The sequence below is a fragment of the Corynebacterium sp. MSK019 genome, assembly GCF_030232425.1.
In the GTDB taxonomy this organism is placed as follows: domain Bacteria; phylum Actinomycetota; class Actinomycetes; order Mycobacteriales; family Mycobacteriaceae; genus Corynebacterium; species Corynebacterium jeikeium_D.
Genome location: NZ_JASPJT010000001.1, coordinates 57,672 through 115,342, shown reverse-complemented (window position 1 = coordinate 115,342; position 57,671 = coordinate 57,672). Strand labels below are relative to the sequence as shown.

The following is a 57,671-nucleotide window of genomic DNA, read 5'->3' as shown; positions in this document are numbered from 1 at the left end:
GGGACGAAGACATCACTGGCTGCCGCACCTTCGATGAGCTGCCGGACAAGGCCAAGGATTACCTGAACCGCCTGGAGGAGCTCTCCGGCGCTCGCATTTCCTACATCGGTGTTGGCCCGGGTCGTGACCAGACCATCGTTGTCCACGATGTGCTGGACAACTAGCGCTGGGCAACTAGCGCTGGGTACTTAGCCTGGGGGGCAGTGGCGAACTAGCCGGAAAATAGTCCGGCTTTCGACCCGGCTTTATCGAACTGTTAGATAAAAAATCTTCGGTGTCGAAACTGCTGGCTGCTGTAAAAAAAGAACATTTGCTAACCACGAGAAGGCTCTGGGAATTGTCAGTTGACACTGGCATCCCAGAGTCATTTTTGTATCGTAGGCCTCACCGCGTGGTCCAACGACAGAAGTCCAAACGACAGAAGGCGTGTGGTTTTCATGCAAAACACAGGACACCGAGTACAACGATTGGCAAGTTCCGCCGTACTTTCCGGCGCGATGGTTTTCTCCGCAGTAGGTGGAGCCGTTGCAGCTCCCGCGGCTCAGGCGGAACCGGCCCCAGTGCCGGCACCGGCTCCGGCGAAGGCAGATAGCTGTACCCCGAACCCGGCAGCACCTGAAATCCAGGAGGCCCTGGATAAGGTCAACAGGGAGCGTCCGAACAACCATGATGGGTGGAAGTACACTGGCACCTCCAACTTCAGCCCGTGTAGCGATTTGAGCTTTGCTCTCGCAGATCAGGCCAAGCAGGGCAACGCTCAGTCCTCCACTGTGCTGTTGATGTTCCACAAGGGTGAGTTCATTGGTACGGACTCTGACCGGCCTCAGCACATCAACAAGGTGACGCCGACCCCTGATGGTAAGAACATCTCGGTCATCTACCACGACTGGGAGGCCCAAGAGGCCGCAGGTGCGCCGAACGCTGATGCGGCCAAGTTCACCTCTAATGTTCACTTCTTCTGGAACGGAGATCACGTCGTCCACGAGGGCAAGATTCCCGGCGGCGCGACACCCGCTTCCTAAGGACTCCCGAGAATTTTCGAGAGCTTTCGAAAATTCTTGGACACTCCCGGGGTCTCTTGAGTTTTCCCAAGTAAACTCAATTCAGAGTCGGACATGAGAAAGTAATGCTCCGTCGTAGCGCAGTGCTTGAGAAAACTTGAGAGAACAGAAGAGGTTCCAGCCATGAGTGGTCATTCAGTTCGTCGCGGGTCGATGCTGGTTAGCGCGGCGGTCGCAGGTGTAGTGGCTTTGTCCGGTTGCTCCACTGATGAGACCGCAGCACCGACCTCTGCTTCTCAGGTAGATCAAGAAACGACGACCATCACTACGACCACCACTGTCGAGGATGACAGTGAAAGTGCAGATACCCCCAATCCGGATGTCGATGACAACGACTCCGATGGGGGTTCTTCTGCGCCAACCCAGGAAGAGGCTTTCGAAGAAGCGGTTGCCGACCTGAACTCAATGGAAGGTGGCAATGGCAGCGGTTGGACAGTCACGGACGATACGAACTGGGATACCACCAGCGAGTTGACCTTTGCCTCAGCAGTACAGAATGAAATTACGCATTCAACTACCGCTGGTGCAGTGCTGCTGTTTCATAAGGGCGAGTACGTGGGTACCGCCGGTGGTCCGCAGACAATCAACTCGGTCGAGGGCGATGGCAAAACTGTGACCGTCAATTTCTTCGATGTCAATAAAATGATCGAAGACGGCGGTGCCTTCGCCTTTAAAGACCAGTACAACGCTCCCGTTACGTACTCCTGGGATGGGTCAGAGGTCGCTCAAGAAGGCGAGATTCCAAAAGCAGAGGGGAATTAAACGCTCACCCCGCACTCTCTCCAGATGCGAGTGCTGTCAGGCCGTTTTAAAGTAGTGGCGCGCCACACAGTTTTCATCTAGATTTCTGTGTTCCGTAAACCTCCGACGGTAGTTTGTCGACACTGTGTTGTCGGTACTGCGCCGTCGCTATGAAGTCGCTAATACTACGCCCAAAGAGGAAAAATCACCGGCCATGTCTTCTCGCAACTCATCTGACTCCATGTTTGACGAACGGACCAAGCAGAGCGAGCAGCCTCAGAATTCACGCGTCCACGGCACGCGTCGCGCAATCGCGGCCATCGCTATGGGCGCGTTTGCTATTTCTCCTATTGCAGCATGCAGCAATGATGCGGACAACGACGCGGCATCGTCGTCAAGCAGTGCAAGCGCGGTTAGCACTACGTCGAGCGAAGAGAAGACCTTTGAAAAGCAGCAGGTTGCTGAGCTGAATGCGGCCGCGAATGTGCGGCCGGCTGCGATGGCTAAGCTGCCGGAGGGTTTTGATCTGCAGTCGCACCGTGGTGGTCGCGGTGAGTGGACGGAGGAGTCCAAGCAGGCGATGATCAACTCGTTGGAGCTGGGCGTTACGACGTTGGAGCTGGACATCGTCCTGACGAAGGATGGCGTGCCTATGGTCTGGCACGATCCGGAGATCCAAGACGATAAGTGCTCGGACACCGAGCCAGTGACGGAGGGGGATCCGCAGTACCCGTACGTCGGCAAGCTCGTACATGATCTCACCTATGAGCAGGTACAAACCCTGGTCTGCGACAAGAAGCTCGAGGACTTCCCGGATGCGGAGCCAATCAAGGGCAATAGGATGATGACCCTGCCGGAGCTGTTCGAGCTGACTAAGGACAACCAGGACATCCACTTCAACATTGAGACCAAGATCGAGGGCGAAAAGCGCGCTGACTCGGCAGAACCGCAGGAGTTCGTCGATGTGATTCTCGACGAGATTGACCGCGCGGGTGTGGCTGATCGTGTGATGATTCAATCCTTCGATTGGCGCTCGTTGCCGCTGGTCGCGGAATGGAACCCGGAGATTCCGCTGGTCATGCTGTGGGACGAAACCACCTGGAAGAAGGATTCTCCTTGGATCGGCGATGTCAATTACGACGAGGTCGATGGCGACATCATCGAGGCCGCCAAGCAGCTCGGCGTGCAGGTGCTCTCACCGACGCACAGCATTCCTTACGGCAAGACACCGTCGGATTCTGACTACCACCCGGTCGCCACGCCGGAGCTGATTTCCCGCGCACACGAGGCCGGCATGAAGGTGGTGCCGTGGACGGTGAACGAAAAGGAGACCATGCGCGAGCAGATTGCCGCTGGTGTCGATGGCATCATCACCGACTACCCGACGCGACTGCGCGAGGTCTTGGCCGAGCTGAATATGCCGCTGCCAGAGCCCGCTCCGGTGGGTGATGCAGCGATGTCGACGAACTAGTAAACCCGGCTAGCACCAGCGAAAACTCGTCTGTATCCCTGTTTTGCCCGTGTTTAGCTCTGCGGGCTGAGCGTGTTTCGTGTCACACTTGACCTTATGACGCGTTTGAAAGTGCTTGCCGACGTTGACACGGGTATCGATGACAGTCTTGCTCTCGTCTACCTCGCAGGGTTACATACCGCAGGCGAGATCGAGCTGGTGGGTGTGACCTGCGCAGGTGGTAACACCACTGCGGCATGGTCCGCTCGCAACACCAAGTACATGTTGAATCTCTGCGGTTGCCCGGAGGTCCCGGTTGTCAGCGGTTTCGAGGGGCCCGCTGACCGTGAGCTGACTACCACGCCTGAGACTCATGGTCCGTACGGGCTGGGCTACAACCTGGCGCCACCGGCCGTCATCTACGAGCCGGGGCGCGGAGGGGCGGCGGATCCGCTGGCGCTGTGGCGCCAGGTCATCGAGCAGGCACGGTCGACGGGGGAGAAGGTGCACCTGCTGGTCACTGGCCCTATGACCACCTACGTGGCCGCTTTGAAGAAGTACCCGGAACTCATGCGGGAGCTCGACGGCGTGACCATTATGGGTGGTGCTGTGGAGTACCACGGTAACGTTACCGAGTTTGCGGAATGGAACTTCTGGGTTGACCCCACCGCGGTCATCGAGGTCTTCGGCACCGCGGGCGCTGTGGCCGTCGAGCGCCCGGAGGATGCCGTGCGCAGCATCGCCACCGCCGCAGGCGCGCCGGTGCCGACGCTGGTTCCGCTCAATGTCACCGAGACCATCACCATTAGTGATACTGAGATTGAATCCTGGCGAGATGCCGGTATGAACCCGGAGCTACTGCGTGTTCTGCGTCGCTCACTGAAGTTCTACTTTGAGTTCCACCAGGGAGTTGGAGTCGGTTACAAGGCGCAGGTTCATGACCTCTTTGCCGCGATGGTGGCCGTCGGTGCGGTGACCGGGGAAGTGGAGAAGATGCGTCTCGTGGGCGTCGATAAGCGAACCTTTGCAGATGAGCCAGCACGCCGCGGACAGGTGGTGGAAGATCCTGCCGGTTCGGTGGCGAATGTTGTCCTGGCCGCTGACCGTGAGGTGGCGCTGGCTGAGTTCCAGCGGGTGTTCCCGCGCTAGGTTCCCGCCCGTGCCCGCCGCGGTGAATCAGCTCGCTGTCGTATGCTGGAGGCAATCAATTTAACAGCTGCTGGTTGCGCAGCGTATGTGCCGTAGACGAAAGCGAATTTATCTCGATGTTCACCCCTGAAGTCACCGGAACCCCGTACCAGCCGGAAGCAACGCGAGTTCTGCTGCTCGGCTCTGGCGAGCTCGGCAAGGAGGTGACCATTGCTTTCCAACGTCTTGGCGTTGAGGTGCACGCTGCCGATCGCTACGAGCATGCACCGGCACACCAGGTCGCTCACCACGCCTACGTCTTGAATATGTCGGATTCCAGTGCACTGCGGGATCTGATTCTCCAGGTCAAGCCCCACTTCATCGTCCCCGAGATCGAGGCCCTGGCAACCGAGGTGCTGGAAGAGGTTGAGGAAGACGAGACGCTGGACGTCACCGTTATTCCAACCGCACGGGCGACTCAGCTGACCATGAACCGAGAGGGTATTCGCCGTCTGGCTGCGGAAGAGGTTGGGCTGCCGACTTCCCGCTATCACTTCGCCTCCAGCTTTGATGAATTCACCGCAGCTGTCGATGAGATTGGCTTCCCGTGTGTGGTCAAGCCGGTCATGAGTTCCTCGGGCAAGGGGCAGTCCACGCTGCGTTCGCCGGAGGATGTCCAGGCCGCGTGGGATTATGCCATGAGTGGCGGCCGCGTCGAGTCCGGCCGCGTCATTGTGGAGGGCTTCGTCGATTTCGACTACGAGATCACGCTGCTGACCGTGCGCTCCGTTGATCCGGAGACCGGCGAGGGGGCAACGTGGTTCTGTGAGCCCATTGGGCACCGTCAGCAGGACGGCGACTACGTTGAGTCATGGCAGCCGGCTGCCATGAGTGAAAACGCCCTGGACAATGCGCGCTCTGTCGCCGCGCGCATCACCAACGCGCTGGGCGGTCGCGGTATCTTCGGCGTCGAGCTGTTTGTCCGCGGCGATGAGGTGTGGTTCTCCGAGGTCAGCCCGCGTCCGCACGACACCGGCATGGTCACCATGGGCACCCAGCGTTTCTCTGAGTTCGAGCTGCACGCGCGTGCAGTGTTGGGTCTGCCTATCGACGTCACGCTGGTGTCCCCGGGAGCCTCCGCTGTGGTCTACGGCGGTGCTGACATCGAGCAGCCGGGTTACACCGGGCTGACGGAGGCCATGGCTATTCCGGAGACTGATATTCGTATCTTTGGTAAGCCGGTCGCTGGCCCGCGTCGCCGCATGGGCGTTGCTGTTTCAACCGCGGATTCTGTCGATGCTGCTCGTGAGCGTGCATCGGAGGCGGCATCAAAGATTAAGGTCGTCGAACTGGGCTAGTTCGACGACCTAGTGTGCGCTGCGGTACGGCCATAACCGGCCCCGCAGCGCACTTTTTTGTTTGCCCGCTATGGTGCGTAAGCTACTTGATCTACTTGGACTTCTGTACCGGTGGCTCGGCCGACCAGGGGAAGACGATCCAGTCATCGGTGTGCTTCCAGACATAGTCCGGTGCAATCTCCGAGCGGGACTTGCCGTAGAGCACAGCGGAGCGTACTTCCGCACCGTGGGTCTTAAGCAGATCGAGCACCAGGTGCAGCGTGCGACCGGAGTCTGCGACATCGTCAACGACCAGCAGACGGCGGTCGGAAATCGACTCGATGTCCAGCAGCGGTTCCAACAAAACCGGATCCGGTAGGGTCTCCGCCACGTCGGTGTAGAACTCGACGTTAATGGCGTCAGAGAGCTTGACGCCCATGGTGTAGCTGAGTGCACCTGCAGGTAGAAGACCACCGCGGGCCACGGCGATAATGATCTCCGGGTCGAAGTCCGAGTCGACAATCTGCTGTGCCAGTTCACGGGAGGCGACGCCGAAGCCTTCCCAGGTCAGAACTTCCTTGACGTCCAGGTTGGATGAGTCTGCATGATAAGCCATGTATTAACTCTAATCCGAAGACCGACTGACGTGCACAATCAACTGCCCGGTTAGACCCGACGCGCTAGCTGGCGACAGTCTCCACAACCGCTTCGTGTACAGCTTCGGCCACGTCATCGGCATCTGGCTGCTTTGCGACGACCGTGGAGGCCGCAACCATGTCGGCCCACTCGACCAGCTTCTTGCGCTCGCGGCCTTCGGCTTCGCCCGCTGCACGTTCGGCGGCGTCGAGTGCGTGCCAGCCCTCCCAGGTGGTGACCTGGAGGCCCTTGTTGGCCAGGAACTCGTCGACGTCGTTATGCGTGGGCTTTGCAGGTGCGACCAGGCGGCCTGCCTCCCAGTCGGCGATGAGGTTGCCGACAGTTTCGTTGGCGTCGCCCTTGGTGTTACCGATTAGCCCGACCGGGCCACGGCGAATCCAGCCGGTGGTGTACAGACCCTGGATGTGGTTGCCGTCGACGTCGTCAAGCACGCGTCCGCCGGCATCTGGGATGGTGTGGGTGCCGGTGTCGAACGGTACGCCGGTGACTGCGTCGGAGCGGTAGCCGACTGCACGGTAGACCGCACCGACCGGCCATTCGGTGAACGTGCCGGTGCCACGGACGCCACCCTCGCCGTCGAGTTCAGTGCGTTCGGTGCGGATAGCGCTGACATGCTGTACTCCATCCTCACCGGTCTCGCCGATGATTTCGACCGGGGACTCGAAGAAGTGGATGAAGAGCTTGTGCGGGGCGCCCTTTGGCTCGCGGATGGCGTAGTTTTCCAGAATCGTACAGACCTGATCGGTGATCTTGGACTCGCGACGGGACGTTTCGGAGGCGGCATCGTACTGGATGTCCTCCGGATTCACGACAACCTCAATGGTGTCAGAGTGGTCCAGTTCCTTCAGCTCCAGTGGAGTGAACTTTGCCTGAGCCGGACCGCGACGGCCAAAGACATGGACTTCGCGGGCGGCATTCTTTGCCAGGCCGTCGTAGACGTTGTCGGCGATTTCGGTGACGTGCAGCTCATCGGCAGTCTTGGCGAGAATACGGGCGACGTCGAGGCCCACGTTACCGACGCCGATCACAGCGACCGACTCAGCAGAGAGGTCCCATTCGCGAGCAAACTCCGGGTGGGAGTCGTAGAAACCTACGAACTCACCGGCGCCGTAGTGCTCCGGCAGGTCCGAGCCCGGGATGTTCAGATCGCGGTCGCCGGTCGCGCCAGTGGCGAAGATGATGGCGTCGTAGAACTGGCGCAGTTCATCAACGCTGACCTGCTTGCCGACGTCCACGTTGCCCAGTAGTCGAACCTGCGGCTTGTCCAGCACTCGGTGGAGGGACTTAATGATGCCCTTGATTCGCGGGTGGTCTGGCGCAACACCGTAGCGGATGAGGCCGAACGGCACTGGAAGGCGCTCGTAGAGGTCGATGGCGACATCGCGGCCGGACTTCATCAGCGCGTCGGAGGCGTAGATACCGGCCGGACCCGAGCCAACCACGGCTACACGCAGCGGCGTGGTGGAGTTGGCGAGATCGGGCAGTGAGGAAGCGGCCGTGTTCTGGGCTGCAGTCTGGTCGTTGGTCATTGGGTGGAATCCTTTTTCTACGTTTTCTTTGTCGCGATTGCTTATCGTAGACCAATCGGTCTATGCTTGCTGAAACAGAATATAGACAAACTGGTCTACAAAAAGCAAACACAAAACACCGCAAGAATCACTGCTTTGGCTTGAGAGGGTTTTGCTGCGTATTGCTTCTGCTGAACGAGGTCTAAAAGAGCTTGTCGTGCGGACGTCGTGGCAACGGCAGGCTCTGGTTGGGTAAGCGGGGAAGGGCTTGTCATGGAAAAACTCATAGTCTTCGTGCTAATCGGCCTTGGCGCGCAATTAGTCGATGGCACTCTGGGGATGGCTTTCGGTGTCACCGCTACTTCGCTGTTTATTGTCGCTGGTAGTAGTGCTGCCACTGCGTCGGCGGTGGTTCACGTAGCAGAGGTGGGTACGACACTGGCCTCCGGTATTTCACACTGGCGATTCGGCAATGTCGACTGGCGACGCGCGCTGAGTCTTGGCGTGCCGGGTGCTATCGGTGCCTTTATTGGTGCGACCTTTTTGGCGAATCTCGACGGTGATGCTGCGACGCCTGTGACCTCGACAATCTTGCTTTTCCTCGGTCTGTGGGTGATTATCCGCTTCGCCTTTTTGGCCAGTGTTAAGCGCAAGAAGAAGGCCTGGGGGCCGAAGAAGCTCGCTCCGCTGGGGCTCTTTGGTGGCCTGCTTGATTCCACTGGAGGTGGTGGTTGGGGGCCTGTTACCACCTCAACTTTGCTCGGCGCTGAGGCTGACCAGCCGCGCAAGATTATCGGTACTGTCTCTGCGGCGGAATTTCTCGTTGCCTCGGCGGCTGTACTGGGCTTTTTGCCCAAGCTGCGGGAGGAATTCACCCAGCATGCTGCACCGGTAATTGGTTTGTTGTGTGGTGGTGTGATTGCGGCCCCCTTGGCTGCGTACCTGGTGGGGCGCATTAATCCGCGGCTGCTTGGAATTGCGATCGGCGGCGTGTTGGTGGGGCTGAATATTCGCACTCTGTTTTCGTCGCTGGTTTCTGGGGGCGTGCTGGCAACGGTGCTGCTTGTGTGGGCTTTTGTTGTCGTCGCGCTGGTGCTGTGGGCGCGTTCGCACGACACTCTTCCGGGTTTTCGTCAGCGGATCCAGCTTGAGCCGACTTCTCAGTCTTCCTCGGCTGATGTGCCTAGTTCTGGATCTCCATCACCCGCTTCGGTTGATGCCGGGGCCGAGGATGCTTCTGAAGGTGTCAAAGTGGGTGCGAAAAACGGTGTCCGCGTGGGCGAAGCGGGGGTCCGCTAGGTATCCGAGCGTGTCCCGGCTTGCACTAGCCAGACTGGTCGGTCTAATGTTGCCTGCAATGCAACGTAGACCAAACGGTCTATAAAGATTAGAAACTAATTCGGTCAACGAGAACAAAACGAAAGTGATTCGGTAGATTCCCCATGAGCTCTCCTACGAAAACCGCCGAGCGTCCAGCTTCCGCAGCGGCTACCCGACGTAAGAAGCGCGCACCGAAGCCACAGGGGCAGTGGCTTATCGACGGCCGCGAGCCACTTAACGACGACGAGCGCATTAAGAAAGAAGATGCTGGCATCGCCGTTAAGCAGCGTGTTATCGACATCTACTCCAAGCAGGGGTTTGACTCCATCCCCGCGGAGGACCTAGCGCCTCGCTTTAAGTGGATTGGCCTCTACACCCAGCGCAAGCAGGGGCTTAGCGGTGAGCACACCGGCGTGAAGACCAACGCCGAGCTGCAGGACAAGTACTTTATGCTCCGCGTCCGCCTCGACGGTGGCCAGACCACCACCGAGGGCATTCGCACCATCGGCGAGATTTCCCGCGACTTCGCCCGCGACACTGCGGACTTCTCCGACCGCCAGAACGTCCAGCTGCACTGGATTCGCGTCGAAGATATGCCGGAGATCTGGGACCGCCTTGAGCGAGTTGGTCTCGACACCAACTTTGGCTGCGGCGACGTTCCCCGCGTTATTCTAGGCAGCCCGGTTGCCGGTGTTGCGGCCGATGAAATTGTCGACGGCACCAACGCCATCCGCCGCATCAAGGAGGAGTACCTCTCCGGCGACGAGTTCTCCAACCTACCGCGTAAGTTTAAGTCGGCAGTTTCCGGTTCCCCGCGTCTCGATGTCACCCACGAGGTCCAGGACGTTGCCTTCGTCGGTGTCAATCATCCAGAGCACGGCCCCGGTTTCGACGTTTGGGTCGGTGGTGGTCTCTCCACCAACCCGATGCTCGCCCAGCGTCTCGGCGCCTGGATCCCAGAGGACGAGGTTCCCGAGGTATGGGCGGGTGTGTGCCGCATCTTCCGGGACTACGGCTACCGTCGCCTGCGCAATCGTGCGCGTCTGAAGTTCCTCGTTGCCGAATGGGGCGCGGAGAAGTTCCGCCAGGTACTCGAAGACGACTACCTCAACCGCAAGCTTATCGACGGCCCCGCACCCGAACCTTTCGAGGGCGACCGGGACCACATCGGCGTGCACAAGCAGGCCGACGGTCTCAACTACGTCGGTGTTAAGCCCGCTGTTGGCCGTGTTCCGGGCTCTGACCTGGTCAAGCTCGCCGACATCGCCGAGCGCCACGGTGTTTCCCGCGTCCGCACCACCGTGATGAAGGAGCTCATTCTCCTCGACGTCGCCGACGACCAGGTCGACTCCCTGCTCGCAGAACTCGACGAAATTGGCCTGTCTGCCAAGCCTTCTGCTTTCCGACGGGGCATCCTGGCCTGCACCGGCCTAGAGTTCTGCAAGCTCGCACTTGTCACCACGCGCCAGCGCGCAATTGATTTGGTGGGCGACTTGGAGGAACGCCTCGGTGACCTCGACGTCCCAATCACCATTGCGCTCAATGGCTGCCCGAATGCCTGCGCCCGCACGCAGATTGCCGACATCGGACTCAAGGGGCAGATTGTCACCGACGACGAGGGCAACCGTGTCGAGGGTTTCCAGGTTCACCTCGGTGGTTCGCTGGGGCTCGATGCCAACTTCGGCCGCAAGGTTCGCGGACACAAGGTCACCTCGGCAGAACTGGGTGACTACATCGAGCGCGTCGTCAATCACTTCAAGGAGCAGCGCCACGAGGGTGAACAGTTCCGCGAGTGGATTGTCCGCGCTGATGAGGAGGACCTGAAGTGAGTGAATCTCCCAATGGGGTTCGGTCGCAGGGGCCGTCGTCAAGCGAAAAAGACGAGACGCCAGCGCGACTGGGAATCGGTGGCCGAAGCGCACACCCCAATCCGAACCGGGGTGCGGTGATGCATTGCCCTTACTGCGGCGGTGATGATCTGTGGCCCGACCTGGAAACCGATTACGCCTGGCAATGCCGCGAATGCTGCCGGGTATTCACAGTGAAACTGCACGGACATATCGATAGAAAGGTGGCGTCATGAGCACGGGACTGAAAACCGCTGAGGTCATTAAGACTCAGGAGGCGCTCGCGCGTGAAGACGCGCTGGACAACCCGGAAACTGCTCGCCGTCTGATTGAGCTCGCACTGGAGTGGGGTTCCAAGCTGGAGACCGCCACTGCTGGGGAAGTACTGGAATGGGGTGCGGAGCACCTGCACACGCCACTGGCTGTGACCCTGTCGATGCAGGACACAGTGTTGGCGGAACTGGCTGCTCGGCACGCGCCGGAGGCAGATCTGATTTTCCTGGATACCGGTTACCACTTCCCGGAGACCCTCGACGTGGCAGAGCAGGTCGCACAGCGTTACGACAACCGACTGCTGTCGATTGAGCCGAAGCGCACCCGCGCCGAGCAGGACGCCGAAGAGGGCGTTGATCTGTACAAGACCGACCCGACGCGATGCTGCGCATTGCGGAAGGTCGAGCCGCTGTCTGCCGTGAAGCGCCCCTACGAGGGCTGGGTCACAGGTCTGAAGCGCGTCGACGCGCCGACCCGCGCACACACGCCGGTACTGGAGATCGACAAGACTGGTCGCATCAAGCTCAACCCGTTGGCCACCTGGACAGATGAGGATGTTGCCCAGTACATCGAGGACAACGACCTCATTGTGCATCCGCTGACGCAACAGGGGTTCCCGTCGATTGGCTGCGCGACATGCACCGCGCGAGTGGCAGAGGGTGCGGATCCGCGCTCGGGTCGCTGGGCGGGCTCCGAGAAGACTGAGTGCGGATTGCACCTCTAGTTCGAGCGGCTAGCAGACAGCTACTTGCCGCCAGCCACTAGCCGCCCGCCGATAACCGATATCAGCTAAAACAGCGCAGTTACAACAGCCAACACAGCCCCAACAGAAAGAACCCCCATGACTAGCTCAACCACCGTTTCCGTACAAAACCGCCTCGACCCGCGGCTTGCCGAGCTGGAAGCCGAGGCCATCGACATTATTCGCCAGACCGCCGGTCAGTTCGAGCGTCCGGCACTACTTTTCTCCGGCGGAAAGGATTCCGTCGTCGTGCTCGAGCTGGCCAAGCGCGCCTTCGCACCGGCGGGTATCCCGCTGGAGCTGCTCCACGTCGACACCGGCCACAACTTCCCCGAAGTTATTGAATTCCGCGACAAGATTGCCGCTCAGCCGGGCATCAAGCTGCACGTAGCCAAGGTCCAAGACTGGATCGACAGCGGCGTGCTCACCGAGCGTGCCGACGGCACCCGCAACCCCTTGCAGACCGTGCCGCTGGTGGAGACCATTGCCAACCGCGGTTACGATGCCGTTCTCGGTGGCGCCCGCCGCGATGAGGAGAAGGCCCGCGCAAAGGAGCGCGTGTTCTCCGTCCGCGACTCCTTCGGCGGTTGGGATCCACGCCGTCAGCGCCCTGAGCTGTGGGGCCTCTACAACGGTCGCCACGCCGCCGGAGAGAACGTTCGCGTTTTCCCGATCTCGAACTGGACCGAGGCCGACGTCTGGGCCTATATCGAAGCCCGTGACATCGAACTGCCTCCCATCTACTTCGCCCACGAGCGTGAGGTGTTCAACCGCGGCGGCATGTGGTTGGCACCGGGCGAGTGGGGTGGCCCCCGCGACGGCGAGACCCTCGAGGTTCGCACTGTCCGCTACCGCACTGTCGGTGACATGAGCTGCACCGGCGCTGTCGAATCGACTGCCACCACTATTGCGGAGGTCATGGAGGAACTTCGCACATCCAAGCTCACCGAGCGCGGCGCTACCCGCGCAGATGACAAGTTGTCCGAATCCTCCATGGAAGACCGTAAGAAGGAAGGTTACTTCTGATGAGCCAGCCAAATTCCCCAGCTACCCTGATTTCCGCTGACCGCGCCACTCGCGCTCGTCGCACTCTTCGCCTGTGCACCGCTGGCTCCGTCGACGACGGTAAGTCCACCTTCGTCGGTCGCCTGCTGCACGACACGAAGAATATCCTCGCTGACCAGTACGAGGCCGTCGTCGCCTCCTCACAGGCGCGCGGTCAGGAAAACCCGGACCTGTCGCTGCTGGTCGACGGTCTGCGGGCCGAGCGTGAGCAGGGCATCACCATCGATGTCGCCTACCGCTACTTCGCCACCGACGTCCGCTCCTTCATCCTCGCCGACTGTCCTGGTCACGAGCAGTACACCCGAAACACCATCACTGGTATGTCCACCGCCGAGGCCGTCGTTTTGCTTATCGACGCGCGCAACGGCGTCGTGACGCAGACCAAGCGTCACGCAACGGTGGCCGGTCTGCTGGGTGTTCGCCACGTAATCTTTGCTGTCAACAAGATTGACTTGCTGGACTACAGCGAAGAGGCCTTCCGCAAGATTGAGTCGGATGTGGCAGCACTAGCAGAGCGCCTGGGTCTGCAGAACACCTTCGTTGTTCCAGTGTCGGCTCTGGTCGGCGACAACATTGTCGATTCTTCTGAGCACACTCCGTGGTACGAGGGTCCGACCGTGCTGGAGCTGCTGGAAAACCTCAACATCGGTGCCGACCTGGAAACCGATGCCGAGGCTGACCTGCGCCTGCCCATCGACTATGTCATTCGCGATCACGCCACTGAATACCGTGGTTACGCCGGCCGTATCGCCGCAGGTAGCGTGCGTGTGGGCGATGTTGTCTCCGTAGACGCCAACCGTCAGGCTACGGTCACGAAGATCACTGTGGCAGCTGAGGATGTCACTGAGGCCGTGGCCGGCCAGTCGGCGGCCATCAGCCTGGATGCCGAGTTCGACCTCGCCCGTGGCGACCTCATCAGTGGCACGCGCCCGGAAGACGTGCGCCGTTTCTCCGCCGTGGCCGTCCACCTTGCAGACAAGCCGTTGGCAGTCGGTCGCGTCGTAGAGGTGCGCTACGGTGCCGCGCTGGTGCGTGGTCGTATCGCTTCCGTCGATGCGCTCATCGACATCGAAACCGGTGAGCCCACCGGTGTAGCTGATCAGCTTGCAGTCAACGACGTCGCTGAGATCACCGTCGAGGTCGCACAGCCGCTGCCGGTCGATGTCTACCGCGTCGGTGGTCGTGTCGGTGCGTTCCTGCTCATCGAGCCGGGCACCGGTGACACCCTCACCGCAGGCCTCGTGCGTGGCGCTGCCCAGTAGAGCTGCCAGGTAGAGAAACCAGAAAGCACAGCTAGCGAGCCTGAGGAGACCATCGATGACCGCACTGATTCTGCTTGCGCACGGTTCTCGGCACTCAGAGACCAAACCGGTGCTCGAAGACGTGGTCGCGCTCGTGCGCGAGAAGATGCCGCTCACCCGTCTGGATGCGCCCTCTCAGATTCGCCTCGCCTGGCTGGACCTCGACGAGCCCTCACTGGATACCGTCTGTGCCGAGCTCGCCGCTGCCGGCGAGACTCAGGCACTGGCCGTACCGCTGCTGTTCACCGATGCGTTCCACTCGCGAGTCGACGTTCCCGAGCAGGTTCGACTCTGCGATCGGCATGGTGTTGACATCACAGTGGCTGAAGGACTCGGGCTTGGCGACGGCACGAAGCGCGCCGTCGTAAAGCGAATCATCGAAGCGGCGGAGAATGCATCTTTTTCCTGGCCGGTCGATGCGCTGGTGATGGGGGTCGGCTCCTCTGATGAGGATGCCAATGCGGCGGTGCACCAGTTTGCGGCAAACCTTGGCGGGATGCTGCCGGGACATGTGAGCGCGGCATTCGTGGTCGGTCCTGAGAAAATCAAGGGAGCCGATGCTGTGGCCGCGGCGCAGGAGCGCGCGGCCAAGCGCGGACGCGGACTCGTAGTGGTGCCGCTGTTTACCGCGCCGGGCCTATTGTGGGATCGAGTCATCGATGCAGGCGCTGCCGACGGTGCTGGTCAGGTGGCTTTTGGTGAGCCATTGGCCGAGCTGTTGGCGCCGATTGTGTGCTGCCGCTGGGACTCGCGCGCCGCGTACACGGACGTGAAGGTAGTGGCGTAGCCGACGCTTTTTATCCGTCCTAGTTACTCGCCGTTACTCGCCCTTGGAGTGGGTGACCATCTCATCCCACTCGACGTACTTCTTGCGTTCGCGACCCTCGGCCTCGCCGGCGGTGCGTTCGGCAGCATCGAGCTTGTGCCAACCTTCCCAGTCCAGGTAGTCGATACCCTTGGACTCCAGCAGCTCGTTGACAGCGGACAACTCCGGCTTCGACGGGTTGAATTTCTTGCCCTCAGCGGCATCGGCCAGCAGATTGGCTACGGCCTCATTGGCATCGCCCTTGGTATTACCAATCAGGCCGACCGGTCCGCGGCGAACCCAACCGGTGGTGTAGAGGCCAGTGATGGCCTCGGCTGCTTCATCCTCGGTGTTGTCGGATTCGATGACTCGACCACCGACGTTGGAAATGACATTCTTCACGTTGTCGAACGGGATACCCGGCAGCGCATCAGAGCGGTAGCCCACGGCGGAGTAGACAGCGCCGACCTTCCAGTCGGTGGTCTCGCCGGTCGGCCGCAGCCCGCCAGCACCGTCGTATTCCATGCGCTGAGTGCGCAAGCCTGTCACATGCTGCTGGCCGTCGGTACCCTCCTCGCTGAGGATTTCCACTGGCGACTCGAAGAAGTGAATGTAGAGCTTGTGCGGTGCGTTCTTTGGCTCACGGATGGCGTAGTTCTCCAGGATGGTGCAGACCTGGTCAGTGATCTTGGAGTTGCGACGCATAATCTCGGATGCGGAGTCGTAATCAATATCGCGCGGATCGACAACGACCTCGACGTTCGGTGAGTAGTCGAGCTCCTTGAGCTCCAGCGGAGTGAACTTTGCCTGTGCCGGGCCGCGGCGGCCGAAGACGTGGACTTCCTTGGCCTTATTTGTCTTCAGAACCTCGTAGACATTGTCCGGAATCTCTGTGACGTGCAGTTCCTCACCGGTCTTCGCCAGGATTCGAGAGACATCCAGCGCGACGTTGCCGACACCGACGACGGCCACGGACTCCGCCGAAAGGTCCCAGGTGCGCTCAAAGAGTGGATTGCCGTCGTAGAAGCCCACGAATTCGCCTGCGCCGAAGTGCTCCGGCAGGTCCGCTCCCGGCGTTGGCAGTGCGCGGTCGCCGACGGCACCGGTGGCGAAGATGACGGCGTCGTAATGCTCCTTTAATTCGTCGAGTGTGATGTCCTTGCCGAACTCAACGTTGGAAAATAGGCGCAGCTCCGGCTTTTCCATCACGCGGTGCAAGGCCATGATGATGCCCTTGATGCGTGGGTGGTCGGGGGCGACGCCGTAGCGGATTAGACCGAATGGAGCCGGCATCTTTTCAAACAGATCGACTTCCACGTCAGTACTGGATTTCATCAGTGCATCGGAAGCATAAACACCGGCCGGGCCAGAGCCAATTACGGCAACGCGGAGCGGGCGATTCATGAAGTGTGTCCTTCTTTCTCTAATGCTTTACGACGGCCACGAGGCCGCGGCGTAAGTAGCTGCCAGCGGTGACCTCGTGGGGGAAAGGAGTTATTGGTGAGCTATCGGTTTATTCGACATTCCCAATGGTAGCGCCCCCAATCGTAGCGATAACTTACGAAAAATCGAGAGGCGAGCATCACATCATCGGTGAGATGCTTTTGAAGGCATACAAAACTAAATGTGACCTTAGTCACGTCTAATGTGGGAATTTGGGCTAGTTCACTAGAAAAACCGCATAAAACCCGCGATTATGCGGGAAAATTGTTGGAATCTGCGGGGAAAAGTGTGGCTACCAGGGGTAACCAAAGAGGTTTGAGTCCGCCGTGAGATGTAAGGTGACTCACAATAAGATGAAAATAATGATTTGGGACTCAGCGGGATTAGATTCAGCAGGATTAGAAGCTCAGCATGATCTTGAGCCTCCGGCAGTCCAACGGCTCGAGCCAAGTCAACGTTTAAATAAGTCAACGATTAAGCGCAGTGCGAGAAAGGAACGTCGGTGAGCGATAAGAACGCCCAAGCGTCCACCAACAACTCCGCAGTCCTGATTACTTCAGTGGACCGCGCAGACAATCTGCAAGATGTCATTACGGCATTGTCTGAGGCACTGGGTGGGGCACGTTGCCTCCACACTGTCGGTGGGGCGCACGGCGCCACCGTGGATCAGGTTGTTGTGGATCCGGAATCCGCGCTTGACACCATCGTCAGTGCTGTTGAGGCTGACCGCGCTGCTAACGAGGGGGCGGCTGTTCTGACCGGCTCCGGCAACCTCGATTTTGACTTCCGCATTGCCACCGTCGCCGGCGCCGGTGTCATCGTTGTCGCTGGCGGCGAGGGCTGCCACACAGAGGCCGCAAAGGCTCGCGTTCGTTTGGCTCTCAGCAGTGCAGCTCAGCGTCACAGCGAGGTACTCGCAGTTGTCCTTACAGGGGAGGAGGCAGCTGAGGCTGCTAAGACTCTCGAGCTCGACGTTCCCGTTGTTGCCGTTGACGATGCTGAGGGGCTGCGCAAGGTCGTAAGCCGCGAGGTCACCGCAGTGATGACTCCACAGCGTTTCCAGTGGTGGCTATTGCAGCGCGCCAAGGCTGATAAACGCCACATTGTGCTGCCAGAGGGGGACGATGACCGCATTCTTGAAGCCGCTGATTACCTCCTGCGCGAGGACATCTGTGAGCTCACTATCCTCGGCGACCCGGATGCGATGAAGGCACGCGCCGCCGAACTGGGTTTTGACATCGACGCCGCCCATCTCTGGAACCCGCAGACCTCCGAATATGTTGAGCAGTTCGCGGAACAGTTCGCAGAGATGCGCAAGGCCAAGGGGGTCACGCTGGAGCAGGCCCGTGAGACGATGCGGGACATCTCCTACTTCGCGACGATGATGATTCACAATGGGCTTGTCGACGGCATGGTGTCCGGTGCAGCCCACACAACTGCGCACACCATTCGTCCGTCCTTGCAAATCATTAAGACCAAGCCGTCGGCTTCCACGGTGTCGTCACTGTTCCTCATGGTTATGGACAACTCGCTGTGGGGTTTTGCGGACTGTGCGGTGCTGCCGAAGCCTGCTCCGGAACAGCTGGGTGAAATCGCGGTAGTATCCGCCGAGACTGCAGCTTCCTTCGGCATCGACGCCCGCGTCGCCATGCTGAGCTACTCCACTGGAGCATCCGGCACAGGTGAGGATGTGGACCGTGTGAAGGCGGGTCTGGCCAAGGCCAAGGAGCTGGCTCCGGAGCTCGCTGTCGATGGTCCGCTGCAGTTCGATGCTGCTATTGACCCGTCTGTGGCTGCGAAGAAGATGCCGGATTCCTCCGTTGCGGGTAAGGCAACTGTTTTCGTGTTCCCGGATCTGGACGCCGGTAACATCGGTTACAAGATTGCCCAGCGCTGTGGTGGTGCATTGGCAATCGGCCCGATTCTGCAGGGCTTGAACAAGCCGGTCAACGACCTTTCCCGTGGCGCCACGGTGCCGGACATCATCAACACGGTTGCAATTACCGCTATTCAGGCTGGAGGAAACTAATTATTATGTCCCGTCACGTACTTGTTTTGAACTCCGGTTCCTCCTCTATCAAGTTTCAGCTGGTAGATCCGGAGAAGGACTCAACGCAGCCGCCGTATGTCTCAGGTCTGGTGGAGCGCATTGGTGAAGAAGACGGCATTATTAATCTGAAGTTCTCCGGACAGAAGATTGAAATCACTGAGCCGATCGCTGACCACGCCAGTGGTCTTGACCGCGCGTTCGAGCTGATGGATGAGCACGGTGTTGGTCCGGAGTCGGTGGATATTGCGGCCGTCGGTCACCGCGTCGTTCACGGTGGTCGCCTGTTCTCTGGACCGGAGCTGATTACCGACGAAATCGTCGGCATGATCCGCGACCTTATTCCGCTGGCGCCGCTGCACAACCCGGCCAATATCGTAGGCATCGAAGAGTCTCGCAAGCTGCTTCCGGACGTGCCTCACGTCGCCGTCTTCGACACTGGTTTCTTCCACACCATGCCGCCAGCTGCTGCTCTGTACCCGCTCAACGCAGAGGTCGCATCGAAGTTTGATATCCGTCGTTACGGCTTCCACGGCACCTCGCATGAGTTTGTTTCCAAGCAGGTGCCGGACCTTCTGAATAAGCCGGCAGAGGAAATCAACCAGATTACGCTGCACCTGGGTAATGGTGCGTCGTGTGCGGCTATCCGAGGTGGCCAGGCGGTGGATACCTCGATGGGGCTGACCCCGCTGGCTGGTCTGATGATGGGTACCCGTACCGGTGACATTGACCCGGGCGTCATCTTCCACCTCTACCGCAACGGCATGAGCATCGACGAGATCGACAATCTGTGTAACCGCCAGTCCGGTCTGAAGGGTGTCTCTGGTGTCAATGACTTCCGAGTCCTGCAGGAGCGCATGGATGACCACGACCCGGATGCTTGGGCTGCGTACCAGATGTATGTCCACCAGCTGCGCCGCTACATTGGCTCTTACATGCTGATTCTCGGCCGCCTCGATGCCATCACCTTCACCGCCGGTGTCGGTGAGAACCATGTCGGTATCCGCCGTGATTCGATGGCTGAGCTTGAGAACTTCGGTATCAAGATTGATGACGAGCTCAACTCCCAGCCGAATGACGGCCCGCGTCTGATTTCGGCGGAGGACTCGAAGGTCAAGGTCTTCGTGGTACCGACCAACGAGGAACTGGCCATTGCTCGCTACGCAATGAGCTTCGTGGAGTAGGTTTTGGGGCAGGGGCCCTGGCGAGTAGGCAGGACCCCCTGTAACCCTCCGTAATCGACGGCTGCTAGATGCCCCATCTGTTGAATCCGCAGCTGTGACCCAACAAAAATGAGCTCGCTCCCACTGTCTTCCAAACTGGAAGAACCTAGTGGGGCGAGCTCATTTTTCACCGCCGGGGCGACTGCGCCTATGCCTCAACAGGCTCAGTCACCCGGTCATCGTTTCAACGCATCAGCGCAGCTAACTACCAGATGTAGACGCCGTCGCCGACCTGCAGGGTATCGAAGTACTTCACAGCATCATCGTGGTTCAGGTGGATGCAGCCGTGGGACATCTGACTAACAGAGCCCTCGTGGAAAGCTTCGCCGTCGTTGGTGAAGTACACCGAGAACGGCATCGGACCGTTGTAAGGACGGGACCACTCATCGCGGACCTTGCGGGTAACGCTCAGGTGGCCGCGGGTGGTTTCGTAACCCGGCATACCGGAGGACATTGGCACCGGACCGTAGGTGATGTTGCCATTTTCCTGCAGCCAGGTCTTCTGGTTAGCCAGGTCAACGCATGCGCGGGCGCTCGGCGGGCACGGGTTGTTTGGCTCTGGGCGTGGTTCAGGGCGTGGCTTCTGCTCTGGCTGTGGAGCAGGGGCAGGCGCCGGCTCAGGCTGCGACGGCTCGTCCTGGCCCCCCAGCAAACCGAAAATCTCGTTGACGACGCGGGTGGCTTCGGCCTTCTGTGCAGCTGGCAACGGCAGGCTGTCGATGGCGTTCAGCAGCTGAGTTTTGACCTTGTCCGCCACCTGCTTGTTGTTTTCAGCGAACTTGAAGTTTTCATTAATCAGAGCGACGACCGAATCCGGCAGCTTCACCGAAGAGGAATCCAGTACCTCAGAGAGCTCAGGGGCAAGGTCGCCCGAATTCAGAGTCGAGATCTCCGGCAGCTTGAGGTCCCGAACACTCTGGCTAAGCGACTGCAGGTCTGGAGAAACCGGCAGGGCAACGGCAGTGCCGGCCCCAATACCAAAGGCGGTGGTGAGGGCTGCAGCGCTGATAATTACGCGCTTAGCGCTGCGGAGAGAGGATTTCGAAGAGGCAAACATAGAGGATATCTTAAACCACGAAAGGCAATTCTCTCTTTATTCACCAATTCTGGGGTGGCGCTCAGGCCCACAACAGCATGTTTGACCAGGTTCGGTAAGGAGCTGTTAGAGAGCTAACGCCAAGTCCGTGGCCGAATGAGATTTGCGATATCCACCAAGTTGTAGCGGTGTCGCGGAAACTGCGAAGAGCGTGCCAGCATCCGTAAGTCTTTTTCCAATCCTTCACGCAGGCCGGCCACGGTAAAGGGCGCATCGAAAAGACCATTGGAGCTAGCTGCATGGTCGAGGTTCGAGCTGCGCAACCAGTTCAGCGCGGACGCCATCACGGCGATGCGCAGCTGTGGCATGCGCGGTTCATTCGTCGGCAGCTCCACCAGACGACGCGCAGCACGGCGAATTCTCGATTCAGTTAACTCGGAGGGCATCCCTGAGGTGAGCATCAGAATCGTCGTCAAACGTGCCATGCGATGGTGACGGGAGTTACCGGGTACGCGGTCAAGCTGGGAGATAGCCATTTCGTGTTGGCGCTCAGAGGCCAGCTGACGAGCTAGCCCGAAGGCGGAGGATACCGTCGTCGGGTTGGCCGCCCACACGACGGCGTAGAGACGCAGGGTGTTGAAACGAATCGTCTGAGGCGACAGGGACTCGCTGGCCCAGGCGGGGGAGAAGATCTCGGGCGTATCGGCAGCGACATTATCCAGCGCGCTGCTCAAGTTCGCGGCGGCGCGGGCGACAGCGGGCTCGAGGAGAGATGCGTTGGCGATGCCCAAGCGCTGTTGAATCAACTCGAGAGTCGCTGCCAGCGCCAACTTCGGGGCGGGCTCGCCGGGCAGCATCGTCAGCACGTGGTGGAACGAGGCGAGGGCATCGTTGAATTGGTCGAGAAGCAAATAAGTCACGCCCTCGTACCAGTGGTAACGCCAATCGCGCTGCAAACGTTCAGAGACATCGCGGAGGCTGTCGCGGGCCTCATCAATTAATCCGAGGTCCAGTTTCGCACGCACGATGCCCAGTGGAATTTCCACGGAAGAGCCATACTCGGGTTCGGACAGCGCATTGGTCAGTGTTTCGATAAGTTCGTTGGGCTCTGTAAACGACGAGGCACTCAAGATGCGCGCACCCGGATCTGTCGGGTTAATCAGTGGTACAGGCAGCGCGAAGGTCACTTCTTGCGGAGTGATTTCCACGCCGCGGGTGATGCCGTCGACAAGCTGATCGGTGCGGAACACCAGGTGCTTGGTGCCGTACGTGGAACGCTGCGGCGAGAAATTCGACACCGCCTGCGGGAATTGCACGCCGTCGCGCACCGCCAGAATCTCGCGCAATACGCCGATGAGCTGCACACTCATCTCTTCGGCAGAACCGAAGCGAGCCTCCGGGTTCTCGTGGCAAGCGCGTAGTAGGAAGCGGTAGAGCGAGTAAAAACGGCGGAATAGAGGCTCTTCGACAGGTGAGGGTAGCCCCGGGTCGTAGACGCCGTTGGTCGCCGGCAACTTCAGAATCAGGGAGGCCAGCGTGCGGCCGACTGTGTAGATATCGCTGGCAATCGTCGGTCCCGTCGTGGCAATCTCCGGCGCCTGGAAACCGGGCGTGCCGTAGATATGGCCGTAGGCGCCGATGCCGGTGACCGCGCCAACGTCGATAAGCGTGACGTGGTCTTCGCTGAGCAGCACGTTGTCCGGCTTCAAATCGTTGTAGACAACGCCGCGCGAGTGCAGGTAATCCAGCGCGGGGAGCAGCTCCAGGATGTAGCCAATCGCTAGGTCACAGGGCATGACGCCGTCTGGGTAGCTCCGTCGCTGCTTGCGTAACGACGGGCCGCCGACGTACTCCATCACAATGAAGCCGGTGGCGCTGTTGGCGTCCGTCTCATCGATGAAGTTGATGATCTTCACAATTCCCGGATGCGAGATTTCCGCGAGGAACTCGCGTTCCGCCTGGACTACGGCGAAATCCTTCTCGTTTTTCGCTGCCATCATGCCCTTGAGCACGACCCAACGATCCGAGACATTGTGGTCAATCGCCAGATAGATCCAGCCGAGACCACCGTGGGCAATCGGTCCCACAATCTCGTACTGATCCGCCACGATATCGCCGGCTTTCAGGCTCGGCGCTGGCTTATTCGTCGCTCGAATCTTCTCATCACTCATTACTGCATCGCGCGGATCCTGCGTTGTGATGTACGGCAGGTGTACCATGCCGTCGGCGACAGTGCGTCCGCGGTGTGCATTCGATCGCCTCCGGCGGAAGTCCTCCAACGCTTTCCGGTGCGAGGCCATCGACGGATCTGGCGTCTGGGTGCCGGGTTGGGTCGTCGCGCTTGACGACGAGCCCCCGCGCCCCAACAATTCGGCGATATCGAACTCTTCGTCATCGTCATCATCGTCCGCAAAAGGGTCGAAGGCGACAGCGGCAGTGCCGGGCTCTTGTTCGTCGTCTTCATCGGCGAATGGGTCGAAGGCGACGGCCTGAGTGGCAGCTGCCTCTGCCTCTGCGTGAGCATCCTCCTGGGGCTCCGGCGTGTACTGGGGATGCTGGGCTTGCTCGGAGTACTGGTTTTCGTCGCTCATCGGTTTTCCACCTCGCCTTCTGGAGCAGCTTCCGGTGTGGGGGAGATTCCAAGTATGTCTTCGTCGTCGCCGTACTGTGGCGATGGCTGTGTACCGCTTGGCAGGAAGGGGCCGAACCAAGTGTCGTAGAGGGACTGCCAGGTGCCGTCGCTCGCCATACGCTCCAGGGTCGCGTTGATTTGGCGAACTAGGCCTGGGTTCCCCTTGGATACACCGGCCGCGTAGCTTTCCTCGTTCAAGCCCCGCTGGACAATGGCGGTGGCCGGATCTTGGTCGTTGATACCAGCGAGAATGGTGTCATCGGCAACGACAATCTCTGCCTGGCTGTTTTGAAGTGAAATGAGGCAATCCGACCAGTTACCGACCAACAGCAGCGTATTGTTCGGCGAGAGCCGTCGAATCAAATCCTCGGTAGTGGATCCCCGGGAAACGCAGATGCGACCGTCCTCGACGTCCTCGGGGGAAGCATCGCCACCCGGCGAAGAGACTAGAACTCCAGCTCGTGCTGTCAAATACGGTGCGGAGAACAGCACCCTTTCGCGCCGGGCATCGGTGACCGTCATAGTGCGCAAAACGACATCGACAGTGCCGTCTTCGAGTGCGGCAGTGCGTTCGTTGCTGTCGACGAACCGAAACTCGACAGCATCGGGATTGTCAAAGATGTCCCGGGCAATCTCTTGTGCCAGGGATACTTCAAACCCCGAGAGCTCTCCAGTGCTGAAGTCGCGGAAGCTGAGCAGGTTCAATGATTGGTCAACACCAACGATGATGCGGCCGCGCTGGTAAATCTCCGGGATTCGCTCTTCCGGTGTTTGGTCATCGGGGGCGAGTGTGGACAGATCTGGGGCGTTGGCTTCTGCCGCAGGCTTCCTCGAGGAGGCTTTGTCGTAGAACGCGCCCGGTGGCAGGGGGAAGTCACCGGTGGCCTCCAGGATTGTGCGCGAGTAGGGATCGTCGGCAAGCGAATCGGTCGCGCAGGCACTGACGGTGAGCCCGGCGATGGCGAGTGCACCAAGGACGGCCCTGCGCCGCCAACCGGCGAGACTGTGGAGCGACGGGGAGAACGAAACGATCATAGGTACTCCAGAAGCCGGTGTCGGAAGCCGAAAACAACCAGAACTGCCGCGATGACGGTCAGCGTAACCGTGGCGAGGGACAGTGCCGCGATAGCGCGACGGGATTGGTCGAGGTTCTCACGGGCGGTCAGGCGGGACTCGGCGATGGAATTCTGTAGCGACTCATCGACCTGGTTGAACGCAGTCGCCGACGAGCTGGCATTATCCACATCGGTCGCGATGCGAACCGCACCGGCGTAGTCTCCTGAACTCAAGTGCCCCATCATCAGGTTGTGGCCGGACTCCCAGCTGTAGATACCGTGGATGGCGGCTCTGACATCGTCGTCCGGCGCGTTGGCGTCCACTCTTTCCAGCTCGCCGACCAGGGTGCGCACCGACTGCGAGAAGGACTCCGCATCCGCGGGCTGACGGCGCACTAAGCCGAGGGTTTCGCTGGCGCGTAGCTGCTGGGCATCAATGCGTACTTGGGTTAGGGCATGAACGTCCGGGCGCTGCTCTCCGAAGAGGGAGTTAGACTGCCACGGCTGAGTGGTGGCGATTCCCACACCGACAAGTGCGATGGCCATCAGCATGGTTGCACCAAACAGGCCGACGTTGAATAGTCGACCGGTGCGGCGAGTCAGCCACCACTGTGTGATTAGCAGCATCAAAATTGCCGCTGCCAGGCCTGACATCGGGAAAAGAGGTGGTTTCGATAGTTCGCGCTGCTCCTCATTAGTGGTGGTACTGGTGCGTTCGTAGAGCGATTTTGCAGCTGGCAGAATCTGGACCTGCATCAAGTTTGAGGCAGAGGCGAGGTACGCGACACTGACGGGGTTGCCCTGGCGCGCATTCGCGCGAGCTGTCTCGACCATGCCGGTGTAGACCGGCAACAGTCGCTGTACAGTCGCGACATCCTTCATCTCTGGATCATCGACGTTTTCAATGCCCGTAGCTGCGCGGGTAGCGGACATGGATGCTTGTGCGATGACATCGTCGAAGTTGCTGACCAAGTCCTGGCTGCTGTTGAGCGTGCCGCGGGAAAAAGCGGTGTTGGCCGACGCATCGGCAATCGTCAGCGAGGCATAGAGATTCTGCGAGGCATTGGCCATCGGCTCGCTCAGTTGTGAAATTCGGGTGAGCTGCTGCTGGCGTTGCGAGGTTGTTTGCCACATGGATAGGCCGGCTGCCAGGATAGCGACGATGAGGATGAGGGCGACTATGGTCAATCGGCCCGGTGACGTTATCAAAAATGACGCTGACCGGCGCACATACGTGGCCGACGGGCCGAGTTTGTCGTAGAGGCGCTCACCGAGAAAACGTGTCAATCTCCGGTTGCGCGGGCCAATCTCCAGGGCATCCACGCGCAAGTCTGTATCGCGCGGAGAGTCTGCCAGGGCTGTTGGGGTTGCGGCCGTTGCTGGGGCATTAGCCGAGGACTCTGTAGTGTCCAGAGCAGTTGATGGTGCCGCGCTCTCGGGAGCCGGGGTGGAGGCGGGAGTATCTTTCGATTCCTTTGCCGCCTGAGCCGCAGTGTGTGTGTCTAAGCTTTCGCCGCCGGGAGTGGTGCGACCGCTGAAACGAGTTCGGCGTGGAGCGCGATTCTTGCGGTGGAATGGGTTTCGGCTTTTGTCGTGGGCGCGGGAATGAGGCGCACTTGAAGTGGTTTCACCCATGTGCACGTGTCCTTCCGACGTGACCGAAGTCGCCTGCGACAATCTCTCCGCTCAGAGCAACGTTAGTTCCTTGCAAATCTTAGTCGCTCGGGCTTGTGACGGAAAACACAAGGGTATCTGGCGTAGGGTGGAGACATGCTTCAGGATGGAAATGGTTGGGCAGCCGGCCCCAACGGTACGCGCTGCTGGGGACGCTTCGGAGCTGCAGGGCTGCTGATTGTGAGCCCTCAGCGCACGGTGCTTATGCAGTATCGAGCTGACTGGACATCGTTCCCCCTAACGTGGGGTGTTCCTGGTGGGGCTTGTGATTCTCATGAGACTCCTGAGGCGACCGCGCTGCGTGAAACGGCTGAGGAAACTGGGCTGCTGGAGCATCAGCTTCGCATCCTCGACACGCAGGTCACCACCGGGCCCTTCCCGGCCGATCCGGACCGCCCCGAGCTCGCCGGCGGCTGGAAGTACCACACGGTCTACGCACTAGCTGCCGAAGAGCTGGAGACGAATCCGAACGAAGAGTCTCTAGAGCTGCGCTGGATTCCGCTTGACGACGTCGACAGCCTCGATCTGCTGCCGCCTTTTGTGGAATCGTGGCCCCGGGTGCGCGCGCACCTCGAGAAACTGCTGGAGGCCCTTGACTAGGTGTCGGCTTCGCACCTACCGGCGCTCTCTGCGTCGACTACTTGGAGTCGGCAACTGCTGCCGCGCCAGCGGCCAGCGCGGTGACGGTCAGGACAGACGGCCATGCGCCAATCTTCTTAGCCAGCGGGTGTGAGAGGCCGAAAGCGCCGAGGTAGGCGGCCACTAGGCCAGCGGCTCCCAGGGCGCCGGTCTTTGCGCTCCAGGTGCGTGCTGCGTATGCGCCGGCGGCACCCAAGATGACGCCACCGAGCGGACGAATGCCTGTTTCGCGAGCGGTGAGCCAGCCGCCGATGAGGCCAGTGGCCACGAGCGGAGCGGTCTTTACGTCTTTTGCCTTCTTCAAAGTAATAGCCATAAGCATCATCGTACCTAGTAAGAAGGGCTTGGCGGCGCGCTTTTAGAACGGCTCCTGGCGGCGCTGGTGCTCCTCAACATAGCTTTCCGAGTGCTCCGCCAGCTTCAGTAGCGAGGGCAGTGCCTTAATGAGCGCACGAACGTCCTTTTGCGACATTGTCCGCACAATTTCGTACACCAGCGCACCCCAGTGGTCGATAAGTTGCTCCAGCAGCGTCTCGCCATCGCTGGAGACATAGAGGTTCTGCGCACGGCGATCCTTTGCATTGTTCTCGCGTTCAATCAGTCCGTTGTCGAGTAGACGGCGAACTGTTGCCGAAACGTTGGACGGGCGCAGGAAACGCAGGCGTGCAATGTCGGATACGCCGCAGCCCGGGTGGGTTGAAATAAAGTGCAGTACTTCCATTTCCGACTGGGAAATGTCCATCCTGGCATTCGGGCGCTCACCGAGGCGGCGAGTCGACGCAAGGAAGTCATACAGGCCGATGGAAATCTTCTGCACGCTTTCGCGCAGGGATTCATCGGACTCAGTCGAGTCATCCGCGGTGGGGAAGCCGCTCGCTGGCTCCGGGGTAGTGGTGCGCTGAGGGGAGCGTGCAGAAGTCATGATCTTCCTTCCCGACGTAATGAATTGATGTTCTGAATAAACACCTTATATCGTCGAAATAACTTTCTGTGGTGAAAATTTGTAGATTGAACAAAAAGTTAGACTCATAAGTGTTGTGCGGGTGCTTTATCGCCCATTTCTGCCCCTGATTTTAGGGGCTGGCAGCAAAGACTCCGCTTTACGACGGCCCCAGCGACACCCCCTAGTAGGAACTAGGCCTACGCGCTTTTCCGCCCGTTTATCTACACTTCGTAATCCACAATCACCGGAGCATGGTCGGATGCGCCTTTGCCCTGACGCTCTTCGATGTCGATGAATCCGGCGGACGCCTTTGCCGCGAGGTCGGGGGAGGCGAGCTGGAAGTCGATGCGCATGCCCTCATCCTTGAAAAAGCGGCCAGCCTTGTAATCCCAGTAGGTCCACTGGTTTGGGGTGAATTGGCGAGTTACTTCCTTCATGCCCGCCTGCTCCAGCGCATAGAAAGCTGCGCGTTCAGGCGGTGTGACGTGTGTTTTCCCTGCGAAGGCTGCCATTGACCAGACATCGCCGTCGGTCGGGGCAATGTTGAAGTCGCCGCCCATCATGAAGGTGGCCTCCGGGTCGTCGTCAAGCGTGGCGATGATGTGCTGACGGAGCCGCTCCAGAAATTCGAGCTTGTACTCGAAGTGCGGGTCGGTGATGTCGCGGCCGTTCGGGATGTAGAGGCTATGGACGCGCACGCCACCGCAGGTAGCGGCGATATGGCGGGCCTCCAATGCGGGAGTTGCGTCGGGGTCCTTGTTGAAACCCGGCTGACCGGGGAACTCTGCCTGGATGTCCTCAAGGCCGACGCGGGAGATGATGGCAACGCCATTCCACTGATTCAGGCCGTGGTGGGCGACTTGGTATCCCAGCTCTTCAAAAGCAGCGGTGGGGAATTGGTCGTCCTTGCACTTGGTTTCCTGGACGGCCAGGACATCAATGTCATTCCGGCGCAGCATTTCCACCATTCGGTCGAGGCGAGTTCGAGCCGAATTGACGTTCCAGACACAGATTCGCATATCAACGATTGTAAAAGGGGAACGAAACGGCGGCCTCATGCGTTGAACAAAGCAGTGACAAAATAGGCGGACAAAAACGGATAAGGTGGGCGGAAGCCCGGTAGGAAAGGGAGTTTCGAGGTTGGCTAACTGGGACGATCGCCGTTACGGCGGCGAGTACAGTCCGACGGATTACCTGGGTAGTAGTGGCAGGAACGCTTATCGGGAACACGACGCATATGCGGCGTACGATGCGGCAATGCCGTATCAGGAAGTGCCATATCCGGTAGCAAACATTCCGGTCGGCTATGAAAGCGGGTACCCCGCTAGCTATGGGGTGTCTTCCTTCGGTGAGCTCAGTGCTAATCCCAAAGTCGCGCCGCTGACCGCTCAAATGGCAGTACACCTGGGCTTTGACCCCAATCTGGCCAATGGCTCAGTGGCACGTCGTGGTGGTGCGCTGTTGGTGGATTCTGTCATCTACACTGCATTGATTGCCTCCATTGCAGTTCTCACTAGCATCGTGGGGACATCGGACAGCGGCGTAATGGTGATGCTGATCAGCCTCTTCCTCGGTCCCGGTGGTTTTTACCTCTACCGCGTGGCGGGGGACTCCATCTTCGACGGGTCGCCGGGTAAACACGCCATGGGCATGAAAATCGAAGGTGCACACGGGATGCCAGTCTCAGCCCGCGATGGTTTTGTGCGCAATGCCTGGATTCTGCCGTCGATGATTCCGGTCGCCGGTTGGTTTGTCTCTGCGGGCCTGGCCGGCTGGATTGCAATGGCTGCCTCACGCGATCCGCTGGGGAGAGGTCGTCATGAACTCTCGGTCCACACCCGTGTGGTGGAAAAGCCGGAGACGCGCGAGCTGCCGCGCGGGCAGCGCCGCATGGACAATCGCATGGGTAGCAAAGAGCAGCAGGGCAAGCAGCTGAAGCGGATTAAAAGGGTTAAGCGCGGGAAGTAGGGCGATCAGGGCGAGCAGCGCAGGGCCGAAACGTAACCCCCGGCCCCTAAGCCCCTGTCAGCTCCGCGTAGCGGTGCCGGTGGTGCTCGGTAAAACCGAGTGTCCGGTATAGCGCAATGCCAGCCTCATTTGAGCCCAATACCTGCAGATATGCAGAATCTGCCCCGTGTTGTGCGCCCCAGTGCATCATGTGAATTCCCAGTAGGGTGCCAAGTCCTCGGCGGCGCATATCGGCTGCGACTTCCACAGCGGAGAACCCGAGCCACACACGGCCGTCGTCCGATTCGGTCAGCGTGCCGCGCGTAATGGCTACCGTGCGTATGCCTTCAGGCGCATTGTTGTCAGGCACTTGCAGGCGTCCGAAGCACATGCGGCCATCAATTTCATTGCGCAGAAGCTGTAGTGCATGCTCGGGCAGCGTGGTACCGCGGAAATGGTAGAGCCCCAGCCAGTCGTCGTCAGGTTGATCAGCGATATCCACCTGCACGTCTGCAAGCTCGACGCTGTGCTCATCGAGCACCTGTTCGGCGCTGTGCTCATCAAGCACCTGTACGGCGCTGTGCGATTCAGCTGCCAATTCAGCAGGCGGCAAATCCCCATCGAGTGAGCGCGTCATAACCACAATGTCCGGCCCGACCGTCCACTCCTGCCCCGCGACCAGCGCCTGTGCAGGTTTGGCGATTCTATCCGGAATCGCAATCCGCACCGGCAAATCGTGGGAATCGTAAAACGACTTAATCTTCTCCAACGGCACCGGCTGAGTGCTGGCTCCGGGTTCGAGCGGCAGCGCGGAGTTGGAACGCTCCGTAATGCCATCGCCGGCTCGCAGCAGCCAGCCCGACTCCACCACATGCGCGATACCCGGGAAGGCCTTCGCTGTCGCAGTTTCCACGGCGCGAATATCCGAATTGCGCACCGGATGATCCGGCAGGGCCTTCACAATCAAAATGTGCTTATCGCTAAAGTCCACCGCTGCCACGGATTCGTCGGCACGCACGCCAGCACGAACCTGCGGACGCACGACGAACGGATCCATGCTGAGCACGTGCCCAATGACGTCCGTAGTCTTCTTGCCGCTGGCCAGCGCCTCTTCATCGGTTAGCGCGCGCCGCACAATGACACGACGTCCCACCGCCACTTCACCGACACCCCAGCGGGAAATCGGGAGCTTCTGTGCTGCATTTTCGCTTGCCGACGACTCCAATTGCCTATCCGCCACGATCTAATCCTCGTGGCCGAACGGATCCGGATCCACGCCCGGCATCCAGGTCAGGCCGCCCTCGGTCCAACCGGCGCGCTTGATTTCCTTCTTGGCCATGCGCTTCCAACGACCGGTGAGGCAATCGGTGTAGAGGAACCCATCCAGGTGGCCGACCTCGTGCTGCATACAGCGGGCGAAGAAACCGGTGGCCTCGATGCGAACCTCTTCGCCGTTTTCATCCAGACCGGTGACGACAGCCTTCTCCGCGCGGTTGGTGGGGAAGGACAGGCCGGGCACAGAGAGGCAACCTTCGTCATCGGAGCCGTCGTCGTTAGGCATGGTCTTCGGGATTTCACTGGTGGTCAGCACCGGATTGATGACGCAGCCGCGGTGCCAGACGTCGTCGTCATCGGGGCAGTTGTAGACGAACAGGCGCTTGCCGACACCCACCTGGTTGGCAGCCAGCCCCACACCGTGGGCGCGGTCCATGGTTTCGTACATGTCCTCGATGAGCTCACGCAGCTCGGAGACATCCTCGGTCACCGGCTGGGTAGGAGTGTGGAGAACGGGGTCTCCGGCAATCACAATGGGACGGATAGTCATGCCGCTGATTCTACTCGGCGTCCATGTTTTCTAAATCGCCTGGTGATGCCTGAGTTGTGTCAGGGAGTTGTAGGTGGGGCGTAGGTGAGGCTGGGTGGCTAGATCTGACGATGTATCTTCGCTAAGTATCTGCATAGACAGTGTCGTGCAGAATAGAAAATCAGGGCGACTGAGAAGGAAAGCGGGGTGCGGAAAGTGGTGAGCAAGAAGCCCATAGGTGGCAGCCACGAACCTGAGGCCGAGCGGTGGCTTGACTCATCCGAGCATCTCGGACTCGCGGGCGATATCGGCGGCATTGAGCCCATTTTGGCGCAGAAGATGCTGGATTTTGAGAAGGAATGGCTGAAAGTTGCCCGCCGTGGGCCGCGTATGGCCGGTGCGCGGCAGGAGGCAATTCGGCGTCGCTTTGCCGAGGACTTCGGCAACAACACAATCCGTTACCACCAGGTACTTTCGCGACTTCTCGATTCTCCGGCAGCCGAAGCGGCCGAACCCGTGTTGGTTCATCGGCTGCGCGCCGTGCGGGACAACCAAGACGCATAAGGTTCAAGTTTCACTTCACGGTTCGGCGGCAGAACATATAGGATGTGGGATGTGTCTGACCAACTAAACCCTCAGAATTCGCCGCGTCCGGGCCGTCATCGACTCGATGACGACTTCGACGACTTCGATGAGTACAGCGATTACGCGGAGGCTCCCGCCGCTGGCGGCGCCCATGCGTACTCCGAGCCGTCGGATGCTCAACACACAGCGCCAAAATCTGCGGCTCCCGCCGCTGGTGCAGCTGCTGCTGGTGCCACCGCCGCCTCGACCGGTGCCAGCGCTGGGGCTGCTAGCAATTCCGCAGCTGCTGATGGTGTTGATGACGGCGACATCGGCGACGGTGCCGGTGATGGCCGCTACATGCGCGTTCTCGCTATCGTGCTGCTCGCTATCGGCGTGTGCCTGGTCGCCTACGGTGCCTATGCACTCAGCACACGTGGCGACGATGCCGAGAACACCGGCCAGAATGACACCTCGGCATCCGCTCCGGTTGACTCTGGTGCGCCTGCTGACTCGGCCAACGGCAGTGATCCGGCAAAGGATGGTGCTGCTGGAGATGGTGACGGCGAGGTTCCGCCGCCGCCACCGGCAAATGAGCCAGGCAAACCGGTTCCTCCCGCTGAGAATCCGCCGGCACAGGATGAGGCCAACGAAGCGCCCCAGATTGACCGCAAGACTGTCAAGGTCAGTGTCCTGAATAACTCTGAGGTCGTGGGCCTCGCCGATGACCTGTCCAAGCAGATGGGCGAGCAGGGCTGGGGCGCCGGCGAGACCGGCAATGCTCCTGAAGAGAAGATGGGTGTGTGGGAGAAGACCACCGTCTACTTCGACCCGAGGAACGAAGAGGAAAAGGCCGCCGCTGAGCAGATCGCGCATGACAACGGTTGGGAAGCCGCACCTCGCGATGACCGCCTCCGGGACGCTCCGGCGGGAATCGTCGTGGTCGCCACTGACCCGGCTCACTAGACTCCCGGCCCACCAGGCTTTGGTCTCTCACTAAGGTTTGCGGCCTAAGCGTCAAAACCTGCCGCCGTGGTGCGAAGCCCCATAGCTTTCCAAGTCCCGCGTAAGCCACACATTTCATGGCCTACGCGGGGCTTTTGCATATTTTGCAGTCTCAAACAGATCACGGCTGAAAAAGGGGTACTAGTATTCTGCTAGTAGCCAGTGAGGTCTGTGAGGTTTTTATGTTCGCCGTAAAGCGTCGTCGTGTTGCTGTCGCCACCGCGTTGGGTTGTGCTGCAACACTGTTGGTGTCCTGCTCGGGGGTTGAATCCAGCAGCGACAAGGACGGGAACGCAGGCGCGTCGACAAGCACTGCGCCAGTGAGCGTAGATCCGGCTGCACCGAAGCTGACCGAGCGAGTCAGCGCCTATAACTTCATCCGAACAAACGACGACGGATCAATGAAAATGCTGGCAACTGTACAGGTCATGAGCGCCAAGGGATGGATGGGCCTTTCCGACGAAAAAGGTCAGTTCACTACCTTGGATAAGGGCAAGTACACAGTGCAGGCGCGTGGTGCATCTGGCTGCAGTGGCATCGGCAGCCCCGCAACCGAAGGGTTGGGTGTCATCGGCGAAGTGCACGTCGATGACAAACGGAATGCAGATGTCTGGAACGTTCCGTCCAAGGTGGATGAAGACAGTTTCACCACAGTTGCGCTTGTCGATTCCAACGGTGACCTTGCCTCGTGCGCAAAAACCGTCACCTGGACGGAGCCAACTGAGGAAAACGACTCCTAGTGTGAAAAAATAGCGGTATGACTGAGCAATTTTCCGGATCGGCGCAGCCATCTCTGGGAGTGGAATGGGAAGTGGCGTTCGTTGACCGACGAACGCGCGACACCGCTCCCGCTGCCGCCGAGGTGCTCGACATCATCGATGCGGAGCATCCCGGACATGGGCTCCAGCGCGAGTTCCTCGCCAACACAGTGGAGCTCGTCACCGGTGTGCACATGAACGTGCCCGATGCCGTAGCGGAGCTCCAAAGCCAGCTGGACATGGTTCTCGATGCCGCTGACCGCGTTGGGGTGGATGTGTGGTCATCGGGCTCGCATCCGTTCGCCCGCGGTACTGCTCAGCAGGTCAGCGCCAAGGGGCACTACTCCGAAATCATCAACCGCACTCAGTGGTGGGGCAACCAGATGATCATCTGGGGAGTCCACGTCCACGTTGGCATTAAGGATTCCGAACGCGTTTGGCCGATCATTCAGGCCCTGGCAACGAAGCTGCCGCACATGTTGGCGCTGTCTGCCTCCTCACCGGCCTGGAACGGCGAGGACATGGGGTACGCTTCCAACCGAAGCCTGCTCTACCAGCAGCTTCCCACCGCTGGTCAGCCGCCGGCGATTTACACGTGGCCCGAGTGGGAGTCCTACATGCACGACCAGTCCCGCTCCGGCGTCATCAACCACACCGGCTCGATGCACTTGGACATTCGCCCGGCATCAAAGTACGGCACCATTGAGATTCGTGTCGCTGACGCTACCTCTAACCTGCAGGAACTCGCCGCTATCGTGGCATTGACGCACTGTCTGACGGTTTACTACGACCGCATGTGGGAGGCTGGCGAGGAGCTACCGTCGCTGCAGTCCTGGCACATCGCCGAAAACAAGTGGCGCGCCGCCCGCTACGGCATGGACGCGCTGGTCATCGTCAATCGCGATACCGACGAGCGGTGGGTTCGCGACGAACTCCGTGAACTTGTGGTTCAACTCGCCCCGCTTGCCGACGAACTGGGTTGCCGAGCCGAACTGGAATTCGTCAACAACATCGTGGAAATGGGCGCGGCATACGAGCGGCAGCGCACTGTGGCGGATGCGGCCGGGGCGCTGCCGTCCATGGCTACCGAGGACGACGTACGGGCGAACGAAGAGCGCATTGGCCACACCCCGTGGCGTGCCGCCGTGGATCTTGCGGTGCAGGAACTGCGCGCCGGGCATCCGATAGCGCCTGCAGATTTCCACGAGCAAGTAGACGACTAGCCGTCGTTAAGCGGTGTGTGCGCCTAGCCACTAACTGAAGAAAGGCGCCCCCCTGGGCGGCCCCGGTCGAACCCGGTTCCGCTCCAGGTCGGGGTCCAATCTTGACGGGGAGTGTCCTCTCGTTATTCCCGGCTGTCATCGCGGGCGAGGCTGTCCTCGTCGACGAGCCTCTCTTTGAACGCCTCGTGGCCAACGCGGTTACTAACAATTGGCGATGTACCCAGAGCAAACAGGATAATCAGGGTCAACAGAGCCAAGTCACTACTAGTAGTTGTGTGAGCTGACGCGTGCGTGGCGACGTGCAAAAGCGAACCCGACAGCGTCAGAATTAGCCCCAGCGTTTGTGGCTTGGAGGATGCATGCATGCGACTGATGGTGTCGCGGAAGCGTATTAATCCCACGGACGCTGCAACGCACAGTAGCATTCCGGTGATAATGAGTGCGATGGCGATAATGTCTGCCACGAGAATCATTTGGGCTCTCCCTTCACTGTTTTCGGAGCTGCTGTCGGTGTTGCCTTAGGCGCTGCTTTCTGTGCGGTTTTCTTTGTGGCGACCTTGCTTGCAGCTTTCCCCGTGCCCTTCCGAGCGCTCTTCGCGGGTTTCTTTCCTTCGTCTGGGACACGGAACTTGGCGACTGCCAGCGAAGACAGGAAACCGAGCAGCGCAACGATGAGCATTGGGTAGACCACCGAAGTGTCCAAGCTCCAGGCCATGAACGCAGCGAGCATGCCCTGCAACATTGCAGTCATGGACTCCAGCGCCACCAGGCGGTCCAGCGAGTTTGGACCTGCAATCATGTGCCCGAGGGTAATCATCACCGCAATGAAATAGCCTGCGGCAGCCACTCCGAGCAGAATGTTAAAAACTTCCGGGTTCATCGGCTACTCCTTTCGCTGCTATTTTCGCCTTTCCGGCTGCTCTTCTCGCTGCTCACCTGGTCGTCACTTGCGTCCGACTTGGTAGGATGCTCGTTGACATCGCGGTTCTCAAACGCGCGAATCACCCGTCGCTCGATTCGGGTCAACTGGTTGATTTGTTCAGCTACCTTGCCTGTCGACGAAGCGTCGAGAAGATGCATGGTCAGCGTCTTTTTTCGCTTATCGATGTCCACGATGATGCCGCCCGGCTGCAGATTAATTAGTGCCATTGCAGTCGTGAGCGAAATATCGTCATTGGTCCGCATGGGGACCTTGATAATGGCAGTCGGTGGCGGATCATCTCGTCGGATGGCCAGCCAGGCGACACTGATAGAGGCCTTCACGAAGTCGATTGTCCAAGAACCGAACAGTCGCACCATGCCACCGAAGTTGATATCCAGCGCGCTGTTTGGCGGGATAGGCATGGCGAGGTTCAGCAACGTGGCTACAAGGATTCCCGAGAGCACATTGGCAAATGTCACCTCGCCCCACAGCATGACCCAAATAATCACTGTGAATAAGAAGAGCAGGATTGAAATACGTGGTGGTCGCTTTGCAGCCACCTTGGCGCGCGCTTTACTCATCAGCTTTCACCTGCTCCTTCCAGCGTGCTGGTGGCACGTTCGGTCGCCGAATCCGACTTCCATGGGCTCTTGGTGCGGCCTGGGTTTTCCAGCTGCTCCAGGCCCTTGTCATCGGCCGAGTCGATACCGAGGACCGCTGCGCGGTACTCATCAACATTCGCGACGTTGCTTGCCGCTTCGGTAGCCACATTGGACAGTGGCCCGGCCAGAACGGTAACCCCCACAGAAGCAATCACCAGCAGAGCCGTCGGCATCACCATGCCGAGTGGCATCTTGCCGACGTCGTCACGCTCTGCGATAGCAACCATCTGAGTCCTTTCCCGGAGCGCGGCTGGCTGCGCAAGCACAGTGTCGCCCTCGGGGGCGTCGGAACGGTCGCGCCAGAAGGCCTTCGACCAGACGAGAATCATGGTGTAGAGGGTCAGCAGGCTGGTGATAATCGAACCCGCAACCAGAATCCACGCGGTGGCGGAACCGTCTTGGGCACCGGCCTCGATCAGCATGACCTTGCCCAGGAAGCCTGAGAACGGCGGGATACCACCGAGGTTGAGCGCGGGCACGAGGTATAGCAGCGCCAGCAGCGGCGACGTCTTGGCCAGGCCACCGAGGCTGCGCAGGGAGGACGAGCCCGCCTGGCGCTCGATAAGCCCGACCACCAGGAACAATGCCGTCTGCACCAGAATGTGGTGCACGATGTAGAAGATCGCGCCACTGAGCCCCAGCGTATTGCCGACGGCAATGCCGAAGATCATGTATCCGATGTGGGATACCAGCGTAAATGACAAGAGACGTTTGATGTCATTTTGGGCCATGGCACCGAGAATGCCCATGAGCATTGTCGCTAGGCCGGCCCACATCAGGACGTCGTCAAGCCTGCCGTCTGGGAAAACGACACTGCGCGTGCGGATGATCGCGTAGACACCCACCTTCGTCAGCAGCCCTGCGAAGACCGCGGTAACCATCGACGGTGCGGTGGGGTAGGAGTCTGGCAACCACGCCGACAGCGGGAACACTGCTGCCTTCACTGCGAAGGCAACGAGCAGCACTGCGAAAATCGCGGTGCGGGTGCCATCGGGGATGTCCTCCATACGCAGAGAAATATGCGCGAAGTTCACCGTGCCGACCGCTTGATAAACCAGGCCAATCGCCAGCAGGAACACCATCGAGGACAACATGTTGACCATCACATACGACACGCCTGCGCGAATGCGTGACGACGATGCCCCCAGCGTGAGCAACACGTAGGAGGCTACGAGCAGAACCTCGAAGCCGACGTACATGTTGAACAGATCGCCGGCCAGGAAGGCCATGGAGACGCCCATGTTGAGCAGCATGTACGTCGGAACGAAGACGGAGATCGGCTCATCTTCGTCACCATCGCTAATACCCTGGCCGATGCCGAACCACATCACGGCAAAGAGGACCAGCTGAGAGACGGTGATCATCAACACTGCGAGGTTGTCGGCTACGAGCGTGATGCCGATTGGTGCGTCCCAGCCGCCCACCTGGACCGTGTGGACGCCGTGCGCGTAGATGAGATACACCAAGGCGCTGGCGACTCCCAGCAGGCTGCCGAGCGAGATTAGCGCGATCGCCTGCTGTGCTTTGGGAAAACGTGCCAGCAGCAGAGCAATTGCGGCGGTGGCGGCGGGGACGATGATAGGCAGCGGAATTAGTGCCAGAATTATTTGCTCAGTCGTCATCGTCGTCACCTCCTGGGGAGTTTGATGGCGGGGTCACGGGCTTTTCGAAACTGGCCGGACCGAAGCTATCGCCGGCCTCTGTGGGACGACCGGTGGTGGGATCGTCGGACTTGTCGTGGTCCGGAGCAGCTGATGGGTCGCTGGCCCGACGCATTGCCAGGCTGCGGTCCTCGTGGTCATCTTGCACGTGATCGCCGATGCGGTAGCGGTGCTGGCGATAGAGCAGAGCCAACAGGAATGCGGTCATGCCCATGGAAATAACAATTGCGGTGAGGATAAAGGCCTGGGGCAGTGAGTCTGCCTGAGCATCGCTGACCAGCGATTCCCTATCCCAAATTGGTGGCCGTCCCGGCGAACCAGAGCCAAGCAGGATGAGCAGGTTGATACCGTTGCCCATCAGCAACAGTCCCATGAGCATCCTGGTCAACGAACGATCGAGGAACAGGTACACCCCGGCGGCGATCAGCGTGCCGACAGTAGCCAGCAGAACAAAATTGAGAATCACGGGTGTGTGTCCTTTCCTTCGGTCCTAGCTGGGGCTGTCGGTTCTGAAGCCTCTGAGGTGGCTGTGTTGGCAGAGTCTGCGGGTTTAGTGCCGGCAGGTTTAACGCTTGCGGGATTAGCGCCTGCGGACTTAACACCTGCGGGCTTAGCCGCCGCCAACTTGCTGCGCAGCTGGCGGGACTGGCCGAGTGCGGCTCGATTCACACGACGTGAACGATCACGCTCAGCGCGAAGGTTTATCTGAGCATCGATGCCACCGCCCAAACTGCGCAGGATGTAGACAATCGTGCTAACCACAATCATGTACACACCCAGATCAAAGAGCATGGGGGAGACAACAGTGACATCTCCGAGCAGCGGAATTTCCCGCGAGCCATACGTAGAAGTTAGCGGTGCCCACCCCACAAACAGTGGCCACAACGCGCTGAGTGCCGACACCAGCAAACCGCCGCCGAGAAGCATCTCGTTAGGAATCGGCAGAGTTGCCGCCAACTCACGACGACCACCGATGAGATAACGCATGGTCAGTGCCAGCGCAGCCACGAGACCACCGGCGAAGCCACCGCCGACATCGTTATGGCCGGCAAAAAAGAGATAGAAGGAAACCACCATCATGGCGGGGAAGAGCACGCGCGATGCCACCAGCACCATGATCGGGTAGCGCAACCGCTCGGCTTCACCGGACTCATCGAGAGTGTTCAACCAACGGTTGGTGCGGCGAGCTCGATTCCGCTGCGGCTTAATCTTTGAACGCATATGCATGGTATGCGTGCGGAAGACCAGTGAGGTAATCCCCAGAGCCACCATCACCAGCACGGTGATTTCACCGAAGGTGTCCCAGGCGCGGATGTCGACAAGCAGTACGTTGACTGCATTCTGGCCGTGTCCAATATCGTGCGCCAGCGGCGGAATGTCGCCCGAGATTGGCTCAGTACGACGGGAGCCCATGGCGTAGGCGGCCAACACGGGAACCGTGACACCGACTGCAATGGCCAACCAAGCACGGTGTCGTGTCCACCTCGGGTTCGATGCCGGTGCCCGCGGGGAGAGCGTACGCAACACCAACACGAAAATAATCATTGAGACCGTCTCAACCAGCAGCTGTGTCAGAGCCAAGTCAGGTGCGCCGAACATGGCGAAGATAATGGCCAAGCCGTAGCCGGTCACGCCTACCAGGATGACTCCGGAAAGTCTGTTCTTCTGCCGGGTAGCGGCCAGCGCCGCGATAATCATGATGAGCGCAACTGCACCCTGCGGAGCTGAGTCCCACAGTTCCATTCGTAGCTCATCGCGCTCGCCGAGCAACAACGCACCGATGGACAGCACGATGAGGGTCAGCAAAATGACCGCTTCATTTAACGGGAGGGAACCACGCTGGGTCGCAGCAGTGACACGGAGAGAAAGACGGCGGGCCAAGTCCAGGATTCCGTCGTAAAGCGCATCGGCACTACCGAGAGCCGGTTGATCAAACTGCAGCTGACGCACCAGTTTGCGCTGCCAGTGCATGATGCCGCCTGTGACCAGAATCGTGGCTGTCAGCGCCAGGGGGAGGGTGAAGCCGTGCCAGAGAGCCAGGTGCGTTTCTGCTTCCGTATTCGGGAATGCGCTGGTGAGGTAGGGCGAGATAATCGAGTCGAGGACGCGCGGAATCAGACCGAAAACCAAACCTGCCAGCGCGAGCAGCCAAGCCGGGCCAATCTGATCCCATGTCGGGGAATCCATCTCTGCCACGGCAGGGGAAGTGCCACCACCGCTGGCGTGCGTGCTGGACTTGGTCGCAAAAGCGGCACGCAGCAGGTACAGAGAGTACGCCACGGTCAGAATCGATCCCACGACCAGGCCAATGGTGGTGAACACCGACGGCATTCCGTGCAGCGGCTCAGCATTGAGCGTGGCCTCCAGCGCCGCTTCCTTCGCGACAAAGCCGAAGAACGGCGGCACACCCATCATCGAGGCGGCCGCGAGAACCGAAATCACCAGCAACTGCGGCGACTTTCTACCGAGCCCAGAGAGCTCACGGATATCGCGCGTACCAGTCAGCCTGTCAATTGTGCCCGCGACCATAAACAGCGTGGCCTTGAACATGGCGTGGCCGAGCGTCAGCGCCAGGGCTGCCAGCATCGTCGCATGGGTGCCTATCGACGCCACCGTGATAATGAAGCCCAACTGGCTGAGGGTGCCATACGCCATGATTAGCTTGAGATCCTTCTGGCGCAGGGCCATCCAGCCACCCATAATCATGGTCAAGAGGCCGAGCGGGATGATGATTGGTTGCCAGGCGTTGGTGGCATTGAAAGTTGGCGCGAGTCGGGCGACCAGGAACACACCGGCTTTGACCATCGCTGCGGAATGCAGGAAGGAAGAAACCGGAGTTGGAGCGGCCATTGCGCCGGGCAGCCAGAAGTGGAAGGGCGCGATAGCGGACTTCGACAGTGCACCAATGACCAGCAGGATTGCGGCTGTGGAGACTGCCGTGGAGTTCAACTGCGACACGGTCAGAGCACCAGGCGAGGTGAGTTCAGAGAAGTTCCAGAAGCCTGTGGTCACTCCCATTAGGACGATACCGACCAGCATGATTAGCCCGCCAAGTGTCGTGACCAGGAGTGCCTGGCCTGCTGCGCGACGGGAGGAAGCTCGCTCGGCATAGTAGCCCACCAGGAGGAAGGAAAGAACCGAGGTAATTTCCCAGAAGACAAACATCAGCATGATGCTGTCGCTGATGACCAGGCCGTACATAGCCGCGGCGAAGGCAACCATCTGGGCTGCGAAGGAGCCTATGCGACGGCGTTTTCCGGGCGGCGGATTGACGAAGTATCCGGAGCAATACACCAGTACGAGAAAGCCGATGGTCAAAACCAGTGTGCCGAAGAGCGATTCAATAGGGCCTAATCGCAGGTTTACATCCAAGTGGATAATGGGCATCCACGAAAAATGCGTGACGGCGGGTTGCGTGATTGCGGAAGTTTCCCCGTTGCCATTGTCTAGAGCTAAGCGAACGAGATGGGTGCCGGTGTAGATGGCACCGCCTGCCAGCGGGAGGCTGAGTACGAGGAACCCGCGGGTTCCGAGCCACTTAATCGTCCATGGTGCAAGCGCTGCCGTAACGAACAGGATGCACAGGAGAGAAGTCACTATTCCATAATGATTGGAACACGCCAGTTCATGCAACCCCGTTTTAGGGACTTAAGCATTTGAAGCGGTGTTAACCGAGTGTGTGAAAACGGTCAATTGTTTCTGGGAAAGTGAAAATTTGGGGGTGAGTTGTGGGGGGGGCGGAAGTTGGGCATTTTTTGGGGCTTGAGCGGCTGACTGCTCAAGCCCCAAATCAGTGCCATTACTGCCCCCCCCCCAACACCACCCCACCCCAAAGGTCAATACATTGAACTTGGTGATTCATTGAACTGACCACTATTCTTGGCTGCCATGAGTATTAGCGTCCAGAACTTGAGCGTGAGCTACGGCGCGAACACCGCGATTCGGAACATCAGCTTCACCCTCGACTCCCCCGGCATGCACGGCATCATCGGCCCCAACGGCTCAGGCAAATCCACCCTCATGAAGGCGATGCTCCAGATCCTGGACAAACACAACGTCCACGGCACAGGCCCCACCGGCGCCCCTGCCGGCTACCCCGTCACCCTCGACGGCAAGGCCCCCGCCGAGCAGCGCCGCGCAATCGCTTATATCGAGCAGCGCTCTGACCTCGACCGCAACTTCCCCACCAGCGTCTTCGACACCGTCCTGATGGGCACTTACCCGCGCCTGGGTCTTTTCCACCGCCCCGGCAAGGCCGAACGCGAAGCAGCCACCCAGGCTCTCAAGGACGTCGACATGTGGGACTTTCGCCACCGCCACATCAGCGAACTCTCGGGCGGACAGTTCCAGCGCGTCCTCTTTGCCCGCGCCATCGTCCAGGACGCGGAGTACATCTTCCTGGACGAGCCCTTCGTCGGCATCGACGTCCCCAGCGAGAAGACGATCGTGACCCTGCTGCGGCAGATGGCGGACGCGGGCAAGCACGTCGTCGTCGTGCACCACGACATGAACACGGTGCGCGGCTACTACAACGACCTCATCGTCCTCAACGGCGAGCTCGTCGCGGCGGGTCCCACCGAGGAGGTCTTCGTCCCCGACGTGCTGCAGAAGGCCTTCGGCGCGCTCGTCATCCGCGAGCCGTCAGCACCAGCCCACCCCACGCCACGGCAGGCAGCCCTCCAGGAGGAGACAGCATGATCGCGGAGTTCCTCGACTCACTACTCAGCCACGGCTACCTGCAAAAAGCGCTGATCACCTCGGTGATCGTGGGCGTGGCCTGCGGCATCGTCGGCAGCTTCATCGTGCTGCGCGGCATGGCCCTGATCGGCGACGCCATCTCGCACGCCGTACTACCGGGGGTCGCGGCCTCCTACCTGCTCGGCACGAACCTCTTCCTCGGGGCGGTGGTCGCGGGTCTACTCGCCACACTGGCGATCGGGCTGATCAGCGAACGCTCCACTGTGAAGAACGATTCGGCGATCGGCATCGTCTTTTCCACCTTCTTCGCGATCGGCGTGCTGCTCATGGCGAAAGCGCAGACGGCGACGGATCTGACGGAGATCCTCTTCGGCAACGTCCTGACCGTTCAGGACGCCGACCGCAACCTCTCGATCGGTATTGCCGCTGCCGTGCTGATTCTCACGCTGGTCTTTTACAAGGAGCTCAAGCTCAGCACCTTCGACCCCGTCATGGCGCAGTCGGCTGGCGTGCCCGTGCGGGCAATCCACTACGGGCTGATGGTGGTGCTCACGCTGGTGACGGTCATTTCCCTGCAGACGGTGGGCGTGATCCTGGTGGTCTCCCTGCTGATCACTCCGGCGTCGGCGGCGTACCTGCTGACGAACCGGCTGGGAGTGATGATCGGGCTTTCAGTGGCGATCTCGGCGCTCAGCTCCGTAGTGGGGCTGTTCCTGAGCTATAGCTACAACGTGTCCTCCGGCGTGACGATCGTGCTGACCGCCAGCGCGCTGTTCCTGCTGGCTTTCCTCTTCGCGCCAGGCAAGGGACTGATTGCTCGCTCGCTGGGCAATAAGCCACTGGCCGCGCTGTTGGCCCTCCTGGTGGGCGGTGCCCTCGTGTTCGGGGCCGTGACCTTCTCGACGGAGGAGAAGGCAGACGGTGAGCAGCTGAACGTCGTCACCACCTTCACGCTGCTGGCGGACCTGGTGGAGGAGATCGGCGGCGAGGCGGTGGACGTCCATAACCTCGTGCCGACCGGCACGGACCCGCACGACTACGACCCCCTGCCCGCGGACCTGGATGCGACGAGCGACGCCGACCTGCTGTTCTACAACGGGCTGAACCTCGAGGGCGGTGAGCACGGCTGGCTCGCGAAACTGAAAAACACCGCGGGCCTGGACGATTCCCAGATGGTCGAGGCCACCAAGGGCGTGGAACCGAAGTACCTCAAGGACGAAAAGGGCAATCAGGAGATCAACCCGCACGCCTTCCTGGACCCGACCGTCGGCATCGCGATGGCCGAGAACGTGACCGCGGCGCTGGCCGAGGCCCTGCCCGAGCGTGCCGAGCACATCGAGGAGAAGGGGGCGGAGTACAAGGCCATGCTGGAGAGCATCGACGCCGACTACCGCGAGCAGATCGGTGCGCTGCCGAAGGAGGATCGTGTGCTCGTGGCCAGTGAACATGCCTTCCAATACATGGTCGACACCTACGGCATGGAGCAGCTGTATATCTGGCAGATCGACACGGATGAAAACGGCTCCCCCGCGCAGATCGGACACCTCGTGCGCCAGCTGAAGGACAAGCGCCCGAAGCACCTGTTCGTGGAGTCGAACGTGGATACGCGCCCCATGAAGACCGTCTCGAAGGAGGCCGGGATTCCGATCTTCGACGAGCCACTGCACTCCGATGAGCTCGGCAAGCCGGGCACGGTCGCGGGAACCTACGAGGATTTCCTGCGCAGCAACTTGAAGACCATGATCGCGGGGCTGAAGCGCTAAAACGCGAATGCTCGAGGCCCACATGCGTTGGGCTTCCCCGGTCGCATTCCCGTTACCTTGTGAGTGTCCCCGATAATGGGGATAGTCGCTGGTCCCGGTATGGCTTACCTGCCCTGTAGTTTCCATAATCCGGGGGGGTGTTGCCGCCGGGTGCCAGGACTTTCGATGACAGCTGATAGGGACACGGCCAGTTTTAAACTAGGTCTCTTTGTAACGTGGGTGCTTGCAACGAAGGTCATGACACCAGCGACTGGAACAACGCCATACCCATCTCGTTTTCTAGGAGCTCATCATGTCTCCGGAGCATTCCATCGACATATTCCTTGGTCTAGACGTCGGCAAATCTGAACACCACGCCTGCGCCTTAGACCGTGATGGCAACAAGGTCTTCGACAAACCGTTGCCTCAACTCGAATCCGAACTAGCAGGCGTTTTTCACCAGCTTCAGAAGCTTGGCACCGTGCTCGTGATCGTCGACCAACCCAACACCATCGGCGCACTACCGATTGCTGTAGCCCGGGACTGCGGTTGCGAAGTCGGATACCTGCCAGGTCTTGCGATGCGCAAAGCTGCAGATCTCTATCCGGGACGTGCAAAAACAGACAAACGCGACGCATTCATCATCGCCGACACCGCCCGCACAATGCCCCACACGCTACGTGCCGTCGACCGCAATGATGAGGTACTCTCCGCCCTAAAGATGCTGTCCGGCTTCGATGATGACATCGCCCGCGATTGCACTCGCACTGTCAATCGGCTTCGCAGTGTCCTCACCCAGATCTACCCCAGCCTGGAACGAGTTTTTGCTGGTAGCACCCTGACTCGCACGCCGATCCTGGAATTATTGATCCATTACAAGGGACCGCAGGGGCTAAAAAGAGCCGGATACCAACGAGTGTTGAACTGGATGATCAAGCGCACACGTAAAGACCCCACCCCGCTGGTAGACGACATTTTTACAGCGCTGAAAGCTCAAACAGTCACCGTGCCTGGAAGCGATGCCGCCGAGTTAGTAATTCCTCAACTGGCTGCAAACATCCAGGCCCTCAAAGAGCAACGAAACACCATTGCTGAGCAGGTTGAAGAGATGCTCGCTGATTTCCCTCTTTGTGAGGTCTTGATGAGTATGCCCGGAGTCGGCATCAAGACCGCAGCGCAGATCCTTCTTGCGATCGGTGATGGCTCCGACTTCGATAGTGCTGGCCACTTAGCTGCTTATGCTGGAATAGCGCCCGTGACTAGACGATCCGGTTCGTCGATCAGAGGTGAGTTCCCGGCACGGTCAGGCAATAAACGACTGAAAAACGCCTTGTTCTACTCGGCATTCGCGGTTATCCGCAGCCACGAACCGTCACGGCGGTATTACGAACGCAAACGCGCTGAAGGAAAACGCCACAACGCAGCAGTCATATGCCTGGCACGACGGCGATGCAATGTCATCTACGCGATGCTGAAAAACAAGGAGTTCTTCCGCGAAATCCCGCCACGCCCCGTCGCCGCATAAAGCCCCAAAGACGAAGCCGACCAGCACACGCTGGCCGGCTCCTAGGCACGCCTAAGAAACTACTCCCAAGACTGTGCTCGTCAACATCGGTCTGGCACTTGACAAAAACATAGGGACACCCCCCGTTTACTAAACGAGCAGCATCCGCGTCCTACCCATGCAGGCGGTTAGCAGCGCAGACCAAAGCGGAGAGCACGGAAGCCTCCGGAGTCTGGCCGAAGCCCATGGTCCACACATGGTCATTGTTGTGACCTGCATAGACAAAGGTAGCGGTAGCTTCGAAGATTTCGAACTGGTGGAATTCCACGATTTCCACGCGGTAACCTGCATCAGCCAGCAGATTAGTGCAAGCCGACACCGGCCCCATAGCGGTAATCTCCTGGGTGAAAGTGTGGGTGTGGTCGTCCTTGTCGGTCAGTGTTAAGTCAGCGTTGAAATTCCAGCGCCCCAGGGTGCCGCGGGTTGCCTCGAAATTCTTGATCTGAACCGGGCCGCTCGTGGGGGAGTAGGTGTCCTTGAACTTCTGCCAGTTCATGCCACGAGCTTCTTGCCTTAAGCCTCGAGGCAGGCGATGTCCGAATCGAGCCCTAAATGGATCGTCGGAATAAGTTCGCACATTGCCGTCGTCCTGGTGCTCCAACGAAGGGCGCTTGCCCGTGAACGTCGTCGAAGTGGACATGTTCTTCTGGGTGCGAGTGGGAAACATTCTTTTCTGGTCCTTTGCTTAGTTGCTTTTGCTGTGAGTGGCGGACCAACCAAGTGCTTTGAGAAGTTGCGGCCAGAGACCCCGTGTGGAGGGGTCAGTCCTGTCGGCCTCCACCGGGGTTCGTAGCCTTCGCTACTCGAATAAGAATGTTCTGCTGCATGGGTGGAACCTTACTACAGGTAAAAGATGTGACACAAGTCATTCAATCAATATCTTTGGTGGATTCTTTGCTGTCCCCGTTAAATTCCGTTGACAGAGGCCAGGAAAACCGCCTCGCCAATAGCGATGTCGCGAATCTCGTTCGGGTCGACCGATTCATCAGCCGAGTGGATGCGAGCCTGTGGCTCCTCCACGCCGTAAAGCGCGATGTCAGCACCTGGTACGGCGTCCAGCAGGGTGGCGCACAGCGGAATTGAGGCGCCCTCGCCCATGCTTGCGGTCTCCTTGCCATAGGCGGCCGACAGGCTGTCAGCGACCAGTTGCACAACCTTGCCCTCAACGTTGGCCCGGAACGGGTTAGCCAGCTCGTCGCGTTCGACCGTCACCTTCACGCCCCACGGAGCATGTGCGCGCAGGTGATTTTCCAGCGCGTCCTGCGCCTCAGCCGGATCAACGCCGCCTGGGATGCGGAAGTTAATGTGCGCCATGGCGGTCGACGAAATCGCGTTGACAGCATTGGTTGCCGGTGGGCAGTCGATGCCGGTCACAATCACCGACGGGCGCGCCCAGGTCAGATCGGAGACGGAAGTGTCCTCGTTGCTAATCAGGCCCACTCCATTGAGCACGCCGGCGTCAGCGCGGAAAGTCTCTGGCGAGTAGTCCAGGCCCTCCCACCGCTGCGAGCAGTCCAGTCCATCAATAGAAGTAAAGCCATTTTCATCGCGCAGGCTGTCGAGCATGCGAATCAGTGCCGCCAGCGCATCCGGGGCTGCGCCGCCGAACATGCCCGAGTGAACCGGCTGCTCCAGCGCATCGACGCGTACTTCCACATCGGCGGTGCCGCGCAGAGTGGTCACGAGCGTCGGCTGGCCAACCTCGGCATTGCCGACATCCGCAATGAGGATGACGTCGGCGTCGAAAAGCTCTGGCTGTGTGGCGATGAGGTTGTTCAGGCCCGCCGACCCGCGCTCCTCGGAGCCCTCCACGATGAGTTTGATGTTTGGCATGTCGACGTGGCCCGCAAGAGCGTCGTCGCGCAGCGCGCGCAGCGCAGCCAGGTGCATGACCACGTTGCCCTTGCAGTCGGCAGTACCGCGGCCGTACCAGCGACCGTCGCGCTCGTCGAGTGTCCACGGATCTGCGGTCCAAGCGGACTCGTCGCCCGCCGGCTGGACGTCGTAATGGGAGTAGAGCAGTACGGTCTTCGCGCTTTCCGACGACGCGGGGACGAAACCCGACAGTGCAATCGAGCCGTCGACGGTGTGGTGCGCCTTCAGTTCGATGCCCAGCTCTGCGTACATCTTGGTAACCGCCTGAGCTGCGTCAATGCAAGCCTGTTTGGTTTCTTCGGTGCCGTGTACGGAAGGGAAAGCCACCAGCTCGGTCAGCTGGGTGCGGATGGTCTCGCGTTGGCTGGAGATGTGGTCTCGCAGGGCGTCCGTGAGTTCCTTATTAATAATGCTCATGTGCGACAGTGTAGGCGCACAACCATGATGACGTTGGGAGTGACGTCGGGAGTGGTATTGGCGTTGGGAGTTGCGGCGCTTAACCTTGCACTCGATGGGGTTGAGTGCTAAAAAAGTGAATTAGCACTTGCTCTAATTGAGTGCTAATAAAAACAACTTCACACCTTGTGTATGTGTGCGTTGTATGCGAGTTGCAGCAAACTGCAGCACATACTGCAGCGCAGGCTGAAACAAGTGTTGCAAAGTCGTTAAAAAGTACAGTGTTGACTCCGGTGATGGAGAGGGCGGCGCTTCCCTCGAATCACATGCCGTCGCGGGCGCCTGGGTCAACTTCCAATGTAAGTGCCACATAAATAGACGGAGGATTCTTCAAACCTCATGGCTAAGATGATTGCATTTGACGAGGAGGCCCGCCGCGGTCTCGAAACGGGTCTGAACACCCTGGCAGACGCTGTCAAGGTTACGCTGGGCCCGAAGGGTCGCAACGTAGTCCTCGAGCGCAAGTGGGGCGCACCGCTGATCACCAACGACGGTGTCTCCATTGCACGTGAAATCGAACTTGAGGATCCTTACGAGAAGATCGGCGCTGAGCTGGTCAAGGAAGTTGCCAAGAAGACCGACGATGTCGCTGGTGACGGTACTACTACCGCTACCGTTCTGGCTCAGGCTCTGGTTTCCGAGGGTCTGCGCAACGTTGCTGCTGGCTCCAACCCGATGGGCATCAAGCGCGGCATCGAGAAGGCTGTCACGGCTGTTACCGAGAAGCTCCTGGAGTCCGCTAAGGACATTGAGACCAAGGAGCAGATTGCTGCTACCGCTGGTATCTCCGCTGCTGACCCGGCTATCGGTGAGCTGATTGCCACCGCTATGGACAAGGTCGGCAAGGAAGGCGTCATTACCGTGGAAGAGGCCAACACCTTTGGTCTCGACCTGGAGCTGACCGAGGGTATGCGCTTCGACAAGGGCTACATCTCCGGTTACTTCGCCACTGACATGGAGCGCCAGGAGGCCGTTCTGGAGGATCCGTACATCCTCCTGGTTTCCGGCAAGATTTCCAACATCAAGGACCTGCTGCCGCTGCTGGAGAAGGTCATGCAGTCCGGCAAGCCGCTGCTGATCATTGCTGAGGACGTCGAGGGCGAGGCTCTGTCCACCCTGGTCGTCAACAAGATCCGCGGTACCTTCAAGTCTGTCGCTGTCAAGGCTCCGGGCTTCGGCGACCGTCGTAAGGCAATGCTGCAGGACATGGCTATCCTGACCGATGGCCAGGTCATCTCCGAGGAGGTCGGCCTGTCGCTCGAGACCGCTGACCTGCCGCTGCTGGGTCGCGCTCGCAAGGTGGTCGTCACCAAGGACGAGACCACTATCGTCGAGGGCGCTGGCGAGCAGTCCGCTATCGAGGGCCGCGTCAACCAAATCCGCGCTGAGATCGAGAACTCCGACTCCGACTACGACAAGGAGAAGCTGCAGGAGCGCCTGGCTAAGCTCGCCGGCGGTGTTGCAGTTATCAAGGCTGGCGCCGCAACTGAGGTCGAGCTCAAGGAGCGCAAGCACCGCATTGAGGATGCCGTCCGTAACGCAAAGGCTGCTGTGGAAGAGGGCATCGTCGCAGGTGGCGGTTCCGCACTGCTGCAGGTCTCGCACGTGCTTGACGACGAGCTGGGTCTGACCGGCGACGAGGCAACCGGTGTCCGCATCGTGCGTGCGGCTCTCGCAGCTCCGCTGCGCCAGATTGCTCTGAACGCTGGTTTCGAGGCCGGCGTCGTTACCGAGAAGGTTGCTTCCCTGCCGCAGGGTGAAGGCCTGAACGCTGCTACCGGCGAGTACATCGACCTGATGGAAGCTGGCATCAACGACCCGGTGAAGGTTACCCGCTCCGCACTGCAGAATGCCGCTTCCATTGCGGCTCTGTTCCTGACCACCGAGGCTGTTGTCGCTGACAAGCCGGAACCGGCTATGCCGGCAATGCCGGGTGGCGACGAGATGGGCGGCATGGGCTTCTAAAAGAGGTCCCGACTGCTTGAGTTAGCCTAAAAAGCGCCGCTGAGGGAAATCCTCAGCGGCGCTTTTTGCTGTGTAACTTGAGAAAGTTTTAAGTCCCCGAACCCACCCTCGTTGCATCAGACGCCTCAGCGCTTGGTAGTGAAAAATAACCGATGATCTGTACCCATGTACGCAATGACGAGGACTGTCTGTTATTAATCCTGCTGCCTCAGTACAGGTGAGATCTTTAGGTGTCCCTTTAAGGCCAGAGACAGGCCGTCGCGCTCGCCGACAATCTGGATGCAACTACCGACTTATCAAAATGTGAAATTCTTCTGGTTTCGCTACCGAACCCTGCCACTTTGCTATTCGGCCGGCTTATTCGCGGCCTCGATAAGCTCGGTTGACCAGTTCGCCTGCTGAATACGGGTATCCAAGTCCCGGTATTCCTTCGCCGCCTTGTCGGCTTTCTGGCGCAGCGACCGGATATCCACAGTGGCGACATAGCGAATCTCCGAAGCTGAGTATCGATCCCGCCGACCCGAGCCCTGATCGGCTGCGGAGGTGTAGAACCGCCGCCGTGTTAGCAGGTGGTCGCGCTTCGCAAGTGCGTCGCTAAGCGTTCCGTCCTCGAAGGCAGTAGCGGAATTCGTGGCATTAATCGAGCGCACCAGCCATTCGAAGCGCGCCATCAGACGCTCGGCTTCGGCAATAAGCGCTTGCGGATCTTCATCAGGCGTATCGCCTTCCTGCACCTGCGCCACCAGCGCGAGACGGCGATTAATCTCAGCCAGCCGGTCGGAAACTTCGGATCGTGCGGCAAGAGCCTCGGATAACAACATGGCATTTATTGTACGCGCAGTGCTTATCGACGGTCGCTGCGTGCAGTCCCACCCCCTCAATTTCGGTAAGACGGAACGTTAACTGCTGGGAAATTGCAGGTAAGGGCACCCGCATGGGGGACGTGTGGTAGAGAAATTCAGTAGGATAAGGGGTATGGCTGACAAGAATGAAGAGGAATTCCACATCGTCGATTTGGCGAAGACCGAAGGTTACGTCGTCGATGATTCTGATGAGGACGATCCGGTACTGGTCACTCCAGACGGTGAGCGGGTTGATACCTGGCGCGATGGCTACCCGTACGAGGAGCGCATGACGCGCAAGGAATACGAGTCTATTAAGAGGAAGCTGCAGATTGAGCTTCTGAAGTGGCAGAACTGGACCAAGGAAACTGGTCAGAAGCACATCATCCTCTTCGAAGGCCGTGACGCCGCTGGTAAGGGCGGTACCATTAAGCGCTTTAACGAGCACCTGAATCCGCGTGGTGCTCGAACTGTGGCTCTGGAAAAGCCGTCGCCGCGTGAGTCCACCTCGTGGTACTTCCAGCGCTATATTGAGCATTTTCCGTGCGCTGGCGAAATCGTCTTCTTCGACCGTTCTTGGTACAACCGTTCGGGCGTTGAGCGCGTGATGGGTTTCTGTACTGAGTCTCAGCATGCAGAGTTCCTGCGTGAGGTTCCGATGCTGGAGAACATGATTCTGGGCTCCGGTATTTCGCTGACCAAGCTGTGGTTCTCTGTGACCCAGAAGGAGCAGCGCACTCGCTTCGCAATTCGCCAGGTTGACCCGGTACGTCAGTGGAAGCTCTCTCCGATGGACCTCGCTTCGTTGGATCGTTGGGGTGACTACACCCGCGCAAAGGAAGAGCAGTTCCGCTACACGGATACGGATGAGTCCCCGTGGATTACCATTAAGTCCAACGACAAGAAGCGTGCCCGCATCAACGCAATGCGTTATGTGCTGAGCAAGTTCGAGTACACGGAGAAGGACCACGAGCTGGTTGGTACTCCGGACCCGAAGATTGTTAAGCGTGGCCGTGACCAGATTGGTGACTAGTTCGGTGGTCCGTGACTGACAAAGTTCTTGTCTAGAAGAAACGCCCGCAGGAGTGCTCAGGCACTCGGCGGGCGTTTTCTTATGGCTGGCGGCGGCGGGGCGATGCCCTTACGGCTGACGACGGCGGGCCAGTGCAAGTTAGTGACTGAGTTTATGTCAAAAACGGCCAGAAAATTGGCCCGAAAGTGTCATAAACTAGGTCAGTTTCACATTTGCAGCCCGTCAGCTTTTAGTCCGTCAGGCCTTAGCCCGCCAAGTCAGTTTTTCGCCGCCAGCTTGCAGCCTCTACCCCTCAATCAACTCCTGTCCCCAGTAAGAATCAGGGGTAGTGCCAGGGGCGATCCAATACACAGCGGAGCCGATGTGACGGTTCCACTCATTGAGCAAATCGCCGCGATCCAAACGGGCCTGGATTGCACTGAATTGGTTGTCCGGGTTCTTCTGGAATGCAACCCAGACCAGGCCAACGTTCGGTCCTTCGAACGGGAAGGCCGGCTCACCGGGCTGGTCTTCGTAGGCATAGGCGCGGCGACGCAGGGCGTCGTCAGGCTGACCATCCTGCTCACGGGAAAGCGCCAAGTGAGACTGGCGGTGGATGAGGTACTCGCCCTGGTCATCGACGGCGTCCATGTCCTCTTCATCGAACTCGTCATTGCCGCCGGAAAGAGGAGCACCGGTGTGGAAGTCACGACCGATAACGATGGAACGATCGTCGGTGCTGAGCTCATCCCAATTGTTCAAGTCGAGCGCAATACGGCGAACAACCATCACGCACGAGTTGTTAATCGCCTTGTCCTTGGAGTCAATCCACACCTGTTCGGACCATTCCTCCGGAGTGGACGGGTTGACGGTGCCGTCGAGCTGGCCCAGCGGGTTGCGTGGGGTAGCGCCGTGAGGCTGCGAACCCCAGGCGTAGGAAAAGCCCTTCTGGAACCACTTCACGCGAGCCCACGGAGCCGCCTTCTTTTCCAGTAGACGGGACGCGGCCGAAACGGTGACGAGGTCATCACCACACAACTGCAGAGCGAAGTCAGACTGACCCCACTCAGGGCGGAGCATGTCATGCTGGAATGACGGGATATCGTGCAGACCAGCCGGCTTGCGCCCTGGTTTGCCGAGGACGTCGAAGATGCGCTCACCGAAACCGGCTGTGATAGTCAGGTTTGCAGTGGCTGCAACCATTTCCGGTTCCAGATACCCCTCGATGTCCTGGCCTTGGGTGAGGCGGCGGGCAACGTCGGTAAGCGAGGAGAACAGTTCCTTCAAATCTGCTGCGTCGATGCCGTCCTTCAAATCGATTGCGACGAGGCGGAGATGTGCTTGGCCGGGCTGTTCAACGCCTGACTGGACCGGGCCATCGAACGGAATCTTGGCGCCCCTCAGGGAAGGTCCGGAAGCCTGTGTCACTCGAGGTCACTCCTTGAAAAGAGGTAGAATAAATAGCTTTTATGACTACGAGCTTAATCACTTTGGTCCCAGCAGGAGAGCATCAAAGCAAAGGCTCGGGGAGGGGGCTAAGTGAATGAGATATTTGTATATTGCGATATACTTCACATCCACAGCCGCCTCGAAGGTGTTCATTAAGGAAAGTGCTGCATATCGCACGTTTTCCGCGCAAGGTGTGTTTTGAGCCTAGCGCGCATAAGGCCTTCGAGTTATGCAGGGGAATCCCGGTGCAAGTCCGGAACTGTCCCGCAACGGTAAGCATCACTGCCAGAGCTTTGGTTTATCCGACGCGTTGATAACCAATCTTTTCAGTGATGACAAGTCCGAATGCCTGCCGGTTGTGCAATTTCATACCCGATGCTGATCACGACTGACGAGGAAATCACGAGATCATGGCAATTCACGCAACCCTCGCGGGCATTCCGCGGATAGGGCGTAATCGTGAGCTCAAAAGAGCTCTGGAAAACTACTGGCGCGACCCGGCGACCGGCGGCCTGCTGGCCGCGACGGCGCGCAACACTGTCAATAGCTACATTGGCGCAGCGCTGAAGGCAGGAATCGACTCGGTTCCGACAATTGGGCGCTCGTTCTACGACTCTATGCTGGATACATCGGCGCTGCTCGGAGTGCTTCCAGCCCGCTTCCAGAATGTCCCGAAAACGGACGGTTCCAACCTACCGGAATGGATCAACCACTACTTCGCCGCCGCTCGCGGTACGAAGACGCAACCGGCATCCGCAATGACCAAGTGGTTCGACACCAATTACCACTACATTGTTCCGGAGCTGTCAGCCGATACTGAATTTACCTCTGACCTCACTGACTGGTTGGATGATTCCTGCAGCTTAAACAATGGCGCCACCACCATGCTGCGCCCTCATTTGATTGGTCCTGTGACCTACTTGAGCCTGTCGCGTACCGACGATGATTCGAACCCACTTGGCCTTTTGGAAAAGTTGACCGATGCGTACGCGGAAATCATCGCTCAACTGGGGGATAAGGGCTTTGAGTGGATTCAGCTCGATGAGCCAGTATTGGTCACTGACCTCGATGAAGTGACTCTTGCTAGGACTCGCCAGGCCTACGAGAAGTTGGCCGGCGTGGCGGAGTCTGCGAATACCAAGTTGTGGGTGCAGACCTACTTTGGTGATGGTGATCAGGCGCTGGAAACCCTTTCTGGCACAGGCGTGCAGGCCATTGGTTGCGACCTGGTAGCAGGTAGCTTTGAGTTGCCGCATTGGACCGGCAAGGAACTGCTGGTTGCGGGCATTGTTGATGGGCGTAATGTGTGGCGCACCGACTTGGATGCAGCCCTGGCGACGCTGGAGAAGCTGGCAGTCCGAGGCCCCATCGCGGTGTCGACTAGCTGTTCGCTGCTACACGTCCCGTACTCCCTGGCCTCGGAAAACCCGAGCGAAGAAGATGCCGAGGTGCTGCAGTGGCTGGCCTTCGGGGATGAGAAAATCGGCGAGGTGACCCTCTTGGCGAGGGCGCTTGATGCCAGGTTGAATGACCGCCAACTCGATGCCGCGGATTTGAAGGCGTTGAGGGAGTCCCGGGCAGCACTGGCATCAAGGGCAGAATCGAAGCGGATTGTTAAGCCTGAAGTTCGTGAAGCTTTGGCAGCAATCGAGGAGAGCGACCGGACTCGTTCCTCGTTTGCAGCTCGCCAGGCGGCTCAGGCTGAGGCCCTTAACCTGCCTCCGCTGCCGACCACCACAATCGGTTCCTTCCCGCAGACCAATAGCATTCGTCGTGCACGTGCGCAGTTGCGCGCGGGAGAGCTCACCCCAGTCGACTACGAATCAGCAATGCTCGCTGAAATTCGATGCTCCATTGAGCAGCAGGAAGAATTGGGACTCGATGTGCTCGTTCACGGCGAACCTGAGCGCAATGACATGGTGCAGTACTTCTCGGAGCAGCTGGACGGCTACCTCGCGACCGCCAATGGCTGGGTCCAAAGCTATGGTTCCCGCTGCGTGCGGCCGCCGATTCTCTACGGTGATATCACCAGGCCAGAGCCAATGACGGTGCAGTGGTACAAGGCAGCGGCAAACATGACTGACCTTCCCGTCAAGGGAATGCTCACCGGGCCGGTGACCATGTTGGCATGGTCGTTTGTCCGTGATGACCAGCCCATCGGTGACACTGCGGATAACGTTGCGCTGGTTTTGCGCGATGAGATTGCAGATCTCGTGGCCGCTGGAGCGCAAATCGTGCAGGTCGATGAGCCAGCCATTCGCGAGTTGCTGCCCCTGAATGAAGCGGACCAGCCCGCCTACCTGAAGTGGGCCGTAGGTTCCTTCCGTCTGGCTACCTCTGGTGTGGCTGACGACATTCAGATTCACACGCATATGTGCTACTCGGACTTCAATGAGCTTATCGACACCGTCGATGATCTCAACGCCGATGTCACGTCCATCGAAGCAGCTCGCAACGGTATGCAGGTGCTCGCAGCGCTGAAAGATGAGGGATACGTTCGCGGGATTGGTCCAGGTGTCTGGGACATCCACTCGCCTCGCGTGCCGACGGACGGAGAAGTCAACCAGCTCGTGGAAGATGCGCTTGAAAGCGTTGACCCCAACCTGCTGTGGATTAATCCGGACTGTGGTCTAAAGACCCGAGGTTGGGAAGAGGTTACGGCTTCACTGAAAGTATTGGTAGCCGCAGCTCAGCAGGCTCGGTTGCAGCTAGCAGAGTAAGTCGCGAACTGCATAGCCGCAAAATAAATAGTGGGTTAAGTAGCAAAAAGTGTGTCCGCTCGGCGTGTCGCCGGGTGGGCACCTTTTGCTACTTAGCCCTACTTAGCCCCAATGCGAGTTAGTGACCTCGGTTATGGCTGGCAGCGGGCCAATGGAGTTACTGACCGCGTTTATAGCAAAAATTGTCCGAAAAATGGCTTGAAAGTGTCATAAACTCTCACAGTTTCACATTTGCAGCCCGTTGTGCCTACCAGGCTCCTACCTAAGCCCCCCCCCACTCAATCCGGGCTACTTCTTGGCCACCACTGGCTCAATTGGGTTACCTCGCCAGGAGGTGTGCGCAGGAACATGGTCACCGCGCATGACGAGAGAACCGGGTTCGACGCGGCAGCCGTCGTCAAGCACAGATGCCGGCAGTGCGACTGAGTGCGGTCCCAGCACGGAGCCGTGTCCGATGTGGACGGTGTCGAGCGTCATCACACGGTCGGTGAACAGGTGCGTCTGAACGACACAACCGCGGCCGACAGAGGCACCCCGCGCGATGGTGACCAGGTCGGTCTCGGGCAGCCAGTACGTCTCCAGCCACACGCCGTGGCCGACGTTTGCGCCGAGCAGACGCATCGCGCGTGCGATACCGCCGGTGGCCATCGCCGGGTTCAGGTACCACGGCGCGGCGACCATTTCGACGAATGCATCCTGCAGCTCGTTGAGCCAGACGAACTTGCTCCACAATGGGTGATCACCGGGCTTGTGCTTGCCGACGCACACCCACTTGGCCACGACCGTGACCAACAGCCCCAGCACACCAACAATCAGCAGCACGGCAGGGGAGAGCAGCCACGCGACCACCAGGCCGAGCAGGGCAGCGTTGACGC

49 protein-coding genes and 1 riboswitch (2 of these 50 cut by a window edge) are annotated in these 57,671 nt (G+C 59.5%); of the genes, 26 read left to right on the top strand and 23 right to left on the bottom strand.

Annotation, left to right across the window (positions count from 1 at the left end; translation table 11 throughout):
* The 6 genes from QP982_RS00490 to purT form a co-directional block, all read left to right on the top strand.
* A protein-coding gene (locus tag QP982_RS00490; protein WP_016421542.1) for an adenylosuccinate synthase crosses the window boundary here: on the top strand, positions 1 to 164 show its end. Its footprint begins 1,126 nt before the window's first position; the window shows 164 of its 1,290 coding nt (coding positions 1,127-1,290); its start codon lies off the left edge, out of view; its stop codon occupies positions 162 to 164.
* A 273-nt stretch (positions 165 to 437) separates the two neighbouring features.
* Positions 438 to 1,022 carry an LppP/LprE family lipoprotein gene (locus tag QP982_RS00485; RefSeq protein ID WP_069358963.1) on the top strand — a complete coding sequence of 195 codons (585 nt, stop codon included), beginning with the start codon at positions 438 to 440 and terminating at the stop codon, positions 1,020 to 1,022.
* 162 nt (positions 1,023 to 1,184) lie between these two features.
* Entirely contained in the window at positions 1,185 to 1,823 is a 639-nt protein-coding gene (locus QP982_RS00480; protein WP_048734507.1) for an LppP/LprE family lipoprotein, read from the top strand.
* Positions 1,824 to 2,016: 193 nt separating this feature from the next.
* Positions 2,017 to 3,273 carry a glycerophosphodiester phosphodiesterase family protein gene (locus QP982_RS00475; RefSeq protein WP_284870051.1) on the top strand — a complete coding sequence of 419 codons (1,257 nt, stop codon included), beginning with the start codon at positions 2,017 to 2,019 and terminating at the stop codon, positions 3,271 to 3,273.
* 96 nt (positions 3,274 to 3,369) lie between these two features.
* A complete protein-coding gene (locus tag QP982_RS00470; RefSeq protein ID WP_284870050.1) occupies positions 3,370 to 4,401 on the top strand; it encodes a nucleoside hydrolase in 1,032 nt (343 codons plus the stop codon).
* Between the two features lie 116 nt (positions 4,402 to 4,517).
* Positions 4,518 to 5,738: a formate-dependent phosphoribosylglycinamide formyltransferase gene (gene purT, locus QP982_RS00465; protein WP_049169873.1), complete on the top strand. Its 1,221-nt coding sequence runs from the start codon at positions 4,518 to 4,520 to the stop codon at positions 5,736 to 5,738.
* A gap of 91 nt (positions 5,739 to 5,829) precedes the next feature.
* On the opposite strand, the gene QP982_RS00460 is transcribed toward purT, so the two are convergent.
* Complete coding sequence (locus tag QP982_RS00460; RefSeq protein WP_284870049.1) at positions 5,830 to 6,333, bottom strand: phosphoribosyltransferase; 504 nt, start codon at positions 6,331 to 6,333, stop codon at positions 5,830 to 5,832.
* A gap of 64 nt (positions 6,334 to 6,397) precedes the next feature.
* Positions 6,398 to 7,903: an FAD-dependent oxidoreductase gene (locus tag QP982_RS00455; protein WP_049169875.1), complete on the bottom strand. Its 1,506-nt coding sequence runs from the start codon at positions 7,901 to 7,903 to the stop codon at positions 6,398 to 6,400.
* A 252-nt stretch (positions 7,904 to 8,155) separates the two neighbouring features.
* On the opposite strand from QP982_RS00455, the gene QP982_RS00450 reads away from it, so the two are divergent.
* The 6 genes from QP982_RS00450 (at position 8,156) to QP982_RS00425 (ending at position 15,217) form a co-directional block, all read left to right on the top strand.
* A complete protein-coding gene (locus QP982_RS00450) occupies positions 8,156 to 9,181 on the top strand; it encodes a sulfite exporter TauE/SafE family protein (protein ID WP_049169877.1) in 1,026 nt (341 codons plus the stop codon).
* A gap of 143 nt (positions 9,182 to 9,324) precedes the next feature.
* Positions 9,325 to 11,031, top strand: coding sequence for a nitrite/sulfite reductase (locus QP982_RS00445; protein WP_016421533.1), 1,707 nt, complete (start codon positions 9,325 to 9,327; stop codon positions 11,029 to 11,031).
* A 250-nt stretch (positions 11,032 to 11,281) separates the two neighbouring features.
* Positions 11,282 to 12,046: a phosphoadenylyl-sulfate reductase gene (locus QP982_RS00440; RefSeq protein WP_048734528.1), complete on the top strand. Its 765-nt coding sequence runs from the start codon at positions 11,282 to 11,284 to the stop codon at positions 12,044 to 12,046.
* 117 nt (positions 12,047 to 12,163) lie between these two features.
* Positions 12,164 to 13,090, top strand: a complete 927-nt coding sequence (cysD, locus tag QP982_RS00435) for a sulfate adenylyltransferase subunit CysD (protein ID WP_049189477.1) — start codon at positions 12,164 to 12,166, stop codon at positions 13,088 to 13,090.
* Positions 13,090 to 14,391, top strand: coding sequence for a sulfate adenylyltransferase subunit 1 (locus tag QP982_RS00430; protein WP_284870047.1), 1,302 nt, complete (start codon positions 13,090 to 13,092; stop codon positions 14,389 to 14,391). Before cysD ends, QP982_RS00430 begins: the two co-directional genes overlap by 1 nt.
* A gap of 55 nt (positions 14,392 to 14,446) precedes the next feature.
* Entirely contained in the window at positions 14,447 to 15,217 is a 771-nt protein-coding gene (locus tag QP982_RS00425) for a sirohydrochlorin chelatase (RefSeq protein ID WP_049169883.1), read from the top strand.
* Between the two features lie 33 nt (positions 15,218 to 15,250).
* Here the strand turns inward: QP982_RS00425 and QP982_RS00420 are convergent, their stop codons facing one another.
* Positions 15,251 to 16,639 carry an FAD-dependent oxidoreductase gene (locus tag QP982_RS00420; RefSeq protein ID WP_049169886.1) on the bottom strand — a complete coding sequence of 463 codons (1,389 nt, stop codon included), beginning with the start codon at positions 16,637 to 16,639 and terminating at the stop codon, positions 15,251 to 15,253.
* 742 nt (positions 16,640 to 17,381) lie between these two features.
* Here QP982_RS00420 and pta point away from each other — a divergent pair.
* Positions 17,382 to 18,707 (top strand): phosphate acetyltransferase, encoded by a 1,326-nt coding sequence (gene pta, locus QP982_RS00415; RefSeq protein WP_241482374.1) that lies wholly within the window; start codon positions 17,382 to 17,384, stop codon positions 18,705 to 18,707.
* Between the two features lie 5 nt (positions 18,708 to 18,712).
* Positions 18,713 to 19,909: an acetate kinase gene (locus QP982_RS00410; protein WP_069358955.1), complete on the top strand. Its 1,197-nt coding sequence runs from the start codon at positions 18,713 to 18,715 to the stop codon at positions 19,907 to 19,909.
* Positions 19,910 to 20,153: 244 nt separating this feature from the next.
* On the opposite strand, the gene QP982_RS00405 is transcribed toward QP982_RS00410, so the two are convergent.
* From QP982_RS00405 to QP982_RS00390, 4 genes are all read right to left on the bottom strand, one after another.
* Complete coding sequence (locus tag QP982_RS00405) at positions 20,154 to 21,005, bottom strand: L,D-transpeptidase (protein ID WP_126108212.1); 852 nt, start codon at positions 21,003 to 21,005, stop codon at positions 20,154 to 20,156.
* A gap of 113 nt (positions 21,006 to 21,118) precedes the next feature.
* On the bottom strand, positions 21,119 to 23,575 hold the full coding sequence (locus QP982_RS00400; protein WP_016421523.1) for a serine/threonine protein kinase: 2,457 nt from the start codon (positions 23,573 to 23,575) through the stop codon (positions 21,119 to 21,121).
* Positions 23,572 to 24,651 carry a glutamate ABC transporter substrate-binding protein gene (locus QP982_RS00395; RefSeq protein WP_070595450.1) on the bottom strand — a complete coding sequence of 360 codons (1,080 nt, stop codon included), beginning with the start codon at positions 24,649 to 24,651 and terminating at the stop codon, positions 23,572 to 23,574. The genes QP982_RS00400 and QP982_RS00395 overlap by 4 nt, the downstream gene beginning before the upstream one ends.
* Positions 24,648 to 26,306 carry a GlnX family signal transduction membrane protein gene (locus tag QP982_RS00390; RefSeq protein WP_070595449.1) on the bottom strand — a complete coding sequence of 553 codons (1,659 nt, stop codon included), beginning with the start codon at positions 26,304 to 26,306 and terminating at the stop codon, positions 24,648 to 24,650. Before QP982_RS00390 ends, QP982_RS00395 begins: the two co-directional genes overlap by 4 nt.
* Positions 26,307 to 26,441: 135 nt before the next feature.
* On the opposite strand from QP982_RS00390, the gene QP982_RS00385 reads away from it, so the two are divergent.
* Entirely contained in the window at positions 26,442 to 26,945 is a 504-nt protein-coding gene (locus QP982_RS00385) for an NUDIX domain-containing protein (RefSeq protein ID WP_049189483.1), read from the top strand.
* Positions 26,946 to 26,982: 37 nt separating this feature from the next.
* Here QP982_RS00385 and QP982_RS00380 read toward each other — a convergent pair whose 3' ends face one another.
* The 3 genes from QP982_RS00380 to QP982_RS00370 all read right to left on the bottom strand — a co-directional run bounded on the left by QP982_RS00380 (position 26,983) and on the right by QP982_RS00370 (position 28,946).
* Positions 26,983 to 27,300, bottom strand: a complete 318-nt coding sequence (locus tag QP982_RS00380) for a hypothetical protein (protein ID WP_187403920.1) — start codon at positions 27,298 to 27,300, stop codon at positions 26,983 to 26,985.
* A 42-nt stretch (positions 27,301 to 27,342) separates the two neighbouring features.
* Positions 27,343 to 27,906, bottom strand: coding sequence for a MarR family winged helix-turn-helix transcriptional regulator (locus QP982_RS00375; protein ID WP_016421518.1), 564 nt, complete (start codon positions 27,904 to 27,906; stop codon positions 27,343 to 27,345).
* A gap of 242 nt (positions 27,907 to 28,148) precedes the next feature.
* Positions 28,149 to 28,946 (bottom strand): exodeoxyribonuclease III, encoded by a 798-nt coding sequence (locus QP982_RS00370; RefSeq protein ID WP_038626705.1) that lies wholly within the window; start codon positions 28,944 to 28,946, stop codon positions 28,149 to 28,151.
* Positions 28,947 to 29,067: 121 nt separating this feature from the next.
* Here QP982_RS00370 and QP982_RS00365 point away from each other — a divergent pair, with 121 nt between their 5' ends.
* Complete coding sequence (locus QP982_RS00365) at positions 29,068 to 29,895, top strand: RDD family protein (protein ID WP_284870046.1); 828 nt, start codon at positions 29,068 to 29,070, stop codon at positions 29,893 to 29,895.
* A gap of 46 nt (positions 29,896 to 29,941) precedes the next feature.
* Here the strand turns inward: QP982_RS00365 and QP982_RS00360 are convergent, their stop codons facing one another.
* Together QP982_RS00360 and QP982_RS00355 are read right to left on the bottom strand one after the other, a co-directional pair.
* Positions 29,942 to 31,114 (bottom strand): N-acetylglutamate synthase, CG3035 family, encoded by a 1,173-nt coding sequence (locus tag QP982_RS00360; RefSeq protein WP_284870045.1) that lies wholly within the window; start codon positions 31,112 to 31,114, stop codon positions 29,942 to 29,944.
* Between the two features lie 3 nt (positions 31,115 to 31,117).
* Entirely contained in the window at positions 31,118 to 31,699 is a 582-nt protein-coding gene (locus tag QP982_RS00355; protein ID WP_069358948.1) for a peptide deformylase, read from the bottom strand.
* Between the two features lie 198 nt (positions 31,700 to 31,897).
* On the opposite strand from QP982_RS00355, the gene QP982_RS00350 reads away from it, so the two are divergent.
* The 4 genes from QP982_RS00350 to QP982_RS00335 all read left to right on the top strand — a co-directional run bounded on the left by QP982_RS00350 (position 31,898) and on the right by QP982_RS00335 (position 35,228).
* Positions 31,898 to 32,242 carry a DUF3263 domain-containing protein gene (locus QP982_RS00350; RefSeq protein ID WP_284870044.1) on the top strand — a complete coding sequence of 115 codons (345 nt, stop codon included), beginning with the start codon at positions 31,898 to 31,900 and terminating at the stop codon, positions 32,240 to 32,242.
* A 51-nt stretch (positions 32,243 to 32,293) separates the two neighbouring features.
* Positions 32,294 to 33,208, top strand: a complete 915-nt coding sequence (locus QP982_RS00345) for a LytR C-terminal domain-containing protein (RefSeq protein ID WP_070438286.1) — start codon at positions 32,294 to 32,296, stop codon at positions 33,206 to 33,208.
* Positions 33,209 to 33,429: 221 nt separating this feature from the next.
* Positions 33,430 to 33,987, top strand: coding sequence for a hypothetical protein (locus QP982_RS00340; RefSeq protein WP_049169906.1), 558 nt, complete (start codon positions 33,430 to 33,432; stop codon positions 33,985 to 33,987).
* A 17-nt stretch (positions 33,988 to 34,004) separates the two neighbouring features.
* Positions 34,005 to 35,228 (top strand): glutamate--cysteine ligase, encoded by a 1,224-nt coding sequence (locus QP982_RS00335; RefSeq protein WP_016421510.1) that lies wholly within the window; start codon positions 34,005 to 34,007, stop codon positions 35,226 to 35,228.
* A 122-nt stretch (positions 35,229 to 35,350) separates the two neighbouring features.
* On the opposite strand, the gene QP982_RS00330 is transcribed toward QP982_RS00335, so the two are convergent.
* The 6 genes from QP982_RS00330 to QP982_RS00305 are packed head-to-tail and all read right to left on the bottom strand — an operon-like array spanning position 35,351 to position 42,073.
* On the bottom strand, positions 35,351 to 35,701 hold the full coding sequence (locus tag QP982_RS00330; RefSeq protein ID WP_038626688.1) for a monovalent cation/H(+) antiporter subunit G: 351 nt from the start codon (positions 35,699 to 35,701) through the stop codon (positions 35,351 to 35,353).
* Positions 35,698 to 36,108 (bottom strand): monovalent cation/H+ antiporter complex subunit F, encoded by a 411-nt coding sequence (locus QP982_RS00325; RefSeq protein ID WP_070840970.1) that lies wholly within the window; start codon positions 36,106 to 36,108, stop codon positions 35,698 to 35,700. Before QP982_RS00325 ends, QP982_RS00330 begins: the two co-directional genes overlap by 4 nt.
* Positions 36,105 to 36,731, bottom strand: a complete 627-nt coding sequence (locus QP982_RS00320) for a Na+/H+ antiporter subunit E (RefSeq protein ID WP_070856103.1) — start codon at positions 36,729 to 36,731, stop codon at positions 36,105 to 36,107. The genes QP982_RS00325 and QP982_RS00320 overlap by 4 nt, the downstream gene beginning before the upstream one ends.
* Positions 36,731 to 38,434 carry a Na+/H+ antiporter subunit D gene (locus QP982_RS00315; RefSeq protein ID WP_070856102.1) on the bottom strand — a complete coding sequence of 568 codons (1,704 nt, stop codon included), beginning with the start codon at positions 38,432 to 38,434 and terminating at the stop codon, positions 36,731 to 36,733. The genes QP982_RS00320 and QP982_RS00315 overlap by 1 nt, the downstream gene beginning before the upstream one ends.
* Positions 38,424 to 38,939, bottom strand: a complete 516-nt coding sequence (locus tag QP982_RS00310) for a Na(+)/H(+) antiporter subunit C (RefSeq protein WP_284870042.1) — start codon at positions 38,937 to 38,939, stop codon at positions 38,424 to 38,426. The genes QP982_RS00315 and QP982_RS00310 overlap by 11 nt, the downstream gene beginning before the upstream one ends.
* Positions 38,936 to 42,073 carry a Na+/H+ antiporter subunit A gene (locus QP982_RS00305; RefSeq protein WP_083327421.1) on the bottom strand — a complete coding sequence of 1,046 codons (3,138 nt, stop codon included), beginning with the start codon at positions 42,071 to 42,073 and terminating at the stop codon, positions 38,936 to 38,938. The genes QP982_RS00310 and QP982_RS00305 overlap by 4 nt, the downstream gene beginning before the upstream one ends.
* 288 nt (positions 42,074 to 42,361) lie before the next feature.
* Between QP982_RS00305 and QP982_RS00300 the strand changes: the two genes are divergently transcribed.
* The 3 genes from QP982_RS00300 (at position 42,362) to QP982_RS00290 (ending at position 46,438) form a co-directional block, all read left to right on the top strand.
* Positions 42,362 to 43,171, top strand: a complete 810-nt coding sequence (locus QP982_RS00300) for a metal ABC transporter ATP-binding protein (RefSeq protein WP_035006260.1) — start codon at positions 42,362 to 42,364, stop codon at positions 43,169 to 43,171.
* Complete coding sequence (locus QP982_RS00295; RefSeq protein WP_222865187.1) at positions 43,168 to 44,934, top strand: metal ABC transporter solute-binding protein, Zn/Mn family; 1,767 nt, start codon at positions 43,168 to 43,170, stop codon at positions 44,932 to 44,934. The genes QP982_RS00300 and QP982_RS00295 overlap by 4 nt, the downstream gene beginning before the upstream one ends.
* A 292-nt stretch (positions 44,935 to 45,226) precedes the next feature.
* Complete coding sequence (locus tag QP982_RS00290; protein ID WP_070856100.1) at positions 45,227 to 46,438, top strand: IS110 family RNA-guided transposase; 1,212 nt, start codon at positions 45,227 to 45,229, stop codon at positions 46,436 to 46,438.
* Positions 46,439 to 46,589: 151 nt separating this feature from the next.
* Here the strand turns inward: QP982_RS00290 and QP982_RS00285 are convergent, their stop codons facing one another.
* Entirely contained in the window at positions 46,590 to 47,144 is a 555-nt protein-coding gene (locus tag QP982_RS00285; RefSeq protein WP_048731724.1) for a 2-isopropylmalate synthase, read from the bottom strand.
* Positions 47,145 to 47,383: 239 nt separating this feature from the next.
* Positions 47,384 to 48,769 carry a dipeptidase gene (locus QP982_RS00280; RefSeq protein ID WP_049171925.1) on the bottom strand — a complete coding sequence of 462 codons (1,386 nt, stop codon included), beginning with the start codon at positions 48,767 to 48,769 and terminating at the stop codon, positions 47,384 to 47,386.
* Positions 48,770 to 49,147: 378 nt separating this feature from the next.
* Here QP982_RS00280 and groL point away from each other — a divergent pair, with 378 nt between their 5' ends.
* Entirely contained in the window at positions 49,148 to 50,773 is a 1,626-nt protein-coding gene (groL, locus tag QP982_RS00275) for a chaperonin GroEL (protein WP_038626677.1), read from the top strand.
* A gap of 344 nt (positions 50,774 to 51,117) precedes the next feature.
* Here groL and QP982_RS00270 read toward each other — a convergent pair whose 3' ends face one another.
* Positions 51,118 to 51,594 carry a DIP1984 family protein gene (locus QP982_RS00270; protein ID WP_049190643.1) on the bottom strand — a complete coding sequence of 159 codons (477 nt, stop codon included), beginning with the start codon at positions 51,592 to 51,594 and terminating at the stop codon, positions 51,118 to 51,120.
* 154 nt (positions 51,595 to 51,748) lie between these two features.
* Here QP982_RS00270 and ppk2 point away from each other — a divergent pair, with 154 nt between their 5' ends.
* Positions 51,749 to 52,648: a polyphosphate kinase 2 gene (gene ppk2, locus QP982_RS00265; RefSeq protein ID WP_005510168.1), complete on the top strand. Its 900-nt coding sequence runs from the start codon at positions 51,749 to 51,751 to the stop codon at positions 52,646 to 52,648.
* 285 nt (positions 52,649 to 52,933) lie between these two features.
* Here ppk2 and QP982_RS00260 read toward each other — a convergent pair whose 3' ends face one another.
* Entirely contained in the window at positions 52,934 to 54,055 is a 1,122-nt protein-coding gene (locus QP982_RS00260) for a Dyp-type peroxidase (RefSeq protein WP_284870041.1), read from the bottom strand.
* Between the two features lie 193 nt (positions 54,056 to 54,248).
* A riboswitch (cobalamin riboswitch) is annotated at positions 54,249 to 54,447 on the top strand.
* A 39-nt stretch (positions 54,448 to 54,486) separates the two neighbouring features.
* Here QP982_RS00260 and metE point away from each other — a divergent pair.
* Entirely contained in the window at positions 54,487 to 56,796 is a 2,310-nt protein-coding gene (gene metE / locus QP982_RS00255; RefSeq protein WP_070429770.1) for a 5-methyltetrahydropteroyltriglutamate--homocysteine S-methyltransferase, read from the top strand.
* A gap of 288 nt (positions 56,797 to 57,084) precedes the next feature.
* On the opposite strand, the gene QP982_RS00250 is transcribed toward metE, so the two are convergent.
* Positions 57,085 to 57,671, bottom strand: partial view of a Pls/PosA family non-ribosomal peptide synthetase gene (locus tag QP982_RS00250; protein ID WP_284870040.1) — the 3' end only. Its footprint extends 3,460 nt past the window's final position; only the last 587 of its 4,047 coding nucleotides appear in the window; its start codon lies beyond the right edge, outside the window; it ends in the stop codon at positions 57,085 to 57,087.

Excerpts from the sequence above, each read along its gene's own strand:
- QP982_RS00485 (WP_069358963.1), top strand. The coding sequence starts at position 438 with ATGCAAAACACAGGACACCGAGTACAACGATTGGCAAGTTCCGCCGTA.
- QP982_RS00480 (WP_048734507.1), top strand. The coding sequence starts at position 1,185 with ATGAGTGGTCATTCAGTTCGTCGCGGGTCGATGCTGGTTAGCGCGGCG.
- QP982_RS00475 (WP_284870051.1), top strand. The coding sequence starts at position 2,017 with ATGTCTTCTCGCAACTCATCTGACTCCATGTTTGACGAACGGACCAAG.
- QP982_RS00470 (WP_284870050.1), top strand. The coding sequence starts at position 3,370 with ATGACGCGTTTGAAAGTGCTTGCCGACGTTGACACGGGTATCGATGAC.
- purT (WP_049169873.1), top strand. The coding sequence starts at position 4,518 with ATGTTCACCCCTGAAGTCACCGGAACCCCGTACCAGCCGGAAGCAACG.
- QP982_RS00460 (WP_284870049.1), bottom strand. The coding sequence starts at position 6,333 with ATGGCTTATCATGCAGACTCATCCAACCTGGACGTCAAGGAAGTTCTG.
- QP982_RS00455 (WP_049169875.1), bottom strand. The coding sequence starts at position 7,903 with ATGACCAACGACCAGACTGCAGCCCAGAACACGGCCGCTTCCTCACTG.
- QP982_RS00450 (WP_049169877.1), top strand. The coding sequence starts at position 8,156 with ATGGAAAAACTCATAGTCTTCGTGCTAATCGGCCTTGGCGCGCAATTA.
- QP982_RS00445 (WP_016421533.1), top strand. The coding sequence starts at position 9,325 with ATGAGCTCTCCTACGAAAACCGCCGAGCGTCCAGCTTCCGCAGCGGCT.
- QP982_RS00440 (WP_048734528.1), top strand. The coding sequence starts at position 11,282 with ATGAGCACGGGACTGAAAACCGCTGAGGTCATTAAGACTCAGGAGGCG.
- cysD (WP_049189477.1), top strand. The coding sequence starts at position 12,164 with ATGACTAGCTCAACCACCGTTTCCGTACAAAACCGCCTCGACCCGCGG.
- QP982_RS00430 (WP_284870047.1), top strand. The coding sequence starts at position 13,090 with ATGAGCCAGCCAAATTCCCCAGCTACCCTGATTTCCGCTGACCGCGCC.
- QP982_RS00425 (WP_049169883.1), top strand. The coding sequence starts at position 14,447 with ATGACCGCACTGATTCTGCTTGCGCACGGTTCTCGGCACTCAGAGACC.
- QP982_RS00420 (WP_049169886.1), bottom strand. The coding sequence starts at position 16,639 with ATGAATCGCCCGCTCCGCGTTGCCGTAATTGGCTCTGGCCCGGCCGGT.
- QP982_RS00410 (WP_069358955.1), top strand. The coding sequence starts at position 18,713 with ATGTCCCGTCACGTACTTGTTTTGAACTCCGGTTCCTCCTCTATCAAG.
- QP982_RS00405 (WP_126108212.1), bottom strand. The coding sequence starts at position 21,005 with ATGTTTGCCTCTTCGAAATCCTCTCTCCGCAGCGCTAAGCGCGTAATT.
- QP982_RS00400 (WP_016421523.1), bottom strand. The coding sequence starts at position 23,575 with ATGAGCGACGAAAACCAGTACTCCGAGCAAGCCCAGCATCCCCAGTAC.
- QP982_RS00395 (WP_070595450.1), bottom strand. The coding sequence starts at position 24,651 with ATGATCGTTTCGTTCTCCCCGTCGCTCCACAGTCTCGCCGGTTGGCGG.
- QP982_RS00390 (WP_070595449.1), bottom strand. The coding sequence starts at position 26,306 with ATGGGTGAAACCACTTCAAGTGCGCCTCATTCCCGCGCCCACGACAAA.
- QP982_RS00385 (WP_049189483.1), top strand. The coding sequence starts at position 26,442 with ATGCTTCAGGATGGAAATGGTTGGGCAGCCGGCCCCAACGGTACGCGC.
- QP982_RS00380 (WP_187403920.1), bottom strand. The coding sequence starts at position 27,300 with ATGGCTATTACTTTGAAGAAGGCAAAAGACGTAAAGACCGCTCCGCTC.
- QP982_RS00375 (WP_016421518.1), bottom strand. The coding sequence starts at position 27,906 with ATGACTTCTGCACGCTCCCCTCAGCGCACCACTACCCCGGAGCCAGCG.
- QP982_RS00370 (WP_038626705.1), bottom strand. The coding sequence starts at position 28,946 with ATGCGAATCTGTGTCTGGAACGTCAATTCGGCTCGAACTCGCCTCGAC.
- QP982_RS00355 (WP_069358948.1), bottom strand. The coding sequence starts at position 31,699 with ATGACTATCCGTCCCATTGTGATTGCCGGAGACCCCGTTCTCCACACT.
- QP982_RS00340 (WP_049169906.1), top strand. The coding sequence starts at position 33,430 with ATGTTCGCCGTAAAGCGTCGTCGTGTTGCTGTCGCCACCGCGTTGGGT.
- QP982_RS00335 (WP_016421510.1), top strand. The coding sequence starts at position 34,005 with ATGACTGAGCAATTTTCCGGATCGGCGCAGCCATCTCTGGGAGTGGAA.
- QP982_RS00330 (WP_038626688.1), bottom strand. The coding sequence starts at position 35,701 with ATGATTCTCGTGGCAGACATTATCGCCATCGCACTCATTATCACCGGA.
- QP982_RS00325 (WP_070840970.1), bottom strand. The coding sequence starts at position 36,108 with ATGAACCCGGAAGTTTTTAACATTCTGCTCGGAGTGGCTGCCGCAGGC.
- QP982_RS00320 (WP_070856103.1), bottom strand. The coding sequence starts at position 36,731 with ATGAGTAAAGCGCGCGCCAAGGTGGCTGCAAAGCGACCACCACGTATT.
- QP982_RS00315 (WP_070856102.1), bottom strand. The coding sequence starts at position 38,434 with ATGACGACTGAGCAAATAATTCTGGCACTAATTCCGCTGCCTATCATC.
- QP982_RS00300 (WP_035006260.1), top strand. The coding sequence starts at position 42,362 with ATGAGTATTAGCGTCCAGAACTTGAGCGTGAGCTACGGCGCGAACACC.
- QP982_RS00295 (WP_222865187.1), top strand. The coding sequence starts at position 43,168 with ATGATCGCGGAGTTCCTCGACTCACTACTCAGCCACGGCTACCTGCAA.
- QP982_RS00290 (WP_070856100.1), top strand. The coding sequence starts at position 45,227 with ATGTCTCCGGAGCATTCCATCGACATATTCCTTGGTCTAGACGTCGGC.
- QP982_RS00285 (WP_048731724.1), bottom strand. The coding sequence starts at position 47,144 with ATGTTTCCCACTCGCACCCAGAAGAACATGTCCACTTCGACGACGTTC.
- QP982_RS00280 (WP_049171925.1), bottom strand. The coding sequence starts at position 48,769 with ATGAGCATTATTAATAAGGAACTCACGGACGCCCTGCGAGACCACATC.
- groL (WP_038626677.1), top strand. The coding sequence starts at position 49,148 with ATGGCTAAGATGATTGCATTTGACGAGGAGGCCCGCCGCGGTCTCGAA.
- QP982_RS00270 (WP_049190643.1), bottom strand. The coding sequence starts at position 51,594 with ATGTTGTTATCCGAGGCTCTTGCCGCACGATCCGAAGTTTCCGACCGG.
- ppk2 (WP_005510168.1), top strand. The coding sequence starts at position 51,749 with ATGGCTGACAAGAATGAAGAGGAATTCCACATCGTCGATTTGGCGAAG.
- metE (WP_070429770.1), top strand. The coding sequence starts at position 54,487 with ATGGCAATTCACGCAACCCTCGCGGGCATTCCGCGGATAGGGCGTAAT.